Genomic DNA, 57671 nt, shown 5'->3' with positions numbered 1-57671 from the left:
TCTACGGCGGCCTCTACCTCTGGGCCAACCAGGACCCGTACGCGCGCCTGAACCAGATCCCGGCCGCGATCGTCGTCGACGACACCGGAACGAGGGTGAACGGCACGACGGTGCACTACGGCGCCGAGGTCGCCGACGAGCTCGTCGCGGACAACTCGTTCGACTGGCATGTCGTGACGAAGGACGCTGCGGCCTCTGGCGTCGACGACTCGAAGTACGACTTCAGCGTCACCTTCCCGGGCGACTTCTCCGAGGCGCTCGCCTCTGCCTCGGGCAGCGCCCCGCGCCAGGCGACCGTGACCCTGACGACGAACGACACCAACAGCTACCTCGCGTCCACGATCGGGCAGCAGGCCGCCGAGAAGATCCGTGTCTCGATCGTGAAGAAGGTCAACGAGCAGGCGGCGAAACAGTTCCTGATGGGGCTCGCGACCATCCGCTCGAACCTCGTCACGGCGACGGACGGCGCGAGTCGGCTCGTCGACGGAAGCGCGAGAGCGCAGGCGGGCGCATCCGCTCTCGCTGCGGGGACGGCGAAGCTCTCCACCGGGGCGAGCCAGCTCGCCGACGGGACATCCCAGGTCGCGGCGGGGGCGAACCAGGTTGCGGACGGCGCGCAGAAGGTCGCTGCCGGCAACGCGGAACTCGCCGCGAAGGCCGACCAGGCCGGAGCCGTCGCCGACCAGGTCGCCGGTGCGGTTCCGCAGGCCCGCCAGGCGATCATCGACCGACTGACGGCGGCAGGCGCCACCCAAGCGCAGATCGATGCCGCCCTTGCAGCGCTCGATCCTCTGGGCGCGAAGGTCACGGCGGGCAACGAGCAGGTGCAGACCCTCGTCGGGCAGGTCGACCAGCTGTCCGCGGGAGCGAACCAGGTCGCGGCTGGGAGCGCGCAGGTGGCGTCCGGCGCGGACCAGAGTGCGGCGGGTGCGTCTCACCTGGCGTCGGGCGCGCAGCAGGCGGCATCCGGTGCGTCCTCGCTGACCTCCGGCCTGGAAACGCTGCACGCGGGAACGGTGACACTGCACGACGGCCTCAGCGATGGCGTGGCCCGGATCCCGGACAACTCCGCCGAACTGCAGAAGAAGCAGGCGGCGACCATCGCAGACCCTGTTCACCTCGCGAACACGTCGATCACCTCGGCGGGCACGTATGGCGCCGGCCTCGCTCCGTTCTTCGTGGCCCTTGCCGCGTGGATCGGCATCTACGCACTGTTCCTGATCGTCAAGCCGGTGTCCCGCCGCGCGATCACCGCCCTCCACTCGCCGATCAAGGTGACGCTGGCCGGCTGGTTGACGCCCGGGCTGCTCGGCGGAATCCAGATGATCGGGCTCTTCGCGGTCGTCGCTGCGGCGCTCCACTTCCCGATCGCGAATCCGTGGGGGATGTTCGCGATGATGGCGACAGCCTCGCTCACGTTCGCGGCGATCATCCTCGCGCTCAACGTCTGGCTCGGCAGCGTCGGGCAGTTCCTCGGCCTCGTGCTGATGGTGCTGCAGCTCGTCACCGCCGGCGGCACGTTCCCCTGGCAGACGCTGCCCGCCCCGCTCGCCGCGCTGCACCACGTGCTGCCGATGTCGTACGCGGTCGACGGCATCCGCCAGCTCATGTACGGGGGCAACCCGGCGACGGCCTGGGCGGACGCCGGCGTGCTCGGCCTGTGGGCCCTGATCGCGCTGGTCGTCGCTGCGATCGGTGTGACACGGATGACCCACTTCCGGACCCTGCGCGACCTGCGCCCCAGCCTGATCGGGTAGCGGCGGCCGGCGCCGCGCCGCACGGCCGGCCCGGTGCTTGGGCGGAGTTCGTCGGCGGCGACGCATAAGGTGGCAAGGTGAGAACGCCCGCTGAACGCACCCTGAGCATCCTGCACCTCGCCGACACGCACCTCTACGGCGACGGCAGGCTGCACTACGGGATCGTCGACACCACCGCGGCGCTCGCCCGCACCCTCGAACGCGCGAGCGAGCTCGACGCGGTCGACGTGGTGATCGCATCCGGAGACCTGTCCGACGACGGCTCGCCGGAGTCGTACCGCATCCTGGCGGGCATGCTCGAACCCTGGGCCACCCGGCGCGGCGCGGTCGTGGTCTACGCGATGGGCAACCACGATCTGCGCGACGGCTTCGAAGAGGTGCTCGGCGCACGCACGTCCGCGCGCGACGTCAAGGGCTTCCGGATCGCTGCGATCGACAGCACGGTGCCCGACGCCGGATACGGAAACCTCGACGAAGCGCAGCTCGACGCCCTTCGCGTAGCGCTCGAGACGCCGTCGGAGCGCGGCGCGATCGTCGTTCTGCACCATCCGCCGGTGCCCGCCCAGACCACCCTGCTCGGCGCGCTCGAGCTGCAGAATCCTGCCGACCTCCTCGACGTGTGCGCGACCGGGGATGTCCGGCTCATCCTCGCGGGCCACTACCACCATCCCCTGGTCGGCTCCGCCGAAGGCATCCCCGTCGTCGTCGCGCCGGCGGTCGCGAACACGGCCGACCCCCTGGCCGCGCCGGGCACGGAACGGGCAGCCATCGGCTCCGGCTTCGCCTACATCGAGCTCGTCGGCGACGGCGAACCGCGCGTCATGTTCGTCGCCGCGCCGGGCCCCCACGACGGCGACATCGTCTACGACCTCGACGCGGCCGCTGTCGCGCGCATCGCGGACGCCGCCGGTCCGCAGGCCGCGAACGCGCCGAGCACAGGAGAACCGGGCTTATTGGACGGCTGATTCGCCCGATTCTCCTGTGCTCGACCGCGTTCGGGCGCCCGGGTGGGCACTAGCGTGGTGCCATGGCCGGCTACTCGGGGACTCCGCTCTGGAAGAAGCTCGGCGTGAAGCCGGAGTCCCGGGTGCTGCTGGTGCATGCCGATACCGGATGGCGCATCCCGGATCCGCCCGACGGCGTCGAATGGGTGGCCGGCGACGGCGCCGACGACGGCCCGGTCGACCTGGCGCTCGCGTTCTACCGCACGTTCGCCGACTATGTCGCAGAGCTCGACGACCTGGCCGACCGGGTCTTCCCTGCCGGCGGCCTCTGGATCGCGTGGCCGCGGAAGGCCGCCGGTCACGTCAGTGACCTCGGCGACACGGCGATCCGGAACGCGGCGCTCGAACGCGCGGGCCTGGTCGACGTCAAGGTCGCCGCGGTCGACGAGGACTGGTCGGCGCTGAAGCTGGTCTGGCGGGTCGACCACCGCGCACGCTGAGGGCGGTGGTTGGGCGGATGCCCGGGTCGACGGATGTGCGCTCGCTCGCGCGCTCAGCCGAAGTCGACGTGCTGGGTGACCCAGCTGTGCATGGCGACCGCCGCCGCTGCCGACGCATTGATCGAACGCGTGGAGCCGAACTGGCTGATTTCGACAACCGAATCGGATGCGGCGATCGCGGCATCCGACAGCCCCGGCCCCTCCTGCCCGAACAGCAGGACGCACGCGCGCGGGAACGCGAACGTCTCGATGATGACGGAACCGGGCACATTGTCGATCGCGATGATGGGGAGGGCGGATGCGCGCGCCCAGGCCACGAAGCCGGCGACGTCGTCGTGGTGGACGACGTGCTGGTAGCGGTCGGTGACCATGGCCCCGCGTTTGTTCCAACGGCGCCGCCCGATGATGTGCACCGTGTCCGCCCCGAAGGCGTTCGCGCTGCGCACGATCGAGCCGATGTTCATGTCGTGCTGCCAGTTCTCGATCGCGACGTGGAACGGATGCCGGTGCTCGTCGAGGTCGGCGACGATCGCTTCCATGCGCCAGTAGCGGTAGCGGTCGATGACGTTACGAGTGTCGCCGTGGGCCAGCAGGTCGGGATCGTAGAACGGCTCGTCGGGCAGGTCGCCCTGCCAGGGTCCGACGCCGTGCGTGCTGAGCTCCGCGGTCGGATTGGCTGCGTGCTCGGATTCCACTCGTTCAGGTTACTGGTACCGCATTGGAACCTCCCCGAAACGATTCCGACCCGCGGCGCCCGATAGATTGGGACGGTCGAAAGGGGTGTGCGTGTCGCGACGCAACGAGATCGAATGCTGGCTGACCGACATGGACGGCGTGCTCGTCCATGAGAACAACGCGCTCCCGGGCGCGCAGAAGCTGATCCAGCAGTGGCGAGACCAGGGCACGCCGTTCCTGGTGCTCACCAACAACTCGATCTTCACGCCACGCGATCTCGCGGCCCGGCTCCGCGCATCCGGACTGGACGTGCCTGAGGAGTCGATCTGGACCTCCGCCCTCGCGACGGCCGACTTCCTGAAGTCGCAGATGCCCGGCGGCAGCGCCTTCGTGATCGGCGAGGCCGGCATCACGACCGCCCTGCACGAAGCCGGCTTCATCATGACCGATGTGGACCCCGACTACGTCGTCGTCGGCGAGACCCGCAACTACTCCTTCGAGGCGATCACCAAGGCGATCCGCCTCATCGGCAGCGGTGCACGCTTCATAGCGACGAACCCGGATGCGACCGGCCCGAGCGCCGAAGGGCCGCTGCCGGCGACGGGCGCGGTCGCCGCCCTGATCACCAAGGCGACGGGGCGCGAGCCGTACGTGGTGGGCAAGCCGAACCCGATGATGTTCCGGTCTGCCATGAACCGCATCGGCGCGCACTCCGAGAACACGGCGATGGTGGGCGACCGCATGGATACGGACATCGTCGCGGGCATCGAGGCCGGACTGCACACGATCTTGGTGCTGACCGGGATCAGCGACCAGGCCGAGGTGGACCGCTATCCCTTCCGGCCCGACGAGATCGTGTCCGGCGTCGAGGAGCTCGTCGCAGCGGCGCCCGTCGAATCCGACCTGTAGCCGCTCAGCCCTCTCCGGCTCGACTCGTCGAGCACAGGAAAAAGCACGCTATTCGGCGGGAATGGGATGAAAAACCCTGTGCTCGGCCACGCTGATGCCGGCTCAGCCCTGGGGGCCCGGTCCAGCGACCGAGCCGGTGATCGGCTGACCGGCCGAGCGGCTCGCGAAGCAGTAGTACGAGCGCAGGCCGTCCTTCCACTGCTGCTCTGTGGCCGGGTAGGTGCCCTGCAGCTGGAGGTCCGGAAACGCGCTGGCCGCCTGTAGGTTCACGATGCCAGGCTTGGTGCACAGCACGTTGATCTGGTTCGCCAGGACGGTTGCTCCCGGGTAGGGCGCCGCCGGATCGGCTGAGAACAGGTTGGTGTACACCATCTGTGCGGCGTGCGGTGTTCCGCAGTCGACGACCACGAACGTCTCCGCCCACGGCGTGGTGAACGGCTGGATGCATTCGCCACCACCCAGGGTCGACCACTTGTGCTCGCCCGCCGGCTGCGCGCCCGCGGGTTTCGGGACGACTGTGGGCTTGGGTGCAGCACTCGGGGTGGTCTTGGCGGTGGCCGGGGCCGACGCCGATGGCGACGGCGTTCCCGCGGCGAACATGCTTGGCAGCCGAGTCCCGAACACGAACAACGCGATCAGGATGAGCAGCGCGAGAATGCCGCCCGCGACCCAGAACAGGGTGCGGTTGGTACGGTTCGGCGAGCCCGGCGGCGTGCCGTCGCCTGCGCCTCCGTCGCGCGACCGGCGCGACGTCGGGAGCACGTCATCGGGGCCCGCGGCGGCAGCAGCAGCGGCAGCGGATGCAGGGGCCATCGCTACGGTGGGTGCCGACGCTTCGGCCAGGCTCTCCGCGTCGAGCGCCTGGGTCGCGGGAGACGGGATGCCACCCATCAGCAGGGTGGCCCGCTCGGCCGCCTGATCGGCCTGCTCCTGCGTCGGCTCGTCCGTCTGCGGATCGGCATCGGACAGGGCGGCCTCGATGGCGGCCGCGTCCATGAGGACGGTCGAGGTGTCCGCTGCCGCAGCGCGCGCCGCGGCCTCGTCAGAGGGAGTTCCGGCGAGGTCGTCGATTCCCTCGGCGTCCTCATCCGTCTCGAAAGACGCGGCTGCGGCGGCCGCGCCGACCGGGGCGACGGCGCCTGTCGCGCCGAACGGAGGGATGGTGCCGGTCGCGCCGGCCGGAGGGATGGAGCCGGTGGCTCCGACCGGAGGGATGGCGCCAGTCGCGCCGATGGGAGGGATGGCGCCGGTGGCCCCGACCGGAGGGATGGCACCAGTCGCGCCGATGGGTGGCGGCGGCACGACGCCCGGAACGTTCGGGAAGCGCGGCCCCTCGACCGGCGGGACCGCAGGAGACTCGTGCGGCGACGCTGCCGGCGGCGACGCTGCAGGCGGCTCGGGCGCGCCGAGGGGCGCGATCGGAGTTGTGAGCGGCGCGGTCGCGTCCGGCACGAGCGGCGTGGCGACCGGAACCGTCGGCGGCTCGAAGGGCGGCGGGACCAGCGGTGCCGGCTCGAAGGTCGGCGGGACCAGCGGTGCCGGCTCGAAGAACGCCGGAGCCTCCGGCTGGTCCGGCTGAGAATCGGACAGAGCGGCTGCTGTGGGTTCTGTTGCCGGGACGGCACCGAAGGGCTGGGCTGCTGTCGGGGCTTCAGTACCTGCCGGGAGTTCCGTCGACGCGGTCTCCTCATCCTCTTCGAACAATCCGAGGAGCGCCGCGAGCCCATGGCCATCGCCGTCCTCGTCGTCCTCGTCGCTCGAGAGCCCATCGGCCGGCGTTGCCGGTTGGGCGGCGTACGGGGGCTGAGTAGGTGCGGCCGGCTCCTCGGGCAGCGCCGCTGCGGCGATGAACGCGGGCGGCACGAGCGGCGCCGGCGACCAGGACGCGGGCGGTTCACTCTCGGCGGGCTCCGGCGTTGGGCCGGGTTCGGGCTGCGTGGCAGCGGGTGACGCGACGGACGGCGGCGGCTCGAAGGCCACCGTTGGGGGCATTGCCTCGTCCGCTGGCCCGACGGGCGGAACGATCGACCCGGTCACCGGCACCCCGGCCGCTGGCACGGGAAGGATCGGCTCGGGCAGGGTGGTCTCAGGCTCGAGAGGCACGGTCTCGGAAGGCACGGTCTCGGAAGGCACGGTCTCGGAAGGCACGGTCTCGGAAGGCACGGTCTCGGAAGGCACCGGCCCGGAAGGCACGGTCTCGGAAGACACCGGCTCGGAAGGGTCTGGCCCGGAAGACACCGGCACGACCGGCACTGGCACGACCGGCGCGGGGAGGACTGGCTCGCGCAGGACCGGCTCGGGCAGGTCGGGAGCCTCCTGCGAGTCCGGCCCGCTGACCGGCTGGGAGGCCGACGCTTCGGGAGAGGGCTCGACGAGCGGGTCGCTGCCGACCCCGGGCTTCAGCCCCCACACGAAGGGCGCGCCCGGTTCGAAGATAGGGCCGGTCTGCGGTTTCGGCTCCGCTGGGGAGACCGGTTCTGGCGGCTCCGCTGCGGTCACCGGAACGTCGAGGATGCTCCACTGTCCCGAGGTCTCATCCGGCACGGGGGCCGGTTCTGGCGGCGTGAACGGCGCCGTGATGTCGGGGAATTGCGGGTCGAATGATGGGACCGCGGGCTCAGCGATCGGCGTACCAGGTGCCTCGGGGCTTGCGGCCGGCTCGGCGGCTGGCGCGGGCACGGGGGGCATGAGCGGCGGTACCGGTGCCACGGGCTCGGTCGGGCTCGGCGCTGCCGGTTCGACAGGCTCGGTCGGGCTCGGCGCGGCTGGTTCGACTGGCTCGGTGGGGCTCAGCGCGGCGTCGGCCGCATCGGGCTGGGGCGCCCGGCGTCGGCCGCCGCTCAACTGGTGATAGAACCAGTCGGAGCTGCCGAAACCAGGTTCATTCGCATCCGGTTCTGTCGAGCCCTGCGCATCCGCACCGGGCGCCTCCGCATCCGCGCCCGCATCCGACCCGTCCTTCGGCGCGCTTCCGTCAGCGGCACCGCCGACCTCTGGGTCGTCGGCCCCGTCCCGGTCGCGCGGGTCGACCACTATTCGAGCCCCAGGTCCGCGAGCCCGATCGCCGCGTAGTAGGGATAGCCGGCCGATTCGATGACCTCGCGTGCGCCGGTGTTCCTATCGACGACCACAGCCACACCGGCGATGATCGCGCCGATTTTCTCGAGCGCCTCGATGGCCTTCAACGGGGAACCGCCGGTCGTGGACGTGTCCTCGAGGACGATGACGCGCTTGCCGGCCAGCTCCGGGCCCTCGACCTGCTTTCCGCGACCGTGGTCCTTCGGCTCCTTGCGCACGACGAACGCATCGTAGGCGAGCCCGCGCGCCGCCCCTTGGTGCAGGATCGCCGCCGCGATCGGGTCGGCGCCCATCGTCATCCCGCCGACCGCAGAGACGTCGGGGATGCCCGCGATGAGATCGATCATGACCTGCCCGATGAGAGGCGCGACACGGTGGTCGAGGCTCACCTTGCGCAGATCGATGTAGTAGGTCGCCTTCTTGCCGCTGGTGAGCGTGAAGTCGCCGTGGAAGACGGCGTCGGCTGAGATGTAGTCGATGAGCTGCTGTCGTGCGTCGGTCACGTCCTCGATTCTAGAGGTCGGGGGTAATCGATAGCATCGGGTCATGCGCGTCGCTACCTGGAATGTGAACTCGATCCGTGCACGTTTTGTGCGCACCGTGGACTGGCTGGTGCGGGAGGACATCGACGTCCTCGCGCTGCAGGAGATCAAATGCAAGCCCGAGCAGTTCCCCGTCGAGGCCTTCGAGGAGGCCGGCTACGAGCTCGTCATCGAGGGTCACAACCAGTGGAACGGGGTGGCGTTCGCAAGCCGCCTGCCGATGGAGGACGTCGAGGTCGGCTTCCCCGACATGCCCGGGTTTTCGAAGGGCGAGGAGGGTGCCGACCTGCCCAGGGAGGCCCGCGCGCTGGGCGTGACCGTGGCGGGCATCCGCCTCTGGAGCCTGTACGTGCCGAACGGCCGCGCGCTCGACGACCCGCACTACGTGTACAAGCTCGACTGGCTGGCGACGCTCGCTGCCGACACGCAACGCTGGCTGGCCGAGAAGCCCGACCAGCCGCTCGCGCTGATGGGCGACTGGAACATCGCCCCGCTCGACTCCGACAACGCCGACCCGAGCGTCATCCCCGGCGTCTCCACCCACGTCTCGCCGCCCGAACGCAGTGCGTTCAACACCTTCGAGACGATCGGGCTGACGGACGTGGTGCGTCCCCTCGTGCCCGAGGGCTTCACGTACTGGGACTACAAGCAGCTCCGGTTCCCGCGCAACGAGGGGCTCCGCATCGACTTCATCCTGGGGTCGAAGCCGTTCGCCGACCTCGTAACCGGGGCGAGCATCCACCGCAACGAACGCAAGGGCCAGGCGCCGAGCGACCACGTGCCGGTCGTGGTCGACCTCGACCTCGAGCCGCAGGACGACGACGACGATCGCCCGATGATCTTCGGCTGACGCCGGATGCCCGGCGCTCGCTAGGCTCGAAGCATGCCGACTCTCGAGGTTCCGGGCGCATCCCTGTACTACGAGACGGCCGGGCACATCTCGTCGCCGGCCGTACTGCTCATCCACGCCGGCGTCGCGACGCTGCGGATGTGGGATCCGCTCGTCGACGAACTGGCGCGCGACCATTTCGTGGTGCGCTTCGACACCCGCGGATTCGGTCGCACGACCACGCAGAACGTCGAGTTCTCCGACAGGCAGGATGCGCGCGACCTGCTCGAGCACCTCGGAGTCGAGAAGGCGCTGGTCATCGGATGCTCGCGCGGCGGCCGCATCGCCATTGATCTCACCCTCGAGACCCCGGAGCGGGTGACCGGGCTGGTGACGATCGGCTCGGGGCCGAGCGGGTTCCCCGAGACCGAGCTCACGGACACCGAGGATGCGCTCTTCGACCGCTGCGACGAGGCGTACAGGGCGGGAGACTGGGAGCTGCTGTCCCGGCGGACGGTGGAACTGTGGACGATCGGCCCCACCCGCAACAACGAGGACCTCGATCCCCGGTTCGTCGAGGTCGCCTACGAGCTGAACCAGCCGAACGTCGGACACGCCGGGGAAGCGCCGGTCGCCATCCCGCTCGAGCCGCCCGCCTTCGACCGCGTCGTCGACATCGAGGTGCCCGCGCTGGTGACGGTGGGCGAGTTCGACCTCTCGGCGGCGCTGGCGCAGCAGGCGTACCTACTCGACAGCATCCCGACGGCTGAGGGGTACATCTTCAGCGACACGGCGCACCTGCCGAGCGTCGAGCATCCGGACGAGTTCGGGGCCGTCCTCCGCGCCTGGATCGACCGCAACAACCTCTGAGCGCGCTCGCCGCACTAGTTTTGTCTCGCCGCACTGAGTAGAACTAGTGTGCTCGGACGAAACAAGTGCGGCTGAGGATGTTCTCGTGCCGCGAGGCCTCGGCGCGCGTTCGGGCGAGGAGCGGAGCGGCGCAGCCGCACACCTTGTGCACGAGCGCACACGTTCGAACGTGGGCGCTCGCGCAGAACGTGGGCGCGGGTGCAGAACCTGGGCGCTGGCGCAGAACCTGGGCGCCCGCGCAGAACCTGGGCTCGCGCAGAACCCGGGCGCTCGCGCAGAAGCTGGGCGCCCGCGCAGAGCCCGGGCGCCCGCAGCTCCCGCGGCTACGAGGAGCGGCCGGTGAAGTGCTCCATCGTCGTGTAGACGCCGAAGACGCGGTCGGCCACTGCATCCCACGCGCGCGTCGGCAGCACGCCCTTCATCGCCTTGGCGAGACCCACGGTCCACGGGAGCATGAGCATCGGCCGGCCCGCGAGCATCGCCCGCCACACCCGGTCGACCACGTAGGCCGGTTCCATGACGGGAGTCATCAGCGGGCCACGTGCGCCCTCGAACATCCCGGTCGAGATGTAGCTCGGCGCCACCGTCGTCACCTTGACGTGCCCGAAACCCTGCTGCTTCAGTTCGAGCCGGAGCGAGTCGCTCCACCCGATCATCGCCCACTTCGATGCTGCGTAGACACTCATCCGCGGATTCGCGATCGTACCGGCCGCCGACGCGATGTTCACGATGCGCGCCTCGCGGAGGCTCTCGATCATCCCGGGCAGGAATTCGCGCGTGATGTACATCGGCGCGAGGGCGTTGACCTGCATCGTCGGGCGCGTGTCGTCGCCGTTGTCGTGCTCCCAGAAGTATTTGCCGCGCACGATGCCGGCGTTGTTGATGAGTACGTCGATCGTGCCGACCTCTTTGCGTACCGCTTGGGCGTTCTGGGCGATCGCGCCCAGCTCGCCGATGTCGACCACGTACGGGTGGATGCTCGTCACCGGGCGCCCCGCAGCCGAACTGGGCGAGCGCCCGGGCGCGCCCCACGGCGCCTCCTCGCGGTCGGCGATGACGATGGCGCGCAGGTCGGTTGCGACGCGGTCAAGCGCATCCGCATCCCGATCCCAGAGCACGACGGCGCGAGCGCCTTCGCGCACGGCTCGTTCGGCGTACAGCCGGCCCATGCCGGAGGCAGCGCCGGTGATGAGGATTCGGGCGCCCCGCACCGTTCTGGTCATCCCCCTATTGTGGCCGCTGCCGCTGAGTGGTCACCAACCGACCGAAAAACGGCCCCGGAAGGGGAGTTACTGCCGACTCGACGGGGTGGCGGAGCGCTCGGGGCGCGCGGCGCGGTACGCGGCCCGCTCGGCCGGCGTCAGGTGCTCGGTGGCGTAGCTGAGCATGGTGCGCGGCATGCGCGCGGCGTGTTCGTCGAGGAAGGCGCGGAGAATCGCCGGCGAGACGCGCTTGCCGGTCTCGCGCAGCATCCAGCCGACCGCTTTCTGCATCAGGTCCTCCCGGTCACCCAGCAGTTCCTCCGCAAGATCGAGCGTCGTGGACGGGTCCCCGCGCTTGATGAACGCGAACGTCGACAGCACGGCGACCCTCCGCTCCCACAGCACCTCGCTCTCCGCGAGGTCGAACAGAAGGTCGCGCGGGCGATCCACCAGGTATTCGCCGAGGACGAACTCGGCGGACCCGTCGACGAGGTCCCAGTTGTTGACGCGGCCGCGACGGACGGCATCCACGTAGAAGTCGACGAGGCGCACGCGCAGCTCGTCGTCGCGGGTCTTCGCGCGACTCGCGCGCTCGAAGAGCCGGTTCAGGATGATCAGCCCGGCGAGCCGATGTTCATGGACCGCGCTGTCGAGCAGCGCCCCGATCTCGGCGAGGGGCAGGTCGGCGAAACGCTTCGCGACGGCGCGCGTCGCGGGCACCCGGACCCCGATGAAGACATCGCCTTCGCCGTACTGGCCCGGTCCCGTCTTGAAAAACCGCTGCAGGAAGACGGCGTCATCGGCGTCGGCGACCTCGTCGAGCGCAGCCATCACCTCTGCCGCTGTGGTCATGTGCCGAGCCTACGTCCCCGTCCTCCGTCCCCGTCCTCCGTCCCGATCCTCCGCCCCCGTCCATCAGACCCGAGTTGTGAGCTCTGCACTCCTCCGCCCGGCGTGTTGGGTGCACAGGTCACCACTCGCGGCCGCCAGTCCGGCGGAAACCTGCGCGGGATCGGTCGCGGGCGCAACTTATCGCCAATGTGGTCAAGAAAACGCTCGACCCGCGCGGCTAGGCTCGAAACGGATGCTCGACAGAAGCATCCGAAGCATCGCCGCGCCCGCGGCTCGACCACGCGACGGGAGGTTCGCCATGTCACAGTCCGTATCCCAGTTCGAAGCGGAAGCAATTGTCGGAGAGCCCGAGGTCGTCGAGGACGCACGCGGGGCCCGCGACGTGGCAGCGCATCCCGCCTGGCACCGGCTCAAGGCCGCGGCCGTCGCGCTGCAGCCGCTCCAGGTCAAGGACGGCTCGGTTCCCGAGGAGGGCGACAAGGACGCGGCGAAGAGCCACGTGACCACCATCGTCGAGGCGATCGCCGAGCTCGCCCCCCTGTTCCCGCACGACCGCGCCTACCTGGACGCGCTCGTCGTCGACTTCCGGCACTGGGCGGATGAAGGCCTCGGGGTCCCTGACTTCCTCGACTCGCTCAACGCCTTCCAGCCGCAGCAGCACCGCACCGACGGCCTCGGCCATCTCGTGGTCTTCCCGATGTACACGCAGAACGGCAGCACCGACCGCCTGGTCGAAGCCGTGCTCGTCGAGGTCATCTGGCCCGACTTCATCGCCGACCTCGAGGCCGGGGAATACGGCAACAAGCTGTTCGTCCCCATCCGGTTCGTCGATTTCACGCCCGGCTATGACACGAACTCCGCGGTGCTTTTCCCGGAGACGGTGGCGATGCGCGAGATCCCGACGTTCACGTGGGGCGCGATCTTCCAGGATCGCGAGGCGGCGCGCTACCGGCGCGTCGTTCGCGCGGCCGCCGGGATCACGAAGCTCGACCTGCCTCTCGATGCGGCGCGGATGCTCGACGACCAGGCGCTCACGGAGGAGACCTTCGTGATGTGGGATCTCATCCACGACCGCAGCCACATGCGCGGCGACCTGCCGTTCGACCCGTTCATGATCAAGCAGCGGATGCCGTTCTTCCTCTATTCGCTCGAAGAACTGCGGTGCGACCTGACGGCCTTCCGGGAGTCGGTGAAGCTGGAGCGCGAGCTCTCGGCGCTTCCGGAGGCGACGCTGACGGATGCGCAACGCCAGATCCGCGACCACGCCCACCTCGTGCAGTACGCGATCATCTTCGACCGGATCTTCCGTTTCGCCATCACCGGCAGCCGCGTGCGCAACTACGACGGACTGGGCGGCCAGCTTCTGTTCGCGTGGATGCACCAGCACCACGTGCTGCACTGGACCGACACCCAGCTCACCATCGACTGGGAGGCCGTTCCGGAGGTCGTGGTCGCGCTGAGCGACCGCATCAACGACCTCTATTGGCGATCGATCGACCGCCCGAAGGTCGCGCACTGGCTCGCGGCGTACGAGATGCTCACCGAGACCGTGACACCCAACCCGGCGTCGAACTGGGCGCGGGGTCTCTCGGACGAGGTGCTCGCCGGTCCCCCGAAGGGCTACACCGACCAGGTGCTGGACGACGAGTTCCCGCTGTCGATGTTCTACGAGGCGCTCAGCAAGAAGATGCTGGGCGTGATCGAGTCGACGGCCGGGATCCGCGGCGACGACTGAGGACCCGATGGCGTCAGGAGTGAGCGGTCGTACCGTTCTGATTGCCGGGGCGACCAGCGCGAGCGGCGAAGCCGTCGCATCCGCGCTGGTCGCCGCCGGCGCGCACGTGCTCGCCGTCGGGACCCGTGAGGATGCACTGGAACGGCTCGAACAGGCCGTTGCCGGTGTCGACACCCGGGTCTGCGATCTCGCCGACCGGTCTGCTGTCGCGGAGCTCGCGATGCGCATCCACCTGAAGGTCGGGCGGATCGACGGGTTGGTGCACCTAGTCGGCGGCTGGCGCGGCGGCGGCGGGATCGCCGGGCAGACCGACGACGACTGGGAGTTCCTCGAGCGCGCCTTCACGACTCTGCGCAATACAACCCGGGTGTTCTACGACGACCTCGTGGCGTCACCGGCGGGCCGGCTGGCGATCGTCTCGGCGACCGCTGTCGAGCATCCGCTCGCCGGGGGCGCGAACTATGCGGCCGCCAAAGCCGCCGGGGATGCGTGGACCCGCGCGGTGGCGCAGGGCTTCCGCAAGGAGGCGCCCAACGCGGCTGCGGCGATCTTCGTGGTCAAGGCGCTCGCCGGGCTCGAGGGGATGCTCGCGAAGCGCGTGGTGGACCTGTGGGATGCCGATCCCTCCACAATCAACGGGGTGCGGCAGTTGCTCACCGCCCCGGACACCGTGACGCCCTGAGCCGGCGAACATACGCGAGGATAGACGAGTGACTCTGCAACTCCATGACCTGAACCTGCGCGGATTCGCGTCCGACAATTACGCCGGTGTGCACCCCGAAATCCTCGACGCGATCGCGGCCGCCAACGAAGGGCACCAGATCGCGTACGGCGAAGACGTCTACACCGCCCGCCTCCACGAGGTGTTCGAGCACCACTTCGGCGCCGGCGTGCAGGTCTTCCCGGTCTTCAACGGAACCGGTGCGAACGTCGTCGGGCTGCAGTCGATGATCCCGCGGTGGGGCGCGGTCGTGTGCGCCAAGACCGCGCACATCAACACCGACGAGGCGGGCGCGCCCGAGCGGGTGGCCGGAATCAAGCTGCTCCCGATCGAGACACCCGACGGCAAGCTGACCCCCGAGCTGATCGACCGCGAGGCGTGGGGGTGGGGCGACGAGCACCGCGCGCAGCCGCTGGTCGTCTCGATCACCCAGACCACCGAGCTGGGCACTGCGTACACCGTCGAGGAGATCAGGGCCATCGCCGATCACGTCCACGGCGTCGGCATGAAGCTCCACATGGACGGCGCGCGCATCTCGAACGCAGCCGCCACGCTCGGCCTTCCGCTACGCGCCTTCACCCGTGACGCCGGTGTCGATGTGCTGAGCTTCGGCGGAACGAAGAACGGCATGCTCTACGGCGAGGCCGTCGTCGTGCTCAACCCGGAGGCGTCCGAGGGGCTCATCTACCTCCGCAAGCTCAACATGCAACTCGCGTCGAAGATGCGCTTCATCTCGGCGCAGCTCATCGCCCTGCTCACCGACGAGCTCTGGCTGCGCTCCGCGTCGCATGCGAATGCGATGGCGGCGCGACTCCGCACGGCGCTCGAAGACGGTGTCGCCAACGGCGAGATCGCCGGAGTCGGGTTCAGCCAGGCCACCCAGGCCAACGCGGTCTTCGCGACGCTGCCCGCGGGTGTCGCTGACCGGCTCCGAGGCCACTTCCGTTTCTACGATTGGGATGCGGCGCGCAACGAGGTCCGGTGGATGTGCTCGTTCGACACCACCGAGGCGGACATCGATGCGTTCGTCGCTGCTCTGAAGTTCGAGCTGCACGCCTGATTTCTTGCAGGGATTCGTTCGAATCCCTACGAAGGTTTCGAAATCTGCCCCGAAAGAGGGTCATCGTGACACTCGTAGTGGGGTACAAATCGTGTCCTCATTTTGACCCACACGGGTCATATTTTCGATAGAGTTCAAGAGTCGCCGCGGAACCCGAATAATCCGCCGGCGATACCCCGAACGCATGACGGGATGTGTGGGTCTCCCTAGGACCCGCACACCCCGTCATCGTTGATTAACGGCGACACTCATCGTGTCGGACGGTCCGGTCGAGCTGACGCACCCGGAGACCGCCGCAGGTGACCGCCCGGGTCGCCCATCCTGTCGGGGCGTGACGCTTACAGCCCCGCGAAAATACCGGTCAGCATGTGAAAATCAGTCGATGGCAACCCCCCGAAATGGAGCGTGGCTGCCCCTCCCACTGGGGTACAGATCGTGTCCTCATTTTGACCCACACGGCGCCCTCGCTGGCTAGGCTCGCACTGCTGCAACCGAGTTTCACTCACGTATTAGCGCGTGGACCGGGGACCCGAACCCCCGAGACTCACGTTCCAACCCGACCATCTGCAGCCCCGAATGGAACAGGAACACCCGAAATGCCGAAGATCCGCAAATCCACGAGCCTCAAAGCAGCCGCCGTCGCCCTGGGCGTCGCCGGAATCGTCGGGCTCACCATCTCGAGCGCTGCCAGCCTCAACCTGTCCGGCGGTTCCATCGCCGCAGGCACCAGCGTCGTCGCAGCCTGCCAGCCCGCCGCCACCCCGATCACGGTCGGCTTCACGACGGCGTACTCGGCCTCCGCGCCGGGCTACACGGTCACCAGCGTCAAACTCGGCGCCATCGACGCGGCCTGCGCAGGAAAGTCCATCAACGTGACCCTGCAGGGTGCGTCCAGCGCATCCCTCGTCGAGGTCACCGGAACTGCGGCAGCCGGAACCGTGACGATCCCCGTAGCGGGCACGATCGCCGCGACCGCCGTCGTCGGCACCGCGGTGGTCATCTACAACTAGGTGGCCGGCGACGCTCCTGATGCGTCGCCGCCATCTGTGCCGTCATGGAACCCGAATCCACGACCGGTCACACGAGGGTCTGGCGGGTAGTGCGGATAGGTCTCGGATCCGCACTTCTCGTCATCCTCGCCATACTCGTCTGGCCTACCAGCCTCGGCGGGTGCACCACCATGACCGTCGTCTCCGGTCACTCGATGGAGCCGTCGTATCACACCGGCGACCTGGTGATCGCGCGCTGCGGCGCCCCTGCTGTCGGTGACATCGTCATCTACCAGCCGCCCGGGATCGAGACGCGCGCCCAGGTCATCCACCGCATCGTCGCCGCGGGAAGCGCGGGCGGATGGGTGATGCAAGGCGACAACAACAGCTACAAGGATCCCTGGCAGCCGACCGACCACGACATCCTCGGAGTCGCTCTCTTCCACATCCCCTCCATCGGCTCGCTCCTGCGAGCACCGCTCGTGTGGTCATCCTTCCTTCTGATGGCCGCCGCCCTGCTGGTGTGGCCGACCCGCGAACTCGCACGCGGGCGCCGCCGCTCAGCAGTGAATACGTCGTCGGCTGCCGCTTCCACCGACCAGGAAGCGGCAGTCGACGACCCACAGGAGGTGGGCGTCTCGTGAGAATCGTGCGCATCCTCGCGTTCGGCATCGCGATCCTGGCCATGGTGACCCTGTCGATCTCCAGCGCAGCCGCGCTGAAGGTGCAGGCGCGCACCCTCACATCGTTCGCGGGTTCGTCCGACTGCACGATCGCGACGTTGACCGTGTCGTCGACGAATGTGTCCGCCAACCGCACGTCGACGCTGCTCATCTCGAACGTTCCGGCCGCCTGCCGCAGTCAGTCGATGCAGCTGACCGCCTACGGTGCGGGTGGTGTCGTGCTCGCGACGGCCACCACCACGACCACGGGCACAGGCGCGACGACGACCGTCGCGCTCAACGCGACGGTGCGCCTCACCCAGGTCAGCGGAATCGCGCTCACCATCGGTGGTCGCGGGATCGTGACGAACTGGGCGGGGTGACCTCGGGGCTGCCCCCCGGCGTCACTCGGCGCGGGAGACGATGTCGCGCATCGCGGCGACCTGCGCGTGACCGGCCTCGACCTGGCTCGTGAGGGCCGGATAGTCCTCGGCCTTCACGCTCGCTTTCATCTCTGCGACCAGGGCCGTCAGCGCCTCGTTCGCGGCATCCCACTCCTCCGCGATGTTCTCGGGCGCCTCGAGACCCTTGAGGTGTTTGGCGTTCAGGGCGAGCCTGACGGAGTTCGCGACGACGAGCGGGTTGTTGAACTCCGTCATCGCTGCGGACATCGCGTTGAGGCTCTTCTCGACGTCGTTCAGCTGCTTGCCCGCGGTCGCCTTGAAACGCGTGGGGTTCACCGCGGGCGGTTCAGTTGGTGGCGGGGTCGGCTCGACGGTCGGCTCCGGGGTGGGCTCGGGGGTCGGCTCGAGAGTCGGCTCGAGAGTCGGCTCCGGCGTCGGCTCGAGAGTCGGCTCGGGAGTGGGGGCGAGCGTCGGGATCGTGGTCGGCTCTGGCGTCGGTTCGGCCGTCGGCCCGCTCGAGGGCGCCTCCGACGGCTGCTCGGACGGTTCGACGGAGGGGAGGGCCGGCTCGGGCGGCGGGGGCGTCTGCGTGGTCGTCGTCTGCTGGGCTTGGATCGTGGCGACCTCTGCCGCCGCCGTGCTGATACCGGCGACGATCAGGATCGCGACGATGATCGCGGTGACGATGAACCAGGTCCGCCGCCAGAGCGGCTTCTTCGGCGCAGGGCCGGGACCACCGGGAGGAATATCGGACATGGGGCCTCCGCCATCGAACGGGACATGTCACTGTTGCACGGCGCCGAGCATCCGGAAATCACCTTGATCGGGTGATCCTGCGCGGCCGGTCGGCTCAGCCCGCGGGCGCGGTCCAGTAGGAGTAGCCGGAGACCGTCTCGAACCCGAGGCTGCGGTAGAGCGCGATCGCTGACGCGTTGTCGGCGAGGACCTGCAGCCACATCCGCTGCGCGCCCCGCTCGGCCGCAGCGCCCGCGAGGGTGACGACGAGGCGACGCGCGAGGCCTCGGCGGCGCGCATCCGGTCGCGTGGCGAGGGCGTAGAGGCCCGCCCAATCGTCGACGAGGGCCAGACGTGCTGCGGCCACCGTGCCGGAATGGTCCTGGACCGACGCGTAGAGGGCCGGCACGCCGGTCAGGATCCGGCGAGCGATCGCGCGCTCGTCATCGCCTCCGCGGCCATCGACGCTCCACCAGAGCGCCATCCATTCATCGTTCGGAGCGCCGGCGATCACGACGGTGCCCTGGTCGCCGGCTGGCGTGGCTTCGGCTGCGGATGCGCGGGACGCGACGCGGTCGACGTCGGCCACCTGCACCAGCGTGTGGGAGTCCTCGATGTACCCGCGGGCCTCGAGACGTCCGGCGAGATTCGCCGGCCGCGACCCGGGGCTCAGTTGGAAAGCGGGAGGAAGACCCCGCCCGCGATAGGCAGCCTCCACAGCGTCGATCGCTGAGTCCAGGTCGTCGACCCCACCGCGAGGCAGCACCGAGTTTGCGCGCTTCGTGACGCCGCCGCCCCAGCGCAGCACCCAGTCCCCGACCGCATGCGTCTCGAGCGCGGGCCAGCCGCGGTGGGCGAGGTCGTCGAGCAGGGCAGCAGTGTTCGCAGAAGGAGACTCCGGCATGCAGGACATTTTATGCGTCCGTATGGAATAAGCGGGCGCGGCGTGCGTTGACCGATTGTGGCAACGGCGCCCATCCCCTATTCCGATCCACAGGAGAGACACCTTGTCCATCGCAGAACTCCCTACCCGCACGGCCGACACGAGCGCACCCCTCCTCGGCGTCCTCGCAGACAGGTGGAGCCCGCGCGCGTTCGACGCGACCGCTCCCGTCGACGAGCTGAAGCTCACCGCAGCGCTCGAGGCGGCACGCTGGTCGCCCTCCGCCAACAACTCGCAGCCGTGGCGCTTCATCGTCGCCCGCCGTGGAAGCGCGGCCTTCGACACGATCGCCGCCAACCTCATGGGCTTCAACCAGGCCTGGGCGGGGTCGGCCGGGGTGCTCATCGTCGCGCTCGCTGAGACGGTCGATGAGAACGGCAACGAGCGCCCGTGGGCGAAGTACGACGTCGGCCAGGCGATCGCGCACCTGTCGGTCCAGGCGCACCACGACGGTCTGCACGCGCACCAGATGGGCGGGTTCGTCGCGGACGGCCTGCGTGAGGCCTTCGGCATCGACGACCGCTTCGCTCCGGTCTCCGTGACCGCGCTCGGCGTGCTCGGCACCCCCGACGACCTTCCTGAGGCACTGCGCGAGCGCGAGCTCGCCCCCCGCAGCCGCGCCGACCTCGACGAGCTGCTTTTGGTCAACGCCTGATCCGTCGGGCGCGGGTGCCCGCACGCCCGCGCTCGCCGCATTGAATTGTTCTGGCCGCACTCGGTACATCCAGTGCGGCCAGACTTTTTGCGCTGGCCGCACTCGGTATGTCCGAGCGCACCAGCTCTAGGTGGTGCGGCTGGACGCAGCACGTGCGCCGAGTCGCACGATCCCCCCAGCGCACAGGTTCTGCACCCGCGCACCGGTTGCACTGTGTGCACGCGTTCAGAAGGTGTGCGCGAGCGTTCAGAAGGTGTGCCGCGGCCATGGGCGGGCTCGCCGCACTAGGTATCTCTGGCCGCACTAGTTCCAGCTAGTGCGGCCAGACGCAGGGAGTGCGGCGAGGCGCCAAACCCTCTCGCGGCCACGCGCGGGGTCAGGGGCGCAGCAGCACCTTGATCGCGCGACGCTCGTCCATGGCCGCGTAAGCCTCGGCCACGTCGGCGAGCGGAAGCTCCAGGTCGAAGACACGACCGGGGTCGATCGTGCCGGCCAGCACATCCGCCAGCAGCTCCTCGACGTAGCCGCGCACGGGCGCCACGCCGCCGTTCACACCCACGTTCGTGTTGAACAGGCGACGCACCGGAAGCTCCGGGCCGCCGTTCGGGGCACCGACATAGCCGACCATCCCGCCCGGGCGCGCGGAACGGATCGCCTGGTCCATGGACTCCTTCGTGCCGACGCACTCGAGAACGCAGTCGGCTCCGATGTCGTCGAGCATCGCTCTGACCCGCGCGACACCCTCGTCGCCCCGCTCCTCGACGATGTCGGTCGCGCCGAATGCGCGCGCGAGCTCCTGCCTGGCCTCGTGCCGCGACATCGCGATGATGCGGGAGGCGCCCAGCCGTTTCGACGCGAGCACCGCGCACAGCCCGACCGCGCCATCCCCCACGACCACGACCGTGCTGCCCTCGGTGACGCCCGCGGACACCGCCGCGTGATGACCGGTGCCCATCACGTCGGCGAGCGACAGGAGGCTCGGGATGAGCTCCTCGGCCGGGTATTCGGGGGTCGCGACGAGCGATCCGTCGGCGTGCGGCACGCGCACCTTCTCGCCCTGGCCGCCGTCGGCGAACGCTCCGAACTCGTCATCCGTGCCCCACCATCCGCCGTGCTGGCAGGAGGTGCTGACGCCGTTGCGACAGTTGATGCAGGTGTTGTCGCAGTCGTAGAAGGGTGCGATCACGAAGTCGCCGACCTGCACAGCGCGGACGTTCGGGCCGACCTCCTCGACGACGCCGACGAACTCGTGACCGATGCGGTGCGGCTCGTGGGTGGGGACGACACCGCGGAACGGCCACAGGTCGGACCCGCAGACGCAGGCAGCGACGACGCGGACGATCGCGTCGCCCCCTGTGGACAGGACCGGATCGGGAACCTCTTCGTAGCGGATGTCCCGCTCACCGTGAATGACCGTTGCATGCATGGTTCGAGCCTACGCGCCGCCGCCCGGACCGAGAGTGCCCGTTCCGGTCGAGTGCGCCCGGTAGAACAGCGACGCTCGGCCGGAACGGGCACTCTCGGCGGGCAGCACGGCAGCCCCGCGCGGCCCCCACGAGCCGGACCACCCCCGTTCGGGGACGCCCCGATGGCAGGCAGATGAATAGACGGTGAAGCCCCTCCGCAGGCCCGGGCGGCGCTCATAGCATCGCAGGGGCGGCCGGATCCACCGCCTCATACGTCACCGCAGGGAGGTTCCGCACGATGTCGCAGCGCTCCCGGTTCTCCCTGCTCTGGGCGGCCCTGGGAGTCGTCGTCGGGGTCGGGGTGGTGCTCACGCTCGCCACGCGTCCCGCCACAGCCGCGCATCCGCAGACCTCATTCAGCATCGCCGCGGATCCGGACCGCTGCGGCGCGGGCTGGGGCACCGGCGGCGGCACGGATGCGCCGGCCGGCGACACGGCGCCCGCCCGCCTCGACGGCGGCGCACAGACGTTCACCGTGACCAACGGCACCATCGCAGGCATGGAGGTGTACCTGCAGTCGGTCGACACCGGCAAGGTGTTCCTGGACCTCGAGGGCATCGGCGCGGGTGCACACGTGAAGGCGCGCGTCTCGCTCGGCGCCGGGCGGTACCGTTTCGTCTGTCTTCCGGCGGATGCGGACCCCGTCACCGGCCCCGCCGTCATGGTGGGCGCCGCGCCGCCTTCGCTCGCCCTCACCCCCGGCATGGTGCCGGTCACCCGCAACGACCTCATCCCGGTCGCCAAGACGTACGGAGCCTGGGTGTCCTCGCGCATCCCGGTGCTGCGCAAGCAGGTCCAGGCGCTCAGCGACGACGTTGCGGAGGGCGACCGAGCGGCCGCGAAACGCGCCTGGCTCACCGCCCACCTCACCTATGAAACGCTCGGCGCCGCGTATGGGGCGTTCGGCGACCTCGACACCGCCATCAACGGCACACCGGCTCCCGGCCGCACGGCGCTGAACGACCCGAAACTCACCGGCTTCCACCGCGTCGAGGCGCTGCTGTACTCCGGGGCTCCAGCCGCGAGCATCCGGCCCGCCGTCGATGCGCTCGCCGAGGCGGTCGCTGCGCTGGGAGCCGCGTTCGCCGACGCCGAAGTCGACCCCGGCGACATCGGGCTGCGCGCACACGAGATCGTCGAGAACGCGATCCAGTTCGAGCTGCGCGGAACGACGGATGCGGGCTCCGGCACGAACCTGGCGACGATCGGAGCGAACCTCGAGGGCGCATCCGCCGCCCTTGCACCGCTCGACGGAATCCTCGCGAGCCGCTACGCACAACTCGACGCCACGACGGCGAGCCTCGCGCGGAGCGCGGCACTGGTGAAGTCGCTGCAGCGAGCCGATGGCACGTGGCCGCCGGTCGGCACGCTCTCCCTGGCGCAACACGAGCGGCTCGACGCATCGCTCGGTGCGACGGCCGAACTGCTCGCGCCTGTCGCGGCCATCTGCGACATCCGGAGGGAACCGTGATCGGGGGGACGGACATGCATGGCGGCCGGGTGACCGGCAGCGCGACCAGCGGCGGCACGACCACCGGCGGCACGACAAGCGGCGGCACGACCACCGGCAGCGCGACAAGCGGCGGCACGACCACCGGCAGCGCGACAAGCGGCGGCACGACCACCGGCAGCGCGACAAGCGGGGGCACGACCGGCGGCAGCGGGCTGGGCCGCCGCGGCTTCCTCGGGGCCGTTCTCGGCGCCGGCATCGCGGCGCCCGCGGCTCTGGCTGCTGCGCCGCAGCTGTCGGATGTCGCCGCGAACGCCGCGAACGCATCCACCCCATCCGCTTCCTCCACGCGAGCCGCCCACGAATTCCACGGCGACCACCAGCAGGGCATCACCACGCCCCAGCAGAAGGCCGCCGCCTACCTCGCGCTCGACGCCACTTCCGCCACGCGCGCCGAGCTCACCGACCTGCTGCGCACGATCACCGGGACGACCCGGTTCCTCACCACCGGCGGCACGCCCGCCGACCCCGGGCTCACCGCGCCACCCGCTGATTCGGGCATCCTCGGGCCCGTCGTCGTGCCCGACGGGCTGACCGTCACCCTGAGCGTCGGCGCCTCCCTCTTCGACGGCCGCTTCGGGCTCGCCTCCGCGAAGCCGGCGCGACTGCGCACGATGGAGGACTTTCCCAACGACGCGCTGCGCCGCGAAGCCTGCGACGGCGACCTGCTGCTGCAGGTATGCGCCGACGATCGCGACACGGTGACCCACGCCATCCGGGAGCTGACGCGTGCCACTCGGGGAGGGATGCAGGTCCGCTGGCGGCAGGACGGGTTCGTCTCGCCGCCCCGCCCATCCGGAACCCCGCGCAACCTGATGGGCTTCAAAGACGGCACCTCCAATCCGCTCGTCGGCGATGCGACGGCGATGAACGAGCTTGTCTGGACGCGGGCGGGAGGCGGCGAGCCGGCCTGGGTCGCGGGGGGCACCTATCACGTGGTGCGCCTCATCCGGATGCTCGTCGAATTCTGGGACCGCGTGAACCTCCACGAACAGGAGAACATGATCGGCCGGCGGCGGGGCTCGGGCGCTCCGCTGACGGCGTCCGGCGAGCACGACGATCCACACTACGAGAACGACCCGACGGGGGATGTGATCCAGATGGATGCGCACATCCGGCTCGCGAATCCGCGCACCGCGGCGACCGCGAGCCAGCGCATGCTCCGCCGGGCATACAACTACGACACCGGTCTCGACAGCAACGGCAACCTCGACATGGGACTCATCTTCACCGCGTTCAACCAGGACCTGGAACGGCAGTTCGTGGCGGTGCAGAGACGACTCGCCGACGAACCGCTCGTCGACTACATCTCCCCCTTCGGCGGCGGGTACTTCTTCGCGCTCCCCGGGGTGCGCGACACCTCCGACTGGTTCGGCAGGAGCATGCTCGCCTGAATCGCGACGAGGCGATGAGCAGGCGGGCGCACGGGTTCGGTGCAGACGCACCGGATATCACAAGAGAAGAAGAGGGTAAACGTGTTCAGACAGTTCAGTCTGCGCCGTGCCGGTCTCGCCGCGGTCGGGGTGACCGCGCTGGTCGGCGCAGGACTACTCGCAATGTCGCCCGCCATGGCGTATCCGGGAGGGCACGACCATTCGGCCCGCACCGCGACGCCGATCAAGCACCTCGTCGTCATCTTCGACGAGAACATCTCGTTCGACCACTACTTCGGCACCTACCCGAACGCGGCCAACACCGACGGCACGCCCTTCACTGCGGCGAAGGGAACACCGAAGGTCGACAACCTCGTCACCTCGGGCACGCTCACCACCAACCCCAACCTGTACCCGCCGAAGCGCCTCACCCCGGCACAGGCCCTCACCTGCGACCAGAACCATGGCTATGCGGCGGAGCAGCAGGCCATCGACGCCGGAAAGATGGACCTGTTCGTCCAGAAGACGAGCACCGACACCTGCACCGGGCTCTACGGCGCACCAGGACTCGCGATGGACTACTACGACGGCAACACCGTGACCGGCCTGTGGAACTACGCACAGAACTACGCGATGAGCGACAACGCCTGGGACACGACCTTCGGGCCGTCCACCCCGGGTGCACTGAACCTCATTTCGGGCCAGACGCACGGCGCGACGGCGTACGACCCCAAGACCGGGGCCGTGCTCCCGGCATCGACCGCTGTCAGCTCGCCGGACTCCGCGGGAGTCGGAACGGTGATCGGTGACCCCGATCCCGCATACGACGACTGCTCGGACGCAGACCACACGGCGACCTCGGCCGTTGTCGGACTGGCCGGCAAGAATGTCGGCGACCTCCTCAACGCGCAGCACGTGACGTGGGGCTGGTTCCAGGGCGGGTTCACCCCGAGCACCGCGTGGGACGGCAAGACGGGCGACTACGCGAAGTGCGACACCACCACGGCGAACGTCGGCGGATCGACCCCGAAGGACTACTCGCCGCACCACTCGCCGTTCCAGTACTACACGTCCACATCGAACCCGCACCACCTTCCGCCGTCGTCGGCCGCAGCCATCGGGCACTCCGACCAGGCCAACCACCAGTACGACCTGACCTCGTTCGACACCGCCCTCACGAACAACAACCTCCCGGCTGTCTCGTTCCTGAAGGCGCCCGAGGCGCAGGACGGGCACGCGGCATACTCCGACCCGCTGGATGAGCAGAAGTTCCTCGTGAACGAGATCAACGCCATCCAGAAGTCGAAGTCGTGGGCGAGCACGGCGATCGTCGTCACCTACGACGACTCCGACGGATGGTACGACCACGTCGCGCCGCAGGTCATCAACGGCTCAGCGGATGCTGCGGTCGACTCGACCGTGTGCACCAGCGTGTCGCACGTGGCCGGCGGATACGCCGACCGCTGCGGTCCGAGCCAGCGCCTCCCGCTGCTCGTGATCTCCGCGTATGCGGCCCAGAACCACGTGGACCACGCTCCGATCGAGCAGGCTTCGGTGCTGCGCTTCATCGAGAAGAACTGGGACACCGGGCGGATCGGCGATGCTTCGTTCGACACGCGCGCCGGCTCGCTGGGCGGTCTGTTCACCTTCGACCGGCCGCAGAACCGTGAGGTGCTGCTGTCGCCGACCACCGGTGCGGTGACCGCAGTGGTGCCCACGAAGGGGCACGACCCGAAGCCGCCGAAGCACGGCTGGCTGGCCACGCCGTAACCGGGGCGGATGCACCGAGAGTGCCCGTTCCGGTCGAGAGTGCCCGGTGGAACGGGCCATCTCGGCCGGAACGGGCACTCTCGCGCTGCGGCTCCGGGCGGGGGCGGCGGGCCGACTAGAGGTCGGCCTCGTCGACGGCACCGACAGGCTCTGGCGTGGCGGGCGCGACCGTCAGGCGGTCGCCCTCGGGCGCCAGGTCTACCAGCACCGTGTCACCGTCGTGGATCTCCCCGGCGAGCAGCTCCGTCGCCAGCCGGTCGTCGATCTCCTGCTGCATGAGCCTGCGCAGCGGTCGCGCACCGTAGATCGTGTCGTAGCCTCGCTCGGCGAGCCAGCGGCGCGCATCCGGAGTCACCGCGAGTTCCAGCCGCCGATCCTGCAAGCGGCGGGTCAGGCGATCGATGTTCAGTTCGACGATCTCGCCCAGCTCCTCCTGCGTGAGCGTCGAGAACACCACGATGTCGTCGAGACGGTTCACGAACTCGGGCTTGAACGACTGCCGCACCATCTGCAGCACCGCCTCGTGCTTCTCCGCCTCGGTGAGCGTCGGGTCCACGAGGAACTGGCTGCCCAGGTTCGACGTCAGCACCAGGATCGCGTTGCGGAAATCGACCGTGCGTCCCTGCCCGTCGGTCAGCCGGCCGTCGTCGAGGACCTGCAGCAGCACGTCGAAAACCTCCGGGTGCGCCTTCTCGACCTCGTCGAGGAGGATCACCGAATACGGGCGTCGCCGCACGGCCTCGGTCAGCTGACCGCCCTGCTCATAGCCGACGTACCCGGGAGGGGCACCGACGAGACGGGAGACGGAGAACTTCTCCCCGTACTCGCTCATGTCGATGCGGACCATCGCCTTCTCGTCGTCGAACAGGAACGCGGCGAGCGCCTTCGCCAGCTCGGTCTTGCCGACGCCGGTCGGCCCCAGGAACAGGAACGAACCGGTGGGGCGATCCGGGTCGGAGATGCCGGCACGGGTGCGGCGCACCGCATCCGCCACCGCTTTGACCGCCTCCTTCTGCCCGATCAGGCGCTTGCCGAGCTCCGACTCGAGACGCAGCAGCTTCTCCGTCTCCCCCTGCGTCAGCCGGTCGACCGGAATGCCCGTCCAGGCCGCCACGACCGCCGCGATGTCGTCGCTGGTGACCTGCTCGTTCACCATGCGGGGGTGATCCGGATGCTGCTCCGCCTGTTCGGCGACGGCCAGTTCGCGCTCGATCGCCGGAATCGTCTCGTACTCGATCTTCGACGCCTCCTGGTAGCGCCCGTCTCGCAGGGCGAGGTCGCGCTGGGTCTTGGCCTCCTCCAGGTGCGAGCGCAGCTCGCCGACCCGGTTGAGGGATGCCTTCTCGAGCCGCCAGCGCTCCTGCAGCTCCTCGAGCTCGCTCTCGGACTCCTTCAACCGCTCGCGGAGACGGGCCAGCCGCTCCTTGCTCGCGTCGTCCTTCTCCTTCTCGAGCGCGAACTCTTCGAGCTTCATCCGCTCGACGACGCGCTGGAGGGTGTCGATCTCGACCGGCGCCGAGTCGATCTCCATCTTCAGTCGACTGGCCGCCTCATCGATCAGGTCGATCGCCTTGTCCGGCAGCTGGCGGGCGGTGATGTACCGGTTGGAGAGGGATGCCGCCGCCACGAGCGCCGAGTCCTCGATCGTGACGCCGTGGTGCGCTTCGTAGCGCCCCTTGAGCCCGCGCAGGATGGCGACGGTGTCTTCGACGCTCGGCTCGCCGACGTATACCTGTTGGAACCGGCGCTCGAGTGCCGCATCCTTCTCGATGAACTCGCGGTACTCGTTGAGGGTGGTCGCGCCGATGAGGCGGAGCTCGCCACGGGCGAGCATCGGCTTCAGCATGTTGGATGCGGCGACCGACCCTTCGCCGCCGCCCGCGCCCATCAGGATGTGCAGCTCGTCGACGAACGTGATGATCTGCCCCTGGGCGTCGTTGATCTCTTTGAGCACGGCCTTCAGTCGCTCCTCGAACTGGCCGCGATACATGGCGCCGGCGACGAGGGCGGAGAGGTCGAGCGTGACGAGTTGCTTGCCTTTGAGCGAGTCCGCGACGTCGCCGGCGACGATGCGCTGGGCGAGACCTTCGACGACCGCCGTCTTGCCGACGCCCGGTTCGCCGATGAGCACGGGGTTGTTCTTCGTGCGGCGGGTCAGCACCTGGCTGACCCGGCGGATCTCGGCGTCCCGCCCGATCACGGGGTCGAGTTTGCCGCTCTTGGCGATCTCTGTGAGGTTGATCCCGTACTGCTGGAGTGCGGTCTTCTGCTCGTCGGTCGACGCAGGGGCGCCCTGCATGTTCGCCATCGGGGTCCTTTCGGTACAAACTTGAGTCTTTGTGGCTCAACTTTACCAACCGCGAGGCCAATCCGCCAGCGCGCCCAGCGATCGCTGTTGTGACTTGTCACGTTTGGCCGACTGGATCGCGCGCACCCGGCATATGTCGTCAGGTGAGGTCCGATCAGGGCACGGGTGCAAGGCGGGGCGATCAGTTCAGCGGTGAACTCGGGTTGGCATACTGGGGTTCACGCACGCGAAGAGGAGAAACCATGACACTGGCGAGCACGGGAACCCATGTCGAGGTCGAGACCCGTGCCGGTCGCGTGCGCGGCGCCTGGCGCGGCACGCCCCGCGAGGCCGGCGCCTCCGCGGCCTTCCTCGGGATCCCGTTCGCCGAAGCCCCCGTCGGCGAACTCCGCTTCGCCGCTCCCGTGCCGAAGAGCCCGTGGGACGGCGTCCTCGACGCGCTCGAGTACGCGCCGACGGCGCAGCGCGGCGACCCCGGGGTGACGCTGATCCCCGAGCCGAGCATCCCCGGCGACGCCACCCTCAACGTCAACGTCTTCACGCCGGCGCCGGCCACCGCATCCGGACTGCCCGTGCTCGTCTACATCCACGGCGGCGGGTACTTCGCCGGGTCCCCCGCCAGCCCCTGGTACGACGGCGCCGCCTTCAACCGCGATGGCGTGGTCACCGTCTCGATCTCGTACCGGCTCGGCTTCGACGGCTTCGGCTGGATCGAGGATGCTCCCCCCAACCGCGGCGTACTCGACTGGCTGCTCGCGCTCGAATGGGTGCGCGACAACATCGCGCCGTTCGGCGGCGATCCGGCGCAGGTCACGATCGCCGGCCAGTCCGCCGGAGGCGGGGCCGTGCTCACTCTGCTCGGGATGCCGATCGCCCAGCCTCTCTTCCGCGCGGTCTACTGCATCTCCGGCGCGGCAGCGGATGTCTCCGTGGCCGAGGCCGAGTCGTTCGCACGGCGCCTGGCGGATGCGGGCGGCGTCACCCCCGACCGTGCCGGCCTCTCGACGCTCAGCGAGGACCGCATCCTCGAATTGCAGAAGCAGCTGACGGCGCCCGCCGAGGGCGGCAACCCGCTGGACGGCCTGCGGACGTTCGTCGACAGCGGGCTCACTCTCGGCCCTGTCATCGACGGCGACCTCGTTCCGCAGAAGACGGTCGACGCGATCCAGTCCGGCGTCGGTGCGGACAAGCCTCTCGTGCTGGGCGCGACCGACGACGAGTTCTCGATGATCCTCAGCGACGCGAAGGACAAGCTCCGCTGGATCCCGTCGCGCTACCTGCTCGGCAAGGCCGGACTCACCGGCTCGGCGCGAGCGGCCTACGTCGCGGCGAACCGCCCGGTTGCGAAGAAGGGTCCGGCCGCGATCGTCGGCCGCTACCTCACCGACCGGATGTTCCGCACGCTCGCGCTCCGCGTCGTCCGCGCCCGGGGCACTGCGCCGACCTGGCTCTACCGCTTCTCGTGGACGTCGCCGAAGTTCGGCCTGGCCGTGCACTGCATCGACGTGCCGTTCTTCTTCGACTGCCTCGCGGCCGACCGGGTCGACGTCATCGCAGGAGACCAGCCTCCCCAGGCTCTGGCCGACGCTGTGCACGCGGGAGCGGTGAGCTTCGTGCGCGACGGCGACCCCGGCTGGCCGCGGTACACGGCCGCAGGCGGCGAGACCCGCGTCTACGCCGACCCACCGACGGTCGTGCGCGACGGCTACGCCGAGGTCGCGCCGCTCATCGGCGCCTGACTGGCGGCATCCCGCTCGCGAACCGGCGATTGGCGGCGAAGCCGGCCCGGACTGCCGCTGCCGCACACGTTTCATCCCACCGCACGTGGTGGTACGCGTGCGCTCGCGCGTAACTTGTGCGCTCGCGAACAACGAGCCAATTCAGCGGGCGCCGCCAGGGGACGCGGCGCTGCCGCACACGTTTCATCCCACCGCACGTGGTGGAACGCGTGCGCTCGCGCACAACTTGTGCGCTCGCGCACAACGAGCCCGTTCAGCGAGCGCCGCGCGCGGACGCGGCGCAGCCGCACGCGTTTCGTCCCGGCGCACTAGCTGGTACTAGTGCGCTCGCACACAACTAGTGCGCTCGCGCACAACGAGCGCACTCAGCGCGCGGCATCGGCCGCGCGGCTCGCGGACTCGATGATCCGCTCGACGCCAAAGCGGAAGATGTCCTGGTCCTGCAGCGCCAGCAGCTCGCTGGCCACCGCCGCGATGCGCGGCTGTCTCGACGGGTCGACGAGGAGGGGGCCTTCGAGCCACGGGCTGGGCTCGGCGAGAGGATCGGCATGATCGCTGCGGCCTCGCGCGATCCCGGCCGCCCCTGACAGCACGTACGACGCGTAGAAGGCGTAGTGCTGCACGAGTTCGTTCCCGGTGAGGCCCGCCTCGGAGAACGCCGACAGGATGCACTCGACCGTGTCGGTTTCGGCCGGTCCCTTGGTGGTCAGCACGGTCGCTTCGACCGCGATCGACGGATAGAGGACGAACACGTCGAGGGTGGCGGTCGCAAGATCGGCGAGCCGCGAACGCCAATCGGCCGAGCGATCGACCCGCGCCATGACGCGGGCGAGCACTTCGTCGAGCAGCGCCTCCATGAGCGCCTGTTTGCTCGGGAAGTAGCGGTAGACCGCCGTCGGGTTCGCGCCGAGCAGCGCACCGATGTTGCGCACGGACACGCTTGCGGTGTCGGCTCGGGCGCCGAGCTCGAGGCCGGCGTGGATGATGGCTTCCCGGCTCAGTCGCGCACGCGTCACGCCACCGGGTGCTTGCGCTTCGGTCATCGTTTCCTCACGTTCGGCTGGTGCGGCGGGATGTCAGGCGGCCCACACGATCCGCGACCACTCTATGCTGCAGAACGGTGTTGTCAACACTGTTGACAGCACCCGTGTCACGTGGATACCATCCCATCAATCCCGATTCGACGACGAATGAACGAGGTGCTCCAGTGACGGAAGCCGACACGGTCCTGACCGGTGGTCCGATCTTTACCGGCTCCGGCCATCCGCTCGAGGGCTTCGCGATCGTGATCCACGACGGGCGCATCGTCGACGTCGTCCCCGCGGAGCGCGCATCCTCCTTCACCGGCGCAGCCACTCGCGTCGTCGACCTCGGCGGCGCACTCGTCGCCCCCGGCTTCCAGGATGCGCACGTGCACCCGGTCGGGGCGGGAATCGAGCTCCTGCAGTGCAACCTGACCGACTCCGTGGATGCGGACGACGCGCTGCGCCGGATCGGCGAGTACGCCGCAGCGAACCCCGACGGCTGGATCCTCGGCGGCGGCTGGTCGATGGACCACTTCGCCGGCGGCGCTCCGACCCGCATCGCGCTCGACGCCGTCGTCGGGGGGCGCCCGGTGTTCCTGAGCAGCCGCGACCACCACAGCATCTGGGCGAGCACGGCTGCGATGCGCCTGGCCGGCATCGACGCGATCACGCCCGACCCGGTCGACGGACGCATCGAGCGCGAAGCGGACGGCTTCCCCGCCGGGACATTCCACGAGGGCGCTGCCGACCTGTTCGCCGCGGTGCGCCCCGTGAACGACGACGACCTCAGCTACGCGGGCCTGCTGAAGGCGCAGGACGAGCTGCTGAAGCTCGGCATCACCGGCTGGCAGGATGCGATGATCGGCGCGGCGGCGGGTCTCAGCGAGAACCTGGGTGCCTACCTCCGCGCCATCGACGAGGGCACCCTCGTCGCGCATGTCGTCGGCGCACAGTGGTGGTCCCGGTCGGAGGGGGCGGCCCAGGTCGCGACGATGATCGAACGCCGGGAGCAGATCGCCGCCCTCGGCTCCGACCGGTTCCAGCTCGGAACCGTGAAGATCATGGTCGACGGGGTGGCGGAGAACCACACCGCCGCCATGAAGGCGCCGTACCGGGACGGACACGGTCGCGACACCGACAACGCCGGGCTCTCGTTCATCGACCCGGGCCTGCTCCGCGGCTACGTCACGGCCCTCGACCGCGAGGGCTTCCAGGTGCACTTCCACGCGCTCGGCGACCGGGCGGTGCAGGAGGCGCTGGATGCGGTCGAAGCGGCGCGGGAAGCCAACGGCCCCTCCGACGGCCGCCACCACCTGGCCCACCTGCAGGTCGTAGCGGAAGACGACGCCACGCGCTTCGCTCCACTGGATGCGACCGCCAACCTGCAGGCGCTCTGGGCCTGCCACGAGCCGCAGCTCGACACCCTGACCCTGCCGTTCCTCCAGGAGGGCGCGGTGAGCCGCCAGTATCCGTTCGGCGATCTCGCCAGGGCCGGCGCCCGACTCGCGGCCGGGAGCGACTGGCCGGTCTCGAGCGCGAACCCGGTGGAGGCCATCCACATCGCCGTCAACCGGGTCTCGCCCGGAAGCGACGACGAGCCGCTGGGTGGCGCGCACCAGCGCATCAACCTCGCGACGGCGTTCGCCGCATACACGTCGGGTTCGGCCTACGTGAACCACCGTGACCACGACACCGGCCGGATCGCCTCCGGCTACCTCGCGAATCTCGTCGTGCTCGACCCGAACCCGTTCGCCCTGTCCGTGGAGGACATCCACACCTCCACGGTGGTCTCGACCTGGGTCGAAGGCGAGCCCGTGTACACGCGCGCGGACTGAACCATCCTTCATCCTCCCCACAGCAAGGAGCGCACCATGACCCCATCCCGCCCGAACCGGAGCCGCCGGCGCCGTGCAGCGGCCGTCGCCGGCGCACTGAGCGCTGCGCTCCTGCTCGCAGCATGCTCGCCGCAGGCCACGCAGACCGGCACGGACCATCCCAGATACACGCTCACTGCGAAGACCGCAGCGCCGAAGGGTGACATCGGCTCGTTCACCTGGGCGATCTACGCCGAGCCGTACTCCCTCGACTACACCCACGCGTTCGACTACCCGGACAACCAGGTGCTGGCCAACGTGTGCGAGTCGCTGCTGCGGCTGAACCCGGACTGGACACTCTCGCCGAGCCTCGCGAAGTCGGTCAGCCACCCGGTGCCCACGACGTGGGTCTACGAGCTCCGCGACGGCGTCACCTTCCACGACGGCACACCGATGACGGCGGCGGATGCTGTGGCCTCGATGCGCAGGCACCTCGACCCGGCCGTCGGCTCATCCTGGTACTCGGTGTACCAGTACGTCTCCTCGATCGAACAGACCGGCCCGATGGAGGTCACGGTGACCACCTCCCGGCCGGACTCGCAGTTCAACCTCGCTATGGGAGGCTCGGCCGGGGTCATCGAGTCGGCCGCGACGCTGAAGGCGAAGGGCGCCGACTACGGCAACTCGACCGGCGGGGTCAACTGCACGGGTCCGTTCGAGTTCACCTCGTGGAAGTCGGGGGAGAGCCTCACGCTCACCCGGTACGCCGGTTACTGGGACAAGGCGCTGCGCGCCAAAGCGGGCAAGGTCACGTTCCTCTTCATGAACGACTCGACCTCGCGCACAAACGCGCTCAAGTCGGGCCAGGTCGACGGCAGCTGGATGATCCCGATGGACGCGGTCGACCAGCTCAGGAGCACGAGCGCGAGCTCCGGCGGCCTCTCCTTCGGACTCAACACCGCGGTCAACAGCCTCATCGTCGGCAACCTCAAAGGTCCGCTCGGCGACGTCAACGTGCGCAAGGCGCTGCTGATGGCGCTCGACCGCCAGGGCATCGTGAACGCGGCGGTCAAGGGCTACGGCACGGTGACGAACGCCCTCACGACGCGGTCGGTGTGGAGCGGCGCCAGTAAGGATGCACTCTCGAAGGCGTTCGACGGTCTCCAGAAGTATCCGTACGACGTGAAGGCGGCCAAAGCCCTCGTCGAGAAGGCGGGCGCGACCGGCAAGCAGATCGTCATCCGAACGGCACCGATCGGCACCGACTTCAGCGTCGTCGCCCAGGCGACCGCAGCGGCGGCGGAGTCGATCGGCCTCACGGCGAAGATCGAGACCGTGACCCCGAACGCGTACACGACCCTCTTCACCGATCCGAACGCCCGGGCGGGAGCGGACCTCTTCTACACGTCGTGGTACCTGTCCTCGCCCGACCCGCTCGAGATGTACTCGGTGCTGCGCACCGGCGACTACAGCAACTACGGCAACTGGTCGGACCCGACGTTCGACGCGACCGTGAACGACGCAGTGGGCATCGACGATCCGGCGGCCCGCTCGGAGAAATCGGCCGAGGCACAGCGCATCGCGAACGACCAGTTGCCCTGGCTGCCGCTGTTCGAGGCGCCGATGTCGGTCTACCTGGGCAAGCGCATCACCGGCGTCCAGCCGTCCGTCGCATTCCTCTACTACCCGTGGGCTGCGACCATTGGCGCTCGCTGACGCGGCCGCCGGCCGGCGCGCATCCGGTGGGGCGACTATCACGATGACGGTCGCCCGCCGGGTGCTGGGCAAGCTCGGGTCGCTTCTGCTCACCCTGTTCCTCGCATCGCTGCTGGTCTTCTTCTCGCGGTTCCTGGTGCCGGGCGATCCGATCGACTTCCTGCTCCGCGGGCGCAAGCCCAACCCGGAGACCATCGCCGCGCTCACCAGGCAGTACGGCCTGGACCTCCCGCCCTGGCAGCAGTACCTCGACTGGGTCGCTGGGATGCTCCACGGCGACTTCGGGCGCTCGCTCCAGTACCGGCAGGACGTCTCGACCGTCATCGCTGAGCGGCTGCCGGTGACCCTCGGCCTGGTGATCATGGCCGGACTGATCATCACGATCGTCGGCCTGGCAGCAGGGATCGTCGCGGCTCTCTACAAGGGGCGGATGCTCGACCGGGCCATCCTCGTGGGGCTCACCGTGCTCGCCGCGATCCCGTCGTTCGTCGGGTCGATCGTGCTCATCTCCGTCTTCGCGGTTCAGCTCGGCTGGTTCCCGTCGTTCGGTTCAGGGGACGGTTTCTTCGACACCGTCTATCACCTGATCCTGCCGTCCATCGCACTCGCGATCGTGTTCATCGTGCTCATCGGCAAGATCACCCGCACGTCGATGGTCGACCAGCTCGGCCGCGAGCACGTCGAGGTCGCGACCAGCCGGGGTCTCACCCGGGCCTCCGTCATCCGCCGCCACGTGCTGCGCAATGCGATCGGCCCGATCCTGACCGTGAGCGGCGTGCTCGTAGCGGGCCTGCTCGTCGCCAGCACCATCGTCGAGTCCGCCTTCGGGCTGGCCGGGATCGGCTCGCTGCTCGTGCAGTCGGTCGACCGGCTCGACTTCCCGGTCGTGCAGGCGATCGTCCTCCTCGTCGTCACCGCGTTCGTCGTCGTGAACGCGATCGTCGACATCCTCGAACCCGTGGTCGACCCCCGATCAGCAGCTGGAGCCGGTGCCCGATGACAACCCCCACCATGGCAGTGAAGGTGCTCCGCGCATCCCGGATGCGCAGGCCTGCGCTCAGCTGGACCATCAGTCTCGCGATCCTGGCGATCATGACGCTGGCGGCCGTGTTCGCCCCCCTGATCGCGCCGTACGACCCCGACCACATCGACTTCGCGGCGATCTACGCGTCGCCCAGCCCGGCCCACTGGCTCGGCGCGGACGCTCTCGGCCGCGACACCCTCAGCCGCCTCATCTTCGGCGCACGCACCGCGCTGCTCGGGCCGCTCGTCGTCGTGATCGCCTCGACCGTCGCCGGCATCCTTCTCGGCCTGCTCGCCGCCTGGCGCGGGGGCTGGATCGACGCGGTCCTGGGGCGGGTGTTCGACGTTCTGTTCGCGTTCCCGTCGCTCCTCATCGCCATCATGGCGGTTGCGCTCTTCGGAAAAGGCCTGGTCGCACCGGTCATCGCTATGAGCATCGCGTACGCGCCGTTCGTCGCCCGCCTCACCAGGTCGCTCGTGCTCGCCGAACGCAACCGGCCGTACGTCTCCGCCTACCGCGTGCAGGGCTTCGGGGGCGGATGGATCGCCCTCCGCCGCGTGCTGCCGAACGTCACCCCGATCGTGGGCGCGCAATCCACCCTGAACTTCGGCTACGTGCTCGCCGAGCTCGCCGGGCTCTCGTTCCTCGGCCTCGGTGTCCAGGCTCCGACCGCCGACTGGGGCGCGATGATCAACGAAGCCCAGGCGGGAATCGTCGGGGGCCACTTCCTGCCCGCGATCGTGCCCGCGGTCGCCGTCGTAATCGTCGTGGTCGCCGTCAACATCGTCGGCGAAGAACTCTCGGACCGGATCGGAGGGGGATCGGCCGCATGACGCTCCTCGACATCACGCAGCTCACTCTGGATCTTCCGACCGGCGCCCGCCTGCTCAACGGCATCACCTTGCAGGTCGGCGACGGCGAGACCGTCGGCCTCGTCGGAGAATCCGGCTCCGGCAAGTCGCTCACGGCGCGCTCCGTGCTCGGGCTCCTCCCCGACGGCGCGGTCACCGGCGGGTCCGTCCGCCTCGACGGCACCGAGGTGCTCGGCGCATCCCGCCGGGACCTGCTCCGCCTCCGGCGCTCGAGCGCGGCCATGATCTTCCAGGATCCGCGCGCCGGCATCAACCCGATGCGCACGCTCGGCGACCACCTCACCGAGGCTCTTCGCCTCGGCGAAGGCTGGCCGGCATCCGCCGCGCGCTCCCGCGCGATCGAGTTGCTGCACGCTGTGCGCCTGCCGCGGCCCGAGGAGCACCTGGGCCAGTACCCGCACGAGTTCTCCGGCGGGATGCTGCAACGGGTGATGATCGCGGGCGCACTCGCCGGGTCGCCGCGGCTGCTCGTCTGCGACGAGCCCACTACGGCACTGGACGTGACGACCCAGGCCGAGATCATCGCGGTGCTCACCGAGCAGCGCGCACAGCGCGGCATGGGGATGCTCTTCATCACCCACGACCTGAACCTCGCCGCCTCGATCTGCGACCGCGTCTACGTCATGAGCGCCGGGGACATCGTGGAGGAGGGGGATGCCCGTCGGGTGTTCCTCGACCCGCAGGCCGCGTACACGCGGCGGTTGGTGGCGGCGACGCCGACGCTCGATGGGGCGGATGGGGCGGATGCTGCGGCTGCGGCGGGTGCGGGGGGTGGGGCTGGGGCTGCTTTTGGTGCGGGCGCGGGTGCTGAAGGTACGGGGGCTGGGGCTGGGGCTGCTTGGGGTGCGGGGGCCGGCGCTGCGGCGGCGGGGGCTGCCGGGCCCGCGGCGGCGGCACGCACGCCGATGCTCGAGGTCCGCTCGCTCTCAAAGACATACCCGCGTGGGAAGGAGCCCGTGCGGGCCGTCGCGGGTGCCTCCATCACCGTCCCGGCCGGCGAGGCCCTCGGCGTGGTCGGCGAATCCGGCTCGGGCAAGTCGACGCTCGCGCGGATGATCGTGGGCCTCGAACGCGCGGACACCGGGGACATCCGGGTCGCCGGGGCCGAGCGGACGGTCCGTCCCCGCACCCGCGCGGACCGTCTCGCGCACGCCCGGAGCGTCCAGATGGTCTTCCAGGACCCCTACCTCTCGCTCGATCCGCGCATCCCCGCCGGTCGCGCGATCGAAGACGCATTGCGCCTCCACACTGACCTGACGTCGGCGGATGCGCGCATCCGCGCCCTGGCGCTCCTCGACCAGGTGGGCCTCGGCGAGAAGCACGCCCAGGCGAGGCCCCGCACCCTCTCCGGAGGACAGCGCCAGCGCGTCGCCATCGCCCGCGCGCTCGCCATCGAGCCGGAGGTCCTCGTCATGGACGAGGCGACCAGCGCCCTCGATGTGTCCGTTCAGGCCCAGGTGCTCGACGTGGTCTCGGAGATCCGGCGGGCGCGCAACCTTACCGTCCTGTTCATCAGCCACGACCTGGCTGTCGTGCGGCGTGTGTGCGAGAGCACGGTGGTCATGCGCCGGGGCGAGATCGTCGAGCGCGGGACGACCGCGGAGATCCTGCGCAACCCACAGCATCCGTACACGCAACTGCTGATCGACTCCGTCCCCGCCGGCGCGCGCGTGTGAGGGCCCATTGGCCGCCGAAAGGTGGCGAAAGTGGGGCGGATACCCCACGTATCGCACCCCGGCAGCGTCAGCGGCGCACCGACCTCGTCACGGTGAACTTGGGGTTGCGGGCGACCCGGGTCGTGGGGCCGACGATGCGGTCGAGCGACGCGCGGTAGCCGAGGTGGGAGTTCCACACGGCCCAGAGCTCGCCGCCCGGTGCGAGCACGCGCGCTGCATCGTCGAACAACCGGAGGGCGGCGCCCGCGTGGACCGCAGCGCCGATGTGGAACGGCGGGTTCACCACGATCAGCCCGGCGCTCCCGTCCGGCTGGGATGAGAGAGCGTCGTCGCGGACCACCTCGACCCGAGCGTCCACGGCGTTGGCGCGCATGGTCTCGCGGGCGGATGCGACAGCGGCCGATGACTGGTCTGTGGCGATCACACGGATGCTCGGCCGTTCCCGCGCGAGCCAGGCCGCGATGACGCCGGTGCCGCAGCCGAGATCGATGGCGGTGGGCGCATCCGGCCGTGCCTCCCCGAGGACCGTGAGCAGGAAGCGGGTGCCGATGTCGACGGACGTCCCCGCGAACGCCGCGCCGTGCGCGCACACCCACAGCCCGAGGTCGTCGTCGAACCGGCCCCGGGGCCACTCCCCGCCCTGCTGCGGGACGGGCCCTTCGACGGTCAGCACCCGCGCCTTCTGCCGCGCGAGCCCCGCCCGTACACTCCCGAACGACCGCCGGAGCACCTCGTTCATGGCCGTGGTCAGGTGTTTCACCATGCCACCTGCATAGACGGTTACATCCGGATGCGCGTTCGCGGCGATGCACTCCGCGATCTCCTCGAGCGCGTCCAGGCTCCGCGGCAGGCGCAGGAGCACCGTGCGCGCATCCCGGACCAGCTCCGGAACCAGGTCGAACGACCGGTACGAGCCGGACATCCCGAACCGCTCCGCGTTGGCGCCCAGCGCCCGCTCGCCGGCCAGCGCATCCTGGTGCACGCGGATCTCCCGCACGCCGAACCGGGCCGTCGCGCCGAGGGTCAGCGCGCCGTAGCCGTCGCCGATGACGACGAGCTCGCCGGGCTGCGGGGCATTGGCCGACTCGGCCGCGGTGTCGAGCAGGAGCCGGTCAGCGGCATCCACGGCGAAGAGGTTCGGGGCTTCGACATCGGGCCAGCGCCGGAGGCGTTCGAACGCGAATTCCTCTGCTCCGGCCACGCCCTCTTTCCTACCACCTCTCGCGGCCGGCCATGTGCCCGCCCGCCCGAGTGCTCCCCGCCACGTCGAGCGGGTGGGCACGTCCCGTACTGGCGGGCTCGCGGCGATGACGCCCGGGTCAAAGCCAGACGGCGAGAGCTGGGCGACCGCGCGCTGCCCTTGCGCCGCGCCCTACGCGGCGACGGCCTCGCGCGCGCCGACGAAGGCGTCGACGCAGCGGCGGATCTCGTCCTCCGTGTGCGCCGCCGACAACTGGACGCGGATGCGGGCCCGCCCCCGCGGCACCACCGGGAACGAGAACGCCGTCACATACACGCCGCGCCGCTGCATCTCGTCGGCGATCCGGGCGGTGAGCGCCGCATCCCCGAACATGACCGGAACGATCGGATGCTCACCCGGCAGCAGTTCGAACCCCGCCTCCGTCATCAGCGAGCGGAACAGCGCCGCGTTGGCACGCAAGGTGTCGCGCAGGCCACCGGACAGCTCGAGCAGGTCGAGGGCGGCGAGCGTTCCCGCGACGATCGACGGGGCGAGCGTGTTCGAGAAGAGGTACGGCCGCGCGCGCTGGCGCAGCAGGTCGACGATCTCCGTGCGCGACGATACGTAGCCGCCGGATGCGCCGCCGAGCGCCTTCCCGAATGTTCCGGTATAGATGTCGACCCGGTCGGCGACGCCGCAGAACTCGGGCGTCCCGCGACCGTTCGCACCCACGAACCCGACCGCGTGGGAGTCGTCGACGAACACGAGCGCCCCGAACTCGTCGGCCAGATCGCAGATCTCGGCGAGGGGCGCGATGTAGCCGTCCATGGAGAAGACGCCGTCGGTGACGATGACGCGGAACCGCGCATCCGCCGCCGCTTCCAGCTGCGCACGCAGGTCGGCCATGTCGCGGTTGCGGTACCGCAGGCGCTGCGCTTTGGAGAGGCGGATCCCGTCGATGATCGATGCGTGGTTGAGCTCGTCGGAGATGATCGCGTCCTCGGCGGTGAACAGCGTCTCGAAGACGCCGCCGTTGGCGTCGAAGCAGGAGGAGAAGAGGATGGTCGCCTCGGTCCCGAGGAACTGCGACACCCGGCGCTCCAGCTCCAGGTGCTGCTCCTGGGTCCCGCAGATGAAGCGCACGCTCGCGAGACCGTAGCCCCAGTCGTCGAGCGCCTGCTTCGCGGCATCCCGCAATACGGGATGGTCGGCGAGGCCGAGGTAGTTGTTCGCGCAGAAGTTGAGCACCTCGGCGCCGTCGGCCGTGATCAGCGCCTGCTGCGGGCCGTGGATGCTGCGCTCCCGTTTCGTGAGCCCCGCCGCGTCGATCTCGGCCAGCTGCCCGGCGACATGTTCGCGGAATGTTCCGTACATCAGAGTTCCGTCCAATCCAGGATGACTTTTCCGCCGTGCGCTGACGCGGCCGCCGCGAAACCGTCTTCCCAGCGGCTGGCCGGGAACCGGTCGGAGACGATGGATGCGATCGCCGTCCGCAGCGTCGCACTGGTCTGCAGCATCGCGCCCATCGCGTTCCAGGTCTCGAACATCTCACGGCCGTAGATGCCTTTGAGGGTGAGCATGTGGGTGACGACGATCCCCCAGTCGACGGCGATCTGCGACGACGGGAGCCCGAGCATGGCTATGCGCCCGCCGTGGTTCATGTTCTCGATCATCTGCGGCAGCGCTGTCGGCGCACCGCTCATCTCGAAGCCGACGTCGAAGCCCTCGCGCATGCCCAGGGCCACCTGCGCGTCCCGGATGGTCGCGTTGCGCACGTCGACGGTGAAGTCTGCACCCATTCCTTCGGCGAGCGCCAGCCGGTCCGGGCTGATGTCGGTGCCGACGATGAAGCGGGCGCCCACGTGGCGGGCGACGGCGATGGCCATGAGGCCGATGGGTCCGCATCCGGTGACGAGCACATCCTCACCGACGACGGGGAACGCGAGAGCCGTGTGCACGGCGTTGCCGAGCGGGTCGAACAGGGCGCCGACCTCGGGGTCGATCGCGGAGTGGTGCACCCAGACGTTGGTGGCCGGGAGCGTGAGGTATTCGGCGAAGGCGCCGTTGCGCTGCACGCCGAGACCCTTGGTGCGGATGCACATCTGCCGGCGCCCGGCGCGACAGTTGCGGCAGGTGCCGCAGACGATATGGCCTTCGCCCGAGACCAGGTCTCCGACGGAGACGTCGTGCACGAACGGGCCGACTTCGACGACTTCGCCGAAGAATTCGTGGCCGGGGATGAGCGGGGCCGCGACAGCGGAGGCCGCCCAGTCGTCCCAATGGAGGATGTGCAGGTCGGTCCCGCAGATCCCGGTGCGGAGCACGCGGATCTTGACATCCTCGGGTCCGGCCTCGGGTTCGGGGACATCGATCAGTTCGAGGCCTGCTGCCGCCTCGGCTTTGTAAAGGGCCTTCATCGCCACCTTCTCGCTTCGTCGTGTGAAGTGTCATGCATCAGGGCTTTTGTGGAGCCCGATTCACTCTACGACGGATGGGCGCGCGCGCCGCGCTCGTTACGAGGAAGGGGGCGCATCCACCGCGCCGGGCTGAGCAGGAACCGGCTGCGCCGGGTAGCCCGACCATCCGGCCGCGGCATATCCGCCCTGGTACGCCGCTAGCGGGGGCGCGGGAGGCGCCGGCGCCACCCGGGCCGGCTTCGGCTCGAACGCCCGCACGATGACAGGGATCACCGCCGATACGACGGCCACCAGCAGGGACGCCGACGAGATCCGCCACCACCAGTCGGCCCAGTCCTGCTCCGGAAAGGCCATCGGCAGCACGAGGGCGACGACGGTCACGCTGATCAGCGCGATGGTGACGTACCCGGCAATCGCCGTCAGCTGCGCCCTGGCGCGGCCGACGAAGTACAGGAAGTACACCTGGAAGAGGAGCAACGCCACGCGCACGACGACCACGATGCCGATGAAACGCACGAGCTGGAGATCCCACACGAACGGATCAGCGGTGTTCTCCGGTTGCAGCCAGCCGTTCCACAGTTTGAGGAGGCCCACGGCCACGAGCAACGAGTTGACCGCCGTCGACGCAGAGAGATACCAGCGGTTAGGACCGTTCTGCCCCACGGAGGCGTCAAGCGAGACGGCGCCGGCGAACGCAGCCAGGAGCATCAGGGTCAGCCAAGCCCGGCCTGCGACATTCGCCTGATCGCCGACGATGATGAAGACCCCGCCCATCAGCGCCGCGACCGTGAGGGTCCCGATCGTCAGGTAGAGCGCGGTGGACGCGGCGCGCGAACGCCGCTGCGGTGTATCGGTCATGAAAGCACTCCTGTGAAAGCTGATATTTCACAGGCTACCACCAACATTCATCCATTTCACACTTATCCCCACTCGCGGAGACCTTCCTCGCGTCCTCCTCATGAGGTGTGACGTACGCATCCGACACGCCGGGCCCGAGGGCGCAGAGTTCACGCCTCGGGGCCGGCGCAGCACGATCAGTCGCGGTCGAGCGGACGCCAGACGACGATCTGGTTGCTGCGCCGCACCCGTGTGCCGGCCCGCAGCGAGATGACCTCGCCGGCCGACCCGGCGGCGAACACGCGGCGTCCGGGGCGGTTGAGCAGTTCATCCGACAGCGCCGCCTCGAGTTCGCGGATGCGCCCCGTGAGCGCGCCCACCTGGTCTTCGAGCTCGAGGATGCGACGGATGCCCTCCAGGCTGACGCCTTCGGCTCCCAGCCGCGAGATCTCCTGCAGCTTCGCGACGTCGCGCATCGAATAGCGGCGGGATTTGCCGGGCGTACGCGAGGGGCTGACCAGCCCGAGCCGGTCGTACTGCCGCAGCGTCTGGGGGTGCATTCCCGCGAGCTCGGCCGCGACCGAGATGACGAAGACCTGGGTGTGCTCGTCGATGTCGGCCATGTCAGCCTCGCGACCTCGCGAGCAGGTCGTCGCGCGGGTTCTCATCCGGCAGCTTCTCGACGAAGCCACGCAATGCCTCTTCGGCGTCGGCAGACAGGTGCGATGGCACGGCGATCTGCACGACGGCCAGCAGGTCGCCGGTTCCCTTCGGGGTCTGCACCCCGCGGCCCTTCACCCGCAGTACCCGTCCGCTCGGCGTCCCGGGAGCGACGCGCAGCTTCACCGGCTCGCCGCCGAGCGTCGGCACCTCGATGGTGGCGCCGAGCGCCGCCTCGGCGAACGTCACAGGGACGGTCACGCGCAGGTTGAGGCCTTCGCGCTCGAACACCGGATGTTTGCGAACCGTCACGGTGAGCACGATATCGCCTGGCTCGCCGCCGTCCGGGCTGGGCTGGCCCTTGCCACGCAGCTTGATCTTCTGGCCGTCGGCCACGCCTGCCGGGATCTTCACCTTGATCGGCTTGCCATCGGCGGCCTGCAGCGTGATCGTTTCGCCGCGCGTCGCCGTGACGAAGTCGATGGTGGTCGTCGCGGTCACGTCACGGCCGCGGGTCGGGCCACCGTAGCCCCGGAATCCGCCTGTGGTGGACCCGAACCGGCCGTCGCCGAACATGCTGCCGAAGATGTCGTCGAACTGGCCGCCCTGCTGATAGGTGTACCCGCGCTGGCCGCCCTGGCCGAACATCCCGCCGAAGACGTCGTCGAAGCCGCCCTGTCCGGCCGAACCCGGCGCGGTGAAACGGGCGCCGGAGCCCATGGCGCGGATCTGGTCGTACTCCTTGCGCTCTTCCTCATCGCTGAGCACGGAATAGGCTTCGCTGATTTCCTTGAACTTCGCCTCCGAGGCGGCATCGCCCGGGTTCGAGTCCGGGTGGTATTTGCGCGCGAGCTTGCGATAGGTCTTCTTGAGCTCGGCCGCGCTGACGTCCTTGGAGACGCCGAGGACCTTGTAGAAGTCCTTGTCGAACCAGTCCTGGCTTGCCATGGCGCCTCCTCTCCCTCTATCTAACCGTGCGCAATTCGAAGAAGTCCCTTGTTCGACGCGAATGCGTCACGTCTGCCCCATCAGCGTGCGCTCTTGGCGAATTGCGAAGGCAGAGCGGGCGGATGGGGCAGACGGATGATGCTACCGCTGCGGCACGGAGACGACCACCTTCGCCACCCGCAGCAGGGTCGACCCGACCAGGTAGCCGGTCTCGACGACGTCGGCGACGGTGTCCGTCTCGACGTCGGGGCTCGGCTGCTGGAAGATCGCCTCGTGGATCTGCGGGTCGAACGGGTCGCCTGCTGCGCCGAACGGCTTCACGCCGAGGCGCTCGACCGACGTGCGCAGCTTGGCCGCGATGGTCGCGAACGCGCTGCCCTCCTCGAGGTCTCCGTGCTTCTCGGCACGGTCGAGGTCGTCGAGCACGGGCAGGAGACCCTTGACGGTCTCGCCGACCGCGCGCTCACGCTCGATCTCGCGGTTGGCCTCCGTACGCTTGCGGTAGTTCGCGTACTCGGCGGTCAGCCGCTGCAGGTCGGCGAGCCGTTCCGCCGCCACCTGGTCGGCCGTCGACTGGCCGCTCAGCACATCCAGGTCGTCATCGGAGAGGAAGCCACCGAACTCGGCTGTCCCGTCGGCATCCGTGTCGGACGGCCCGACGTCGACCAGCTCTTCGTGGGCCAGGTCGGGGCCGGAGGCATCAGCCTCCGACCCGCTCTCCGGGTGCCGAACCTTTCCGGTCTCGGGATCGATCCGCCGCTTGTCGCGGATGACCGGCTCCTCGTGTTCGTCGGGCTGGTCCCCTGCGGGACCCTTCGGCGTGTGGGGCATGACTACTTGGTCTCCTCGTCTTCGACCACCTCGGCGTCGACGACGTCCTCATCGGAGTTCGTCTCGGCCGCGGGCTCCTCGGCGGGAGCGGACGCCTCGGCCTGGCTGGACGCGTAGATCGCCTCGCCGAGCTTCTGCTGGCTGGAGTTCAGCTTGTCGTACGCGGTCTTGACTGCGTCCTCGTCGTCTCCGGCGAGCGCGCTCTTCAGCGCGTCGACGTCGCCCTGGACCTCGTTCTTGACGTCCTCGGGCAGCTTGTCGTCGTTGTCCTTGATCAGCTTCTCGATCGAGTAGGCGAGCTGCTCGGCCGTGTTGCGGGTCTCAGCGGTCTCACGACGCTTCTTGTCCTCGGCTGCGTGCTCCTCGGCCTCGCGCACCATGCGCTCGATGTCGTCCTTCGGCAGCGACGAGCCGCCGGTGATCGTCATCGACTGCTCCTTGCCCGTGCCCTTGTCCTTGGCGGACACGTGCACGATGCCGTTCGCGTCGATGTCGAAGGTGACCTCGACCTGCGGGATGCCACGAGGTGCCGGTGCGATGCCGGTCAGCTCGAAGGTGCCGAGCGGCTTGTTGTCGCGGGTGAACTCGCGCTCGCCCTGGAAGACCTGGATCGCGACGGACGGCTGGTTGTCGTCGGCCGTGGTGAACGTCTCGCTGCGCTTGGTCGGGATGGCCGTGTTGCGCTCGATGAGCTTGGTCATGATGCCGCCCTTGGTCTCGATTCCGAGGCTCAGCGGGGTGACGTCGATGAGCAGAACATCCTTGCGCTCACCCTTGAGGACACCGGCCTGGAGGGCTGCGCCGACGGCGACGACCTCATCCGGGTTCACGCCCTTGTTGGGCTCCTTGCCACCGGTCTCCTGCTTGACCAGGTCGCTGACCGCGGGCATGCGGGTCGAACCGCCGACGAGCACGACGTGCGCGATGTCGGAGACCTTGATGCCGGCCTCACGGATGACGTCGGCGAACGGCTTCTTGGTGCGGTCGAGCAGATCACTGGTCATCTGCTCGAACTGGGCGCGGGTGAGCGTCTCGTCGAGGTTGGCCGGGCCGTTCTCGGTCAGCGACAGGTACGGAAGCTGGATGCTGGTCGACATGCTGCTCGACAGCTCCTTCTTGGCCTGCTCGGAAGCCTCCTTCAGTCGCTGGAGGGCGATCTTGTCCTTGGAGACGTCCACGCCCGTGGTCTCCTTGAACTTCTTGATCAGGTGCTCGACGATGCGCTGGTCCCAGTCGTCGCCGCCGAGGCGGTTGTCACCGGCGGTCGCGCGGACCTGGATGGTCGAGAAGTCGTCGTCCTTGCCCACCTCGAGGAGGGAGACGTCGAAGGTGCCGCCACCGAGGTCGAAGACGAGGATGAGCTCGTCCTCCTTGCCCTTGTCGAGTCCGTAGGCGAGGGCTGCCGCGGTCGGCTCGTTGATGATGCGGAGGACGTTGAGGCCCGCGATCTCACCGGCCTCCTTGGTGGCCTGGCGCTCGGCGTCGTTGAAGTACGCCGGAACGGTGATGACCGCATCCGTCACGGTGTCGCCCAGGTACTGCTCGGCGTCGCGCTTCAGCTTGGCGAGGATGCGCGCCGAGATCTCCTGCGGGGTGTACTTCTTGCCGTCGATCTCGACCTTCCAGTCGGTGCCCATGTGGCGCTTGACCGACGCGATGGTGCGGTCGACGTTGGTGACGGCCTGGCGCTTCGCGGTCTCGCCGACGAGCACCTCGCCGTCCTTGGTGAAGGCGACCACCGAGGGGGTGGTGCGGAATCCTTCGGCGTTGGCGATGACGGTGGGCTCTCCACCTTCGAGCACAGAGACCACGGAGTTCGTGGTTCCGAGGTCGATACCTACTGCACGTGACATGTGTGTTTTCTCTCCTTTGTTGCCGGCTTGGCGCCTGTGAAAATCATGGGGTCAAGAGTTGAGTCCTGACGACTCAAGCCTGACATCCGGCCGAATCGATGTCAAGTCGGATCGACAAAACTTGAGTGTACTTGACTCAACTTCCAGCGGGCGCCCAGAATTCCCGGGGCGGGCTCGAGGAGGGTACGGCGCCGCGCGCCGTCCGTCATTCAGGAACACGTGTGACGGACGGGACCCGCGGAGCCCCCCGGCCGGCAAAACCCCTGGTGGGATGCGCGGCCACCACCCGCCCGCCCCCAGACTTCCTGAATTATGGAACCCGGCCCCGAGAGGGTGCGGCGCCGCACGCCGTCCGCAATTCAGGAACACGCGTGACGGACGGGACTCGCGGAAGCCCCCGCCCGGCAAAACCCCTGATGGGATGCGCGGCCACCACCCGCCCGCCCGCCCCAGACTTCCTGATTTGTGGACACGCGAAACGGCCCGCCTGGGTGCAGGCGGGCCGTTCCGTGGGTGCGTCGGAGATGGGGGGATCAGCCGTCCGCACCAGCTGGCGTCGAAGTGGTCGTGAACCCTTCGAGCTTGTTCGCGGCCTGCGCGTACTTGTTGGTGAACGTGTCGCCGATCGTCACGTTCGACGTGTCGACGCCGATCGCCTTCTCCATCGCGAGGATGGTCTTGGGTCCACCGGCGGGCATGATCCCGTCAGGCAGGAACTGTCCCTTGTCGGTGTTCAGACCGTCGATGTACTGCTGCTTGGTGATCGTGGCGTTCTGCACGTACTCCGGCGGCAGCTTGTTGGCGATGTCCGATGCGGAGTGCGAGTTGATCCAGTGCATCGTCGCCACCAGAGCGTTGACAACCTTCTGCACGGCATCCTTGTGGGAATCCACCCACGACTTCGTCGCCAGCACACCCGCTGCGGGCCAGTCGCTGCCCAGCGCCTTCGTCGCGCCTTCCGCGGTTGCGAGGTCGACTGCGGTGTGAGCGAGCTTCTTGCTGGTGAGCGCGCCGACGGTCGGCTGCGTCGTCATGACGCAGTCGGCGGACCCGCGCTGGATCGCGGCGATCGCGGTCGATCCGGCACCCACGGCGAGTGTGTGGTAACCGCTCTTCGCGATGCCCTGGGTGTGTGCGAGGAACTGCGTCAGGCTGTCCGTGCCCGAGCCCAGGTCGGTAACGCCGAGCGTCTTGCCCTTGAAGTCGGCCGCGGAGTTCACGCCGCTCTTGTCGCTGCACATCTCACGCTCGCCCGGAGCGCCCGAGAGCTGGACGACGTCGATGACGTCCTTCCCTTTGGACTTGAAGTCGATCGTGTGGATGTACCACGCGCCGGCCATGTCGACCTGGCCCGATGCCATCGCATCCTCCGCGCCGACACCACCGTTCTGCTCGGTCGACAGCTCCATGTTGACGCCGTACTTCTTGTAATAGCCGAGCCGCGCGGCGAGCTCGTACGGCAGGTAGATCTGCTTGTCGATGCCGCCGACCATCATCTTGACGGTGGGCATCGGGGTGGAGCCGCCGGCGGCCGCGTTGCCGCCGGTGGCGCCGCTGCTGCAGGCCGCGAGGCTGAGCGCCAGTGCTCCAGCCGCGGCGACAGCGCCGAGTGTGCGCTTCTTCATGTGAGTGCGTTTCCTTTCATTGGTGCCGAGGGTTCGGCGGTTCCTGGTGGGGATTCGGGTGTGGATGCGCGGCGCGTCAGATCGCCTGCGCCTCGGAACGGTTCGGCGGACGCCACTTGAGCAGGACGCGCTCGAGCAGGGTGATGAGGTATTCCGCCCCGAGCGTGACCACGGCCATGATCACCATGCAGGCGAACACCGTGTTCGGGTCGAAGCTCCCCTGGGCCTGGCTGATGATCAGGCCGATGCCCTGCTGGGCTCCGAGGACTTCGGCGACGAGAGCACCGATGATGGCGAACCCGAACGCCGTGTGGAGGCTGGCGATGATCCACGTCATCGCCGAAGGGATGGTCACGTGGCGGGCGACCTGCAGCGGCGATGCACCGAGGACGCGCACGTTGGCGACCAGGTTCTGGTCGACTTCGCGTACGCCCTGGAAGGCGTTGAAGAAGACGACGAAGAACACGAGGACGGAGGCCAGCAGCACCTTCGGGAACACACCGAGGCCGAAGGCCACGATGAAGATCGACCCGAGGACGATGCGGGGGATGGAGTTCACGACCTTGATGTACGGCCCGAAGACCGCCGCCAGGTACCGGTTGGAGCCGAGGAGGATGCCGACGACGACACCGGCGATCGTGCCGAGGACGAACCCGTAGAGGGCTTCCTGCACCGTGATCCAGAGGTTGTCCCAGATCGAGCCGAACGCCGAGCCCTGGGTGAAGAGGTGCACGAGGCTGTCCCAGATACCGGACGGCTGTCCGTAGAAGAACTTGTCGACGACGCCGGTCGCGGTCGCCCACTGCCAGCCGCCGATCACGACGACCGCGACCATCACGCGGCCGAACCATACCCACGCCGTGCGGCGGGATCGAGCCCGGCGTGCGGATGCGCGCAGTTCGCTCTCCGGCGCCACGACGTACGCGCCGTTCGTCTTCACCGGTGTGGTGTGCGCTGTCGTGGTCATGCTGCTGCCCCCGCTGTCTGCTGGTATGCCCGGGTGACCTCGTCCTTGAGCGAGGCCCAGATCTGTCCCTGGATCTCGAGGAACCGCTTCTCGTGCCGGATCTCCTGCACGTCGCCGCGGGGCCGGGGCAGGTCGATGTCGAAGATGTCCTTCACCGTGCCGGGGCTGCTCGTCATGATGACGACCCGGTCGGAGAGCGCGACGGCCTCGTCCAGGTCGTGGGTGATGAAGAGCACGGACGGGCGCAGCTCCTCCCAGAGCTGGAGCAGCTCGGTCTGCATGATCGCCTTCGTCTGCACGTCGAGTGCGCCGAACGGCTCGTCCATCAGCAGGATGCGCGGACGGTTGATGAGTGCCGCCGCCATTGCGACGCGCTTGCGCATCCCACCGGAGAGCTGGTGCGGATAGCGGTCCTCGAAGCCGGCGAGGCCGACGCGGCGCAGCCAGTCCATGGCGAGCTCCGTGGCTTCGCGCTTGGGGGTGCCGAGCAGGATGGGGCCGATCATCACGTTGTGGAGCACGGTCTTCCAGGGGAAGAGCGAGTCGGCCTGGAACATGTAGCTCACGCCGCGGGTGACGCCGTCGACGATGTGACCGCCGACCTGCACCGACCCCGCGCTCGGCGGCTCGAGTCCGGAGACCTGCGCGAGTGTCGTCGACTTGCCACAGCCGGTCGGGCCGACGATCGCGCAGAACTGGCCCGGTTCGACCGTGAGCGTCACGTCGTGGATGGCCGTGAACGTATCGCCCTTCGGCGTGACGAACCGTTTGGTCAGCCCGACGATGTCGATCCGCGCCGCATCCTCTGCGCCTGCGGTGGCCGCTCGTGTGCGGCCGGGAGTGGGATCACCCATAATGCCAAGACCTCTCTGTCTTTCGGTGTGATAACCGATAGTGCGGCAGGCCCGCATCCGCTGTCTCGCTTGTGCGCTATCAGCCTTTTGTGCGCATTCACGTGCGTTCTGCGCATTGTGCTCGCGTGCATTACGCAGGTTGCCCTGAGACAATCCCCTTTGTGATGCGACGCCGGATCCGAAAACTCTCGACCCAGATCTTTCTGGCTCAGTTGGTGATCCTCACGGTGTCCATGGCCGTCGGCTTCGCGCTCTTCGCCCAGACCGCCCGGAACAATCTCGACTCCGACTTCCAGGCGCGCGCTGCGGGCATCGCCGAGACCTTCGCGGACATGCCGGCCATCCGTCAGTGCATGGCCCAGCCGGGCATCGGATGCTCGGTGACCATCCAGGACCTCGCCTCGTCCACCGCAGCCCGCACGGGCGCCGCCTACGTGGTCGTCATCGACCTCAACCGGGTGAGGCACTCGCATCCGGATCCGTCGCTGATCGGCAAGAAGGTCAGCGAGCCGCTCGTCGCGAGCGATGGAAAGGTGCACCTGGGCACCGATTCCGGCGCCACCGGCCTGAACGCGAATGCCCGCGTGCCGCTCTACGGACCGGACGGGGCGCTCGTCGGGGAGGTGTCCGTCGGCATCCGCGAGAGCTCCGTGTCGAGCGAGCTCCTCAGCGAGCTCCCGTCGTACGCAGCGTGGTTCGTGCTCGTCCTCGCATTCGGAACGCTCGCTTCGTTCGGGCTGGCGAGCATCCTGAAACGCCGGACCTTCGGGCTCGAGCTCGATGAGATCGCCCGCCTGCTGCAGGAACGCGAGGCGACCCTGCACGGCATCCGCGAAGGGGTCATCGCCGTCGATCCGGCCGGACGGATCAGCGTCGTCAACGATGAGGCTCGGCAGTTGCTCCGGCTCCCGGCCGAGGCGTCGGGGCGGCGGCTCGAGGATGTGCTCGCGCCCGGGCTGCTGCGCGACCTGCTCACGGGCACGACGGCGGTCACCGACGAGATCGTGGTCACCGACGACTACTGCCTGGTCATCAACCGGATGCCCGTGACACTCGGCGGGCGCGCGCACGGAGCCGTCGTCACCCTCCGCGACCGCACCGACGTCGAGGGCCTGGCCAGCGAGCTCGCCGGGGAGCGCAGCCTCACCGAGTCGATGCGGGCGCAGCAGCACGAGTTCATCAACCGCATCCACGCGATCGCCGGACTGCTCGAACTCGGGCGTCCCGCCGAGGCGCTGCAGTACATCAACGAGATCCGCGGAACGACCGCCGACCTCGACCAGACGCTTCGCACCCACATCGCGGCTCCCCAGATCGTCGGGCTGATGCTGGGCAAGGCGGCCGAGGCGAACGAGCGCGGCATCGAGCTCGTGATCCTTCCCGACACCGACCTCGGCGAAGCGCCCGACCGCGTGCAGGCGCTCACGACCATCCTCGGGAACCTCATCGACAACGCGTTCGACGCGCTCGCGGGCATCCCGGCACCGCGACGGGTCGAGGTCAGCGTGGTCGAGACGGCGCAATCGCTGACCGTCCGGGTCAGCGACAACGGGCCTGGTGTGGCGGCGGGCGAGATCCCGCAGATCTTCAGCAACGGATACACGACCAAGCGCGGCACGCTCGAGCGGCACAGCGGGCTCGGGCTCTCGCTCGTCAACAACACGGTGACCAAGCTCGGCGGGACCGTCACGGTGTCGGATGGTCCGGGCGCGTCGTTCACCGTGACGCTGCCCCGCGCATCCGCGCCGGCATCGGCATCCACCCTCGTTCCGGACCGGTCCCGATGACCGCCGAACCGCTCGACGTGCTGGTCGTCGACGACGACTACCGGGTCGCCTCCGTGCACGTCGGCTTCGTCGAAGGCGTTCCCGGCTTCCGCGTGGTCGGGCAGGCCCACACGGCCGCGGATGCGCTCGAACTCGCCCAGTCACTGCATCCGGACCTGGTGCTCCTCGACATCTACCTGCCGGACGGCGATGGCCTGGAGGTGGTGCGCGAGATGCTCGCCACCCCGTCCCCGCCGGCCGTCATGGTGATCTCGGCCGCCACCGACATGGCCACCGTGCGCCGGGCGGTGCAGCTCGGCGCGGTGCACTACATCGTGAAACCCTTCGGATTCTCGGCCCTCGCGGAGCGGCTGACCGCGTTCCGCACTGCGCAGACCCACATCACCGAGTGGCCGGATGAACCGACCCAGGACGACGTGAACAAGATCTTCGACCTCCTGCGGCCTGCGACGCCGGCGCAGGTCAGCGCGGAACTCCGGCACCTCGCGCCGACCCTCAAGCTCGTGTACGACGCGATCTCCAGCAGCGAGGCGCCCGTGTCCGCTGCGGACATCGCGACCTCGGTCGGGATCAGCAGGGCGACGGCACAGCGGTACCTGACGCAGCTGGAGCAGAGCAACGCGATCACGCTGGAACTGCGGTACGGGCAGACGGGGCGGCCCGAGCACCGGTACTCGATCCGCCGACGCTGAGCGCGCGGCTGGTGCCACGAAAGGTGCCACAAGTACTGAACCCGGCGCGTTGATGCCGCTTCTCCCACCTTTCGCCGGATCGCTACGCCGGATGTGCATCCGCTCGCGCGGCGCGATCACTACTCTGTGACCATGACCGACGACATCCAGCCGGGAGACCACGGCATCCCCTCTGTGCCGGCGAGCACAGACGCCCTCGTCACCGACGCGAGTCCCCTCTTCATCGACTCGTCGCCGGATCGCGTGATCCCCCGCGGCCGCATCGTCGCCTGGGCGCTCTGGGACTGGGGCGGGGCCGCGTTCAACGCGGTCATCACCACCTTCGTGTTCACCGTCTACCTGACCGGAAGCCTCTTCGTCGACCCGGCGCTCGTCACCGCGCGCGATGCGGAGACGGATGTGCACGGCCCGGCGCACGCGGCCGTCACCGCCGCCGAAGCCCCGCTCTCGAGCGGACTGGGATGGGGCCTTGCGATCGCGGGGATCATCGTCGCCCTCCTCGCCCCAGTCCTCGGTCAGCGCACGGACGGGTCGGGTCGCCGCAAGCTCTGGCTCGGCATCAACACCGGGGTCGTCGTCCTTATCACCGCGCTGATGTTCTTCGTTCAGGGCGAGCCGAGCTTCTTCCTCTACGGCGTCGCCCTCGTCGCGATCGGGACGATCTTCTACGAGATCGCGACCGTCAACTACAACGCCATGCTCGTGCAGGTGTCCACACCCAAGACGGTCGGCAAGGTCAGCGGGTTCGGCTGGGGTGCGGGGTACCTCGGCGGGATCGTGCTGCTTCTCATCGTCTACTTCGGCCTCGTCGTCGAGAGCGCGTCGGCCCCGGGCACAGGCGGACTGCTGCACGTGACCGAGGCCGGCGGTTTGAACATCCGCATCATCGCCCTGATCGCGGCTGCGTGGACACTGATCTTCTCACTGCCGGTCCTGTTCGCCGTGCCGGAGATTCCTGCGAACCGGCGCACCGTGCGGGTCGGCTTCTTCCAGTCGTATGCCGTGCTGGTGCGCGACGTCGGGCGGCTGTGGAAGCAGAGCCGCAACACGGTGCTCTTCCTGATCGCGAGCGCTTTCTTCCGCGATGGCCTCGTGGGCGTCTTCACCTTCGGCGGCATCCTCGCGGCCGGGACGTTCGGCTTCTCCAGCGGTCAGGTCATCATCTTCGCGATCGCGGCGAACGTCGTGGCGGGCGTCAGCACGATCGTCTCCGGACGCTTCGACGACCGCTTCGGTGCGAAGCCGGTGATCGTGACCTCCCTGATCGGCCTGATCGTGGCGGGGCTGGCGGTCTTCTTCGCCCACGACCTGGGGGCGACCGCTTTCTGGATCGGCGGCCTCGTCCTCTGCCTCTTCGTCGGGCCCGCCCAGTCGTGCAGCCGGACGTTCCTCGCGCGACTGACCCCGGCCGGCCATGAGGGCGAGGTCTTCGGACTCTATGCGACGACCGGGCGTGCCGTGAGCTTCCTCGCGCCGCTGCTGTTCGCCACGTTCGTCGCCGTCGGAGGGGCGCAGTTCTGGGGCATCCTCGGGATCGTGCTGGTGCTGGCGATCGGGCTCGCGCTGCTGCTGCCGGTGAAGGCGCAGCCGACGCGGCTGGCGCAGTAGGGACGGCGGCGGGCGCCGCCCACTTATTCAGGAACGTCCGGGGCGGATGGGGTCTCGCGCGGCTCGTCGTGGGCAAAAGACCTGATGGGATCCGCGGCGTAGGCGGCCACGGCGCAGACCTTCCTGAATTAACACAGGAGAGCGGGCGGCGGATGGGGCGCCAGGCGCGCCGCGCGGAGAAAGCCCTGATGGGATGGGCGGCCACGCCGGCCCGCGCACACGAACTCCTGTCTTATGGACCGGGCGAGCGGCCAGGGTCAGCGCACGCGGTACCGGACGAAGACCACCCCGTTCCCGAAGCGGTGTTCGTCGAGCAGTTCCAGGTCCACGCGCACGTCGTCGGGCAGGAAGCGGGTGCCGCCTCCGACGATGACCGGCGTGAGGAATTGCTGGTACTCATCGACCAGCCCGGCACGGATCGCGGCACTGGCGAGGTGCGCCCCACCCACGCTGATGTCGGAGTCGGCCGCGTCCTTCATCCGCTTCACCGCGTCAGCGTCGAACGCGCGCTCGACGCGCGTGCGCGGCGTCTCCGGCTCCCCAAGGGTCGTCGAATAGACGACCTTGTCCGCGCCGCGCCAGATGCCCTGGTAGTCGCGCACGACCTCGGGTTCGTCCGTCACATCCCATGTCTGCCACACGCGCATTGTCTCGTAGAGGCGCCTGCCGTACAGGTAGGTCCCCATCGGGCGCTGCAGGTCGTTGACGAACGCGTGGACTTCTTCGTCGGGCGCGCTCCAGTCGAATCGTCCCGTCGCATCCGCGATGTAGCCGTCGAGTGAGGTGATTCCGGAGTAGATCAGCTTCGCCATGCCGAGTCATGGTACTCCCCGCGGGGCGCCGGCCGGCTTCAGGAATTCAGGAAGGGTGCGGGTCGGCTGGGCCGGGCCGCGCATCCGATCAGGGGTTCTTCTGCGCGGGGCCGCGTGCCGGCCACATCCGTCACGTGGGTTCCTGAATAACGGACAGCGCGACGGTCGGTGCCCGGCCTACTCCCGCGGCCACGCCCCGACGAAGCGGTTGAAGAGCATGGCGAAGGTGTGCGCTTCGTCGGCCGTGAAGCCCGCCAGCGCATCCTCTACCGCTGAGCGCCGCGCCGACCGCACCTCGACGATCTGGGCTTTCCCGGCCGCGGTCAGCTCGATGATGCTCCGGCGAGCATCCCCCGGGTCGGCCGTGCGGCGCACCAGGCCGGCATCGGATGCTTCCTGCACCAGCCGGCTCGCCCGCGGCTGGTCGACGCCGATCGCCTCGCCGATCATGCTGATGGTGAGCGCCCGGCCGTCGCGTTCCGCGGCTTCGAGTGCGTCGAGCATCCGGAATCGCGCAGCCCGACCGAGCGACCTGTCGTGCCGGCCGCGGTGCTCGTGGGAGGGGCCGCCCATCCCCAGGCCCGGTCCGCGCGGTCCCCCGCCGTGGTGGTGGACGACGGGCCACGGACCGCCCTGGGGCCACGGACCACCTTGGGGCCACGGACCGCTGCCGGGCCAGGGACCGGGGGTTCCGTCCGCACCGTGCTCGGCCGCCCATTCGGCGCGTTTCTGCAGGTGCATGCGCGCGTGGTCGCGGCGGATGGCCACCAGCGCCTGCTCGATGAGCGCGATGTCCTCGGCGCGAAGCTGGGAGTTTTCGTCGGACGCTTGACCACCGGTTTCCATGTATGTAACTATACATTTGCTTGTAGCAGTACATGCAATAGGAAAGGAGTGTTCAGCCATGAACACCGACGAAACATCACCACGACCGCCGGGCTACTGGTTCGGCGTCATCGAATACCGCCTGCGCGAGAAGATGCGCGACGCCTTCACAGAACTCGACCTCTCGCGCGGCGAGTGGCGGATCCTGCACACGCTCGCTGATGGACCGAAGTCCGTCGACGAGGTGGAGTCGGCGCTCCCGCCCGGCGACCGGCACCGCCGCATGGGCGCTCGCTTCGGCCGCCCCGGACGCGGATTCGGTTCCGGATACGGTCCCGGCTTCGGACCCGGGTACGGTCCTGGCTTCGGACCGGCCTTCGGCTACGGCCCCTGGTTCGGACGCGGGTTCGGCGCGGGATCCGTACCTTGGCGCGCGTTCGCGGAGCAGCGTGCGGATGCGCGACCCGGCGCGACCGAGACCGACGCCGCCGCCGAGCACGGCGCGCACCCGGGAGGCCACGACCACCCCCAGCCCCACGAGCACCACGAGCACGACGAGCACGACGACCATCCCCAGCACCACGACCACCACGATCACGGCGAGCACGGCGAACTCCCGGGTCACGGCGCGTTCGCCGGGCACGGCGCCATCCCCGGTCACGGCGACCACCACGGCCACCACGCTGGCTTCGGCCACGACCACCACCGCCCCGGCGAGGGTCACCGCGATCACGCCGATCGTGACCAATCCGCCGAGCGTGGATCTCATGGTGGCCACGGCGAGCGCCGTCGTCCTCGTAGTGTCGCCGAGGTCCTCGTGTCCTTCACCGAGCGGGGCTGGGTCGTCCTGGCCGACGGCGCCGCAACGCTCACGGACGCCGGCCGCACCGCACACGACGATGCCGAAGCACGTGTGAAGCAGGTGCGCGCATCCGTCGCCGAAGGCATCAGCGACGAGGATTACCGGACGACGCTCGCCACCCTCGAGAAGATGGCGCGCAATCTCGGCTGGACCGATGCGGCTCAGGAATCGGCGGACGGCGACGCATCCAGCACCGACGCATCCAGCACCGAGGCATCCAGCCCCGACGCATCCGATTCGGACGCGACGCCCGACACCGCCTCCGATTCGGACGCCGACGGCTCCGCAGGGCCGGCCCCGACCGACCCGCGAAGCAACGCATAACCCGTTCGGCACGCTCGGGTCGCGAACCGGGCGTGCAGGGTTCGCATCCGCAGTCCAGCGGCATCCGTCAGAATGGACAGATGGCCCACGCGATCGAAGAGGTAGTCCTGCTCGACGACGGCGGCACTGCGATCGGGGTCGCCGACAAGGCGACCGTACACACCACCCAGACGCCCCTGCATCTCGCGTTCTCCTGCCATGTTTTCGATGGCGAGGGGCGCATCCTCGTCACTC

At 69.1% G+C, this 57671-nt stretch carries 51 protein-coding genes (2 of these 51 only partly in view); 27 read left to right on the top strand and 24 right to left on the bottom strand.

The annotated features are described in order from the left end of the window. The 3 genes from ACV7NN_RS13090 to ACV7NN_RS13080 form a co-directional block, all read left to right on the top strand. Window positions 1-1757, top strand: the 3' portion of a protein-coding gene (locus tag ACV7NN_RS13090) for a YhgE/Pip family protein (RefSeq protein ID WP_463350011.1). The gene continues 97 nt to the left of window position 1, outside the view; 1757 of the gene's 1854 nt are visible here — the last part of the coding sequence; its start codon lies off the left edge, out of view; its stop codon occupies window positions 1755-1757. A gap of 77 nt (window positions 1758-1834) precedes the next feature. Then, window positions 1835-2722 carry a metallophosphoesterase gene (locus tag ACV7NN_RS13085; RefSeq protein ID WP_463350010.1) on the top strand — a complete coding sequence of 296 codons (888 nt, stop codon included), beginning with the start codon at window positions 1835-1837 and terminating at the stop codon, window positions 2720-2722. Window positions 2723-2784: 62 nt separating this feature from the next. Next, complete coding sequence (locus ACV7NN_RS13080) at window positions 2785-3201, top strand: DUF3052 family protein (protein WP_463350009.1); 417 nt, start codon at window positions 2785-2787, stop codon at window positions 3199-3201. Between the two features lie 53 nt (window positions 3202-3254). Here the strand turns inward: ACV7NN_RS13080 and ACV7NN_RS13075 are convergent, their stop codons facing one another. Next, window positions 3255-3896 carry a TrmH family RNA methyltransferase gene (locus ACV7NN_RS13075; RefSeq protein ID WP_463350008.1) on the bottom strand — a complete coding sequence of 214 codons (642 nt, stop codon included), beginning with the start codon at window positions 3894-3896 and terminating at the stop codon, window positions 3255-3257. Window positions 3897-4026: 130 nt separating this feature from the next. Here ACV7NN_RS13075 and ACV7NN_RS13070 point away from each other — a divergent pair, with 130 nt between their 5' ends. Continuing rightward, window positions 4027-4785: an HAD-IIA family hydrolase gene (locus ACV7NN_RS13070; RefSeq protein WP_463351291.1), complete on the top strand. Its 759-nt coding sequence runs from the start codon at window positions 4027-4029 to the stop codon at window positions 4783-4785. 102 nt (window positions 4786-4887) lie between these two features. On the opposite strand, the gene ACV7NN_RS13065 is transcribed toward ACV7NN_RS13070, so the two are convergent. After that, entirely contained in the window at window positions 4888-7818 is a 2931-nt protein-coding gene (locus ACV7NN_RS13065; protein ID WP_463350007.1) for a hypothetical protein, read from the bottom strand. Further along, complete coding sequence (pyrE, locus tag ACV7NN_RS13060; protein ID WP_463350006.1) at window positions 7818-8366, bottom strand: orotate phosphoribosyltransferase; 549 nt, start codon at window positions 8364-8366, stop codon at window positions 7818-7820. Before pyrE ends, ACV7NN_RS13065 begins: the two co-directional genes overlap by 1 nt. Before the next feature lie 43 nt (window positions 8367-8409). Here pyrE and ACV7NN_RS13055 point away from each other — a divergent pair, with 43 nt between their 5' ends. Then, on the top strand, window positions 8410-9255 hold the full coding sequence (locus ACV7NN_RS13055; RefSeq protein ID WP_463350005.1) for an exodeoxyribonuclease III: 846 nt from the start codon (window positions 8410-8412) through the stop codon (window positions 9253-9255). A gap of 33 nt (window positions 9256-9288) precedes the next feature. Next, window positions 9289-10104 (top strand): alpha/beta fold hydrolase, encoded by an 816-nt coding sequence (locus ACV7NN_RS13050; RefSeq protein WP_463350004.1) that lies wholly within the window; start codon window positions 9289-9291, stop codon window positions 10102-10104. A 323-nt stretch (window positions 10105-10427) separates the two neighbouring features. Here ACV7NN_RS13050 and ACV7NN_RS13045 read toward each other — a convergent pair whose 3' ends face one another. Then, complete coding sequence (locus tag ACV7NN_RS13045) at window positions 10428-11327, bottom strand: SDR family NAD(P)-dependent oxidoreductase (protein ID WP_463350003.1); 900 nt, start codon at window positions 11325-11327, stop codon at window positions 10428-10430. Between the two features lie 66 nt (window positions 11328-11393). Continuing rightward, the gene (locus tag ACV7NN_RS13040) at window positions 11394-12158 is read right to left on the bottom strand and encodes a DNA alkylation repair protein (RefSeq protein ID WP_463350002.1); all 765 of its coding nucleotides are present in this window, start codon (window positions 12156-12158) and stop codon (window positions 11394-11396) included. Window positions 12159-12456: 298 nt separating this feature from the next. Between ACV7NN_RS13040 and ACV7NN_RS13035 the strand changes: the two genes are divergently transcribed. The 6 genes from ACV7NN_RS13035 (at window position 12457) to ACV7NN_RS13010 (ending at window position 17708) form a co-directional block, all read left to right on the top strand. Beyond that, complete coding sequence (locus ACV7NN_RS13035) at window positions 12457-13893, top strand: DUF6421 family protein (RefSeq protein ID WP_463350001.1); 1437 nt, start codon at window positions 12457-12459, stop codon at window positions 13891-13893. A 7-nt stretch (window positions 13894-13900) separates the two neighbouring features. Further along, complete coding sequence (locus ACV7NN_RS13030; RefSeq protein WP_463350000.1) at window positions 13901-14575, top strand: SDR family NAD(P)-dependent oxidoreductase; 675 nt, start codon at window positions 13901-13903, stop codon at window positions 14573-14575. Between the two features lie 28 nt (window positions 14576-14603). Next, window positions 14604-15674: a threonine aldolase family protein gene (locus ACV7NN_RS13025; RefSeq protein WP_463349999.1), complete on the top strand. Its 1071-nt coding sequence runs from the start codon at window positions 14604-14606 to the stop codon at window positions 15672-15674. A 596-nt stretch (window positions 15675-16270) separates the two neighbouring features. After that, window positions 16271-16684, top strand: a complete 414-nt coding sequence (locus tag ACV7NN_RS13020; RefSeq protein WP_463349998.1) for a hypothetical protein — start codon at window positions 16271-16273, stop codon at window positions 16682-16684. A 44-nt stretch (window positions 16685-16728) separates the two neighbouring features. Continuing rightward, entirely contained in the window at window positions 16729-17307 is a 579-nt protein-coding gene (locus ACV7NN_RS13015; protein WP_463349997.1) for a signal peptidase I, read from the top strand. Beyond that, the gene (locus tag ACV7NN_RS13010; RefSeq protein ID WP_463349996.1) at window positions 17304-17708 is read left to right on the top strand and encodes a hypothetical protein; all 405 of its coding nucleotides are present in this window, start codon (window positions 17304-17306) and stop codon (window positions 17706-17708) included. Before ACV7NN_RS13015 ends, ACV7NN_RS13010 begins: the two co-directional genes overlap by 4 nt. 21 nt (window positions 17709-17729) lie before the next feature. Here the strand turns inward: ACV7NN_RS13010 and ACV7NN_RS13005 are convergent, their stop codons facing one another. Then, on the bottom strand, window positions 17730-18485 hold the full coding sequence (locus ACV7NN_RS13005; protein WP_463349995.1) for a hypothetical protein: 756 nt from the start codon (window positions 18483-18485) through the stop codon (window positions 17730-17732). A gap of 94 nt (window positions 18486-18579) precedes the next feature. Further along, a complete protein-coding gene (locus ACV7NN_RS13000) occupies window positions 18580-19368 on the bottom strand; it encodes a GNAT family N-acetyltransferase (protein WP_463349994.1) in 789 nt (262 codons plus the stop codon). A 103-nt stretch (window positions 19369-19471) separates the two neighbouring features. Between ACV7NN_RS13000 and ACV7NN_RS12995 the strand changes: the two genes are divergently transcribed. Continuing rightward, window positions 19472-20062 (top strand): nitroreductase family protein, encoded by a 591-nt coding sequence (locus tag ACV7NN_RS12995; protein ID WP_463349993.1) that lies wholly within the window; start codon window positions 19472-19474, stop codon window positions 20060-20062. Between the two features lie 376 nt (window positions 20063-20438). On the opposite strand, the gene ACV7NN_RS12990 is transcribed toward ACV7NN_RS12995, so the two are convergent. Further along, window positions 20439-21488: a zinc-dependent alcohol dehydrogenase family protein gene (locus ACV7NN_RS12990; protein WP_463349992.1), complete on the bottom strand. Its 1050-nt coding sequence runs from the start codon at window positions 21486-21488 to the stop codon at window positions 20439-20441. Window positions 21489-21766: 278 nt separating this feature from the next. Here ACV7NN_RS12990 and ACV7NN_RS12985 point away from each other — a divergent pair, with 278 nt between their 5' ends. From ACV7NN_RS12985 to ACV7NN_RS12975, 3 genes are all read left to right on the top strand, one after another. Next, window positions 21767-22999 (top strand): imelysin family protein, encoded by a 1233-nt coding sequence (locus ACV7NN_RS12985; protein ID WP_463349991.1) that lies wholly within the window; start codon window positions 21767-21769, stop codon window positions 22997-22999. Continuing rightward, the gene (gene efeB, locus ACV7NN_RS12980) at window positions 22996-24432 is read left to right on the top strand and encodes an iron uptake transporter deferrochelatase/peroxidase subunit (RefSeq protein WP_463349990.1); all 1437 of its coding nucleotides are present in this window, start codon (window positions 22996-22998) and stop codon (window positions 24430-24432) included. The genes ACV7NN_RS12985 and efeB overlap by 4 nt, the downstream gene beginning before the upstream one ends. An 81-nt stretch (window positions 24433-24513) precedes the next feature. Continuing rightward, window positions 24514-26181 carry a phospholipase C gene (locus ACV7NN_RS12975; RefSeq protein ID WP_463349989.1) on the top strand — a complete coding sequence of 556 codons (1668 nt, stop codon included), beginning with the start codon at window positions 24514-24516 and terminating at the stop codon, window positions 26179-26181. 115 nt (window positions 26182-26296) lie between these two features. Here ACV7NN_RS12975 and ACV7NN_RS12970 read toward each other — a convergent pair whose 3' ends face one another. Further along, a complete protein-coding gene (locus ACV7NN_RS12970) occupies window positions 26297-28489 on the bottom strand; it encodes an ATP-dependent Clp protease ATP-binding subunit (protein ID WP_463349988.1) in 2193 nt (730 codons plus the stop codon). Between the two features lie 242 nt (window positions 28490-28731). On the opposite strand from ACV7NN_RS12970, the gene ACV7NN_RS12965 reads away from it, so the two are divergent. Continuing rightward, window positions 28732-30228 carry a carboxylesterase/lipase family protein gene (locus ACV7NN_RS12965; RefSeq protein ID WP_463349987.1) on the top strand — a complete coding sequence of 499 codons (1497 nt, stop codon included), beginning with the start codon at window positions 28732-28734 and terminating at the stop codon, window positions 30226-30228. Window positions 30229-30593: 365 nt separating this feature from the next. Here ACV7NN_RS12965 and ACV7NN_RS12960 read toward each other — a convergent pair whose 3' ends face one another. Beyond that, the gene (locus ACV7NN_RS12960) at window positions 30594-31271 is read right to left on the bottom strand and encodes a TetR/AcrR family transcriptional regulator (protein WP_463349986.1); all 678 of its coding nucleotides are present in this window, start codon (window positions 31269-31271) and stop codon (window positions 30594-30596) included. Between the two features lie 164 nt (window positions 31272-31435). On the opposite strand from ACV7NN_RS12960, the gene ACV7NN_RS12955 reads away from it, so the two are divergent. Genes ACV7NN_RS12955 through ACV7NN_RS12935 form a run of 5 tightly spaced genes read left to right on the top strand, consistent with a single transcriptional unit; the run spans window position 31436 to window position 38355 of the window. Continuing rightward, window positions 31436-33088: an amidohydrolase gene (locus ACV7NN_RS12955; RefSeq protein WP_463349985.1), complete on the top strand. Its 1653-nt coding sequence runs from the start codon at window positions 31436-31438 to the stop codon at window positions 33086-33088. A 36-nt stretch (window positions 33089-33124) separates the two neighbouring features. Further along, window positions 33125-34783, top strand: coding sequence for an ABC transporter substrate-binding protein (locus ACV7NN_RS12950; RefSeq protein ID WP_463349984.1), 1659 nt, complete (start codon window positions 33125-33127; stop codon window positions 34781-34783). 43 nt (window positions 34784-34826) lie between these two features. Beyond that, window positions 34827-35783 carry an ABC transporter permease gene (locus ACV7NN_RS12945; RefSeq protein ID WP_463351290.1) on the top strand — a complete coding sequence of 319 codons (957 nt, stop codon included), beginning with the start codon at window positions 34827-34829 and terminating at the stop codon, window positions 35781-35783. Next, a complete protein-coding gene (locus tag ACV7NN_RS12940) occupies window positions 35780-36640 on the top strand; it encodes an ABC transporter permease (protein ID WP_463349983.1) in 861 nt (286 codons plus the stop codon). Before ACV7NN_RS12945 ends, ACV7NN_RS12940 begins: the two co-directional genes overlap by 4 nt. Continuing rightward, window positions 36637-38355, top strand: a complete 1719-nt coding sequence (locus ACV7NN_RS12935) for a dipeptide ABC transporter ATP-binding protein (protein WP_463349982.1) — start codon at window positions 36637-36639, stop codon at window positions 38353-38355. The genes ACV7NN_RS12940 and ACV7NN_RS12935 overlap by 4 nt, the downstream gene beginning before the upstream one ends. A gap of 67 nt (window positions 38356-38422) precedes the next feature. Here the strand turns inward: ACV7NN_RS12935 and ACV7NN_RS12930 are convergent, their stop codons facing one another. The 11 genes from ACV7NN_RS12930 to ACV7NN_RS12880 form a co-directional block, all read right to left on the bottom strand. Next, window positions 38423-39556, bottom strand: coding sequence for a class I SAM-dependent methyltransferase (locus ACV7NN_RS12930; RefSeq protein ID WP_463349981.1), 1134 nt, complete (start codon window positions 39554-39556; stop codon window positions 38423-38425). 171 nt (window positions 39557-39727) lie between these two features. After that, window positions 39728-40909 (bottom strand): glycine C-acetyltransferase, encoded by a 1182-nt coding sequence (locus tag ACV7NN_RS12925; RefSeq protein ID WP_463349980.1) that lies wholly within the window; start codon window positions 40907-40909, stop codon window positions 39728-39730. Then, the gene (gene tdh, locus ACV7NN_RS12920; protein ID WP_463349979.1) at window positions 40909-41952 is read right to left on the bottom strand and encodes an L-threonine 3-dehydrogenase; all 1044 of its coding nucleotides are present in this window, start codon (window positions 41950-41952) and stop codon (window positions 40909-40911) included. The genes ACV7NN_RS12925 and tdh overlap by 1 nt, the downstream gene beginning before the upstream one ends. A 96-nt stretch (window positions 41953-42048) precedes the next feature. Beyond that, window positions 42049-42810 carry a hypothetical protein gene (locus ACV7NN_RS12915; RefSeq protein ID WP_463349978.1) on the bottom strand — a complete coding sequence of 254 codons (762 nt, stop codon included), beginning with the start codon at window positions 42808-42810 and terminating at the stop codon, window positions 42049-42051. 176 nt (window positions 42811-42986) lie between these two features. Beyond that, the gene (locus ACV7NN_RS12910) at window positions 42987-43403 is read right to left on the bottom strand and encodes a heat shock protein transcriptional repressor HspR (RefSeq protein ID WP_426521327.1); all 417 of its coding nucleotides are present in this window, start codon (window positions 43401-43403) and stop codon (window positions 42987-42989) included. 10 nt (window positions 43404-43413) lie between these two features. Then, on the bottom strand, window positions 43414-44397 hold the full coding sequence (locus tag ACV7NN_RS12905; protein ID WP_463349977.1) for a DnaJ C-terminal domain-containing protein: 984 nt from the start codon (window positions 44395-44397) through the stop codon (window positions 43414-43416). 141 nt (window positions 44398-44538) lie between these two features. Next, window positions 44539-45228 carry a nucleotide exchange factor GrpE gene (locus tag ACV7NN_RS12900; protein ID WP_463349976.1) on the bottom strand — a complete coding sequence of 230 codons (690 nt, stop codon included), beginning with the start codon at window positions 45226-45228 and terminating at the stop codon, window positions 44539-44541. Window positions 45229-45230: 2 nt separating this feature from the next. Beyond that, window positions 45231-47081, bottom strand: a complete 1851-nt coding sequence (dnaK, locus tag ACV7NN_RS12895; RefSeq protein WP_463349975.1) for a molecular chaperone DnaK — start codon at window positions 47079-47081, stop codon at window positions 45231-45233. Between the two features lie 533 nt (window positions 47082-47614). Continuing rightward, window positions 47615-48706 carry an ABC transporter substrate-binding protein gene (locus ACV7NN_RS12890; RefSeq protein ID WP_463349974.1) on the bottom strand — a complete coding sequence of 364 codons (1092 nt, stop codon included), beginning with the start codon at window positions 48704-48706 and terminating at the stop codon, window positions 47615-47617. A gap of 76 nt (window positions 48707-48782) precedes the next feature. Then, complete coding sequence (locus ACV7NN_RS12885) at window positions 48783-49673, bottom strand: ABC transporter permease (protein WP_463349973.1); 891 nt, start codon at window positions 49671-49673, stop codon at window positions 48783-48785. Continuing rightward, window positions 49670-50527: an ABC transporter ATP-binding protein gene (locus tag ACV7NN_RS12880; protein ID WP_463349972.1), complete on the bottom strand. Its 858-nt coding sequence runs from the start codon at window positions 50525-50527 to the stop codon at window positions 49670-49672. Before ACV7NN_RS12880 ends, ACV7NN_RS12885 begins: the two co-directional genes overlap by 4 nt. 164 nt (window positions 50528-50691) lie before the next feature. On the opposite strand from ACV7NN_RS12880, the gene ACV7NN_RS12875 reads away from it, so the two are divergent. The 3 genes from ACV7NN_RS12875 (at window position 50692) to ACV7NN_RS12865 (ending at window position 54614) form a co-directional block, all read left to right on the top strand. Continuing rightward, window positions 50692-52314, top strand: coding sequence for an ATP-binding protein (locus tag ACV7NN_RS12875; RefSeq protein WP_463351289.1), 1623 nt, complete (start codon window positions 50692-50694; stop codon window positions 52312-52314). After that, complete coding sequence (locus ACV7NN_RS12870; RefSeq protein ID WP_463349971.1) at window positions 52311-53006, top strand: response regulator; 696 nt, start codon at window positions 52311-52313, stop codon at window positions 53004-53006. Before ACV7NN_RS12875 ends, ACV7NN_RS12870 begins: the two co-directional genes overlap by 4 nt. Window positions 53007-53138: 132 nt before the next feature. Then, window positions 53139-54614 carry an MFS transporter gene (locus ACV7NN_RS12865; RefSeq protein WP_463349970.1) on the top strand — a complete coding sequence of 492 codons (1476 nt, stop codon included), beginning with the start codon at window positions 53139-53141 and terminating at the stop codon, window positions 54612-54614. Between the two features lie 257 nt (window positions 54615-54871). Here ACV7NN_RS12865 and ACV7NN_RS12860 read toward each other — a convergent pair whose 3' ends face one another. The 3 genes from ACV7NN_RS12860 to ACV7NN_RS12850 all read right to left on the bottom strand — a co-directional run bounded on the left by ACV7NN_RS12860 (window position 54872) and on the right by ACV7NN_RS12850 (window position 57029). Further along, window positions 54872-55426, bottom strand: a complete 555-nt coding sequence (locus tag ACV7NN_RS12860) for a dihydrofolate reductase family protein (protein WP_463349969.1) — start codon at window positions 55424-55426, stop codon at window positions 54872-54874. Between the two features lie 177 nt (window positions 55427-55603). Further along, window positions 55604-56272, bottom strand: a complete 669-nt coding sequence (locus ACV7NN_RS12855) for a MarR family winged helix-turn-helix transcriptional regulator (protein WP_463349968.1) — start codon at window positions 56270-56272, stop codon at window positions 55604-55606. A 76-nt stretch (window positions 56273-56348) separates the two neighbouring features. Then, entirely contained in the window at window positions 56349-57029 is a 681-nt protein-coding gene (locus tag ACV7NN_RS12850; protein ID WP_463349967.1) for a hypothetical protein, read from the bottom strand. Between the two features lie 39 nt (window positions 57030-57068). On the opposite strand from ACV7NN_RS12850, the gene ACV7NN_RS12845 reads away from it, so the two are divergent. Further along, window positions 57069-57437, top strand: a complete 369-nt coding sequence (locus ACV7NN_RS12845; RefSeq protein ID WP_463349966.1) for a hypothetical protein — start codon at window positions 57069-57071, stop codon at window positions 57435-57437. An 80-nt stretch (window positions 57438-57517) separates the two neighbouring features. After that, window positions 57518-57671: the 5' portion of an isopentenyl-diphosphate Delta-isomerase gene (gene idi, locus ACV7NN_RS12840; RefSeq protein ID WP_463349965.1), read on the top strand. The gene runs 392 nt beyond the window's last position; only the first 154 of its 546 coding nucleotides appear in the window; its start codon is at window positions 57518-57520; the stop codon falls past the right edge of the window.

Source organism: Leifsonia sp. Ger2509 (assembly GCF_055231915.1).
Note: the sequence above shows the minus strand (reverse complement) of the source record. Positions and strands in the feature narration are given on the sequence as shown.

Bases quoted from the DNA above. Each gene is read 5' to 3' on its own strand.
- ACV7NN_RS12915 (WP_463349978.1), bottom strand. From the start codon at position 42,810: ATGACCGATACACCGCAGCGGCGTTCGCGCGCCGCGTCCACCGCGCTC.
- ACV7NN_RS12935 (WP_463349982.1), top strand. From the start codon at position 36,637: ATGACGCTCCTCGACATCACGCAGCTCACTCTGGATCTTCCGACCGGC.
- ACV7NN_RS13030 (WP_463350000.1), top strand. From the start codon at position 13,901: ATGGCGTCAGGAGTGAGCGGTCGTACCGTTCTGATTGCCGGGGCGACC.
- ACV7NN_RS12925 (WP_463349980.1), bottom strand. From the start codon at position 40,909: ATGTACGGAACATTCCGCGAACATGTCGCCGGGCAGCTGGCCGAGATC.
- ACV7NN_RS12985 (WP_463349991.1), top strand. From the start codon at position 21,767: ATGTCGCAGCGCTCCCGGTTCTCCCTGCTCTGGGCGGCCCTGGGAGTC.
- tdh (WP_463349979.1), bottom strand. From the start codon at position 41,952: ATGAAGGCCCTTTACAAAGCCGAGGCGGCAGCAGGCCTCGAACTGATC.
- dnaK (WP_463349975.1), bottom strand. From the start codon at position 47,081: ATGTCACGTGCAGTAGGTATCGACCTCGGAACCACGAACTCCGTGGTC.
- ACV7NN_RS12905 (WP_463349977.1), bottom strand. From the start codon at position 44,397: ATGGCAAGCCAGGACTGGTTCGACAAGGACTTCTACAAGGTCCTCGGC.
- ACV7NN_RS13035 (WP_463350001.1), top strand. From the start codon at position 12,457: ATGTCACAGTCCGTATCCCAGTTCGAAGCGGAAGCAATTGTCGGAGAG.
- ACV7NN_RS13040 (WP_463350002.1), bottom strand. From the start codon at position 12,158: ATGACCACAGCGGCAGAGGTGATGGCTGCGCTCGACGAGGTCGCCGAC.
- ACV7NN_RS13045 (WP_463350003.1), bottom strand. From the start codon at position 11,327: ATGACCAGAACGGTGCGGGGCGCCCGAATCCTCATCACCGGCGCTGCC.
- ACV7NN_RS12960 (WP_463349986.1), bottom strand. From the start codon at position 31,271: ATGACCGAAGCGCAAGCACCCGGTGGCGTGACGCGTGCGCGACTGAGC.
- ACV7NN_RS13015 (WP_463349997.1), top strand. From the start codon at position 16,729: ATGGAACCCGAATCCACGACCGGTCACACGAGGGTCTGGCGGGTAGTG.
- ACV7NN_RS13000 (WP_463349994.1), bottom strand. From the start codon at position 19,368: ATGCCGGAGTCTCCTTCTGCGAACACTGCTGCCCTGCTCGACGACCTC.
- ACV7NN_RS12990 (WP_463349992.1), bottom strand. From the start codon at position 21,488: ATGCATGCAACGGTCATTCACGGTGAGCGGGACATCCGCTACGAAGAG.
- ACV7NN_RS12945 (WP_463351290.1), top strand. From the start codon at position 34,827: ATGACGGTCGCCCGCCGGGTGCTGGGCAAGCTCGGGTCGCTTCTGCTC.
- ACV7NN_RS12885 (WP_463349973.1), bottom strand. From the start codon at position 49,673: ATGACCACGACAGCGCACACCACACCGGTGAAGACGAACGGCGCGTAC.
- ACV7NN_RS13020 (WP_463349998.1), top strand. From the start codon at position 16,271: ATGCCGAAGATCCGCAAATCCACGAGCCTCAAAGCAGCCGCCGTCGCC.
- ACV7NN_RS13050 (WP_463350004.1), top strand. From the start codon at position 9,289: ATGCCGACTCTCGAGGTTCCGGGCGCATCCCTGTACTACGAGACGGCC.
- ACV7NN_RS12875 (WP_463351289.1), top strand. From the start codon at position 50,692: ATGCGACGCCGGATCCGAAAACTCTCGACCCAGATCTTTCTGGCTCAG.
- ACV7NN_RS12880 (WP_463349972.1), bottom strand. From the start codon at position 50,527: ATGGGTGATCCCACTCCCGGCCGCACACGAGCGGCCACCGCAGGCGCA.
- ACV7NN_RS12970 (WP_463349988.1), bottom strand. From the start codon at position 28,489: ATGGCGAACATGCAGGGCGCCCCTGCGTCGACCGACGAGCAGAAGACC.
- ACV7NN_RS12890 (WP_463349974.1), bottom strand. From the start codon at position 48,706: ATGAAGAAGCGCACACTCGGCGCTGTCGCCGCGGCTGGAGCACTGGCG.
- ACV7NN_RS12950 (WP_463349984.1), top strand. From the start codon at position 33,125: ATGACCCCATCCCGCCCGAACCGGAGCCGCCGGCGCCGTGCAGCGGCC.
- ACV7NN_RS13055 (WP_463350005.1), top strand. From the start codon at position 8,410: ATGCGCGTCGCTACCTGGAATGTGAACTCGATCCGTGCACGTTTTGTG.
- ACV7NN_RS12900 (WP_463349976.1), bottom strand. From the start codon at position 45,228: ATGCCCCACACGCCGAAGGGTCCCGCAGGGGACCAGCCCGACGAACAC.
- ACV7NN_RS12855 (WP_463349968.1), bottom strand. From the start codon at position 56,272: ATGGAAACCGGTGGTCAAGCGTCCGACGAAAACTCCCAGCTTCGCGCC.
- ACV7NN_RS12865 (WP_463349970.1), top strand. From the start codon at position 53,139: ATGACCGACGACATCCAGCCGGGAGACCACGGCATCCCCTCTGTGCCG.
- ACV7NN_RS13080 (WP_463350009.1), top strand. From the start codon at position 2,785: ATGGCCGGCTACTCGGGGACTCCGCTCTGGAAGAAGCTCGGCGTGAAG.
- ACV7NN_RS12940 (WP_463349983.1), top strand. From the start codon at position 35,780: ATGACAACCCCCACCATGGCAGTGAAGGTGCTCCGCGCATCCCGGATG.
- ACV7NN_RS12965 (WP_463349987.1), top strand. From the start codon at position 28,732: ATGACACTGGCGAGCACGGGAACCCATGTCGAGGTCGAGACCCGTGCC.
- ACV7NN_RS13070 (WP_463351291.1), top strand. From the start codon at position 4,027: ATGGACGGCGTGCTCGTCCATGAGAACAACGCGCTCCCGGGCGCGCAG.
- ACV7NN_RS12860 (WP_463349969.1), bottom strand. From the start codon at position 55,426: ATGGCGAAGCTGATCTACTCCGGAATCACCTCACTCGACGGCTACATC.
- ACV7NN_RS12870 (WP_463349971.1), top strand. From the start codon at position 52,311: ATGACCGCCGAACCGCTCGACGTGCTGGTCGTCGACGACGACTACCGG.
- ACV7NN_RS13005 (WP_463349995.1), bottom strand. From the start codon at position 18,485: ATGTCCGATATTCCTCCCGGTGGTCCCGGCCCTGCGCCGAAGAAGCCG.